Annotated in this window: 50 protein-coding genes and 2 pseudogenes (1 of these 52 running past the window's edge); 21 read left to right on the top strand and 31 right to left on the bottom strand. The window is 63.4% G+C overall.

Features of this window, described 5'->3' with window-relative positions; genetic code table 11:
* Positions 1–77: 77 nt before the first annotated feature.
* Positions 78–815 (bottom strand): annotated as a pseudogene (locus AC0L3A_RS18930) (ArdC family protein); the annotation flags it as partial.
* Positions 816–2,055: 1,240 nt separating this feature from the next.
* Between AC0L3A_RS18930 and AC0L3A_RS18935 the strand changes: the two are divergent.
* Positions 2,056–2,259 carry a hypothetical protein gene (locus tag AC0L3A_RS18935; RefSeq protein WP_473254954.1) on the top strand — a complete coding sequence of 68 codons (204 nt, stop codon included), beginning with the start codon at positions 2,056–2,058 and terminating at the stop codon, positions 2,257–2,259.
* Between the two features lie 179 nt (positions 2,260–2,438).
* Positions 2,439–3,548 carry a hypothetical protein gene (locus tag AC0L3A_RS18940; protein WP_473254955.1) on the top strand — a complete coding sequence of 370 codons (1,110 nt, stop codon included), beginning with the start codon at positions 2,439–2,441 and terminating at the stop codon, positions 3,546–3,548.
* 48 nt (positions 3,549–3,596) lie between these two features.
* On the opposite strand, the gene AC0L3A_RS18945 is transcribed toward AC0L3A_RS18940, so the two are convergent.
* Positions 3,597–4,379 carry an enoyl-CoA hydratase/isomerase family protein gene (locus AC0L3A_RS18945; RefSeq protein WP_473254956.1) on the bottom strand — a complete coding sequence of 261 codons (783 nt, stop codon included), beginning with the start codon at positions 4,377–4,379 and terminating at the stop codon, positions 3,597–3,599.
* A gap of 133 nt (positions 4,380–4,512) precedes the next feature.
* Entirely contained in the window at positions 4,513–6,603 is a 2,091-nt protein-coding gene (locus tag AC0L3A_RS18950; RefSeq protein WP_473254957.1) for a molybdopterin-dependent oxidoreductase, read from the bottom strand.
* Between the two features lie 251 nt (positions 6,604–6,854).
* Here AC0L3A_RS18950 and AC0L3A_RS18955 point away from each other — a divergent pair, with 251 nt between their 5' ends.
* Genes AC0L3A_RS18955 through AC0L3A_RS18970 form a run of 4 tightly spaced genes read left to right on the top strand, consistent with a single transcriptional unit; the run spans position 6,855 to position 11,124 of the window.
* On the top strand, positions 6,855–7,811 hold the full coding sequence (locus AC0L3A_RS18955) for a tripartite tricarboxylate transporter substrate binding protein (protein WP_473255018.1): 957 nt from the start codon (positions 6,855–6,857) through the stop codon (positions 7,809–7,811).
* Between the two features lie 15 nt (positions 7,812–7,826).
* Positions 7,827–8,297 carry a (2Fe-2S)-binding protein gene (locus AC0L3A_RS18960; RefSeq protein ID WP_473254958.1) on the top strand — a complete coding sequence of 157 codons (471 nt, stop codon included), beginning with the start codon at positions 7,827–7,829 and terminating at the stop codon, positions 8,295–8,297.
* Positions 8,294–10,429 (top strand): xanthine dehydrogenase family protein molybdopterin-binding subunit, encoded by a 2,136-nt coding sequence (locus AC0L3A_RS18965; RefSeq protein WP_473254959.1) that lies wholly within the window; start codon positions 8,294–8,296, stop codon positions 10,427–10,429. The genes AC0L3A_RS18960 and AC0L3A_RS18965 overlap by 4 nt, the downstream gene beginning before the upstream one ends.
* On the top strand, positions 10,426–11,124 hold the full coding sequence (locus tag AC0L3A_RS18970) for a molybdate ABC transporter substrate-binding protein (protein ID WP_473254960.1): 699 nt from the start codon (positions 10,426–10,428) through the stop codon (positions 11,122–11,124). Before AC0L3A_RS18965 ends, AC0L3A_RS18970 begins: the two co-directional genes overlap by 4 nt.
* A 9-nt stretch (positions 11,125–11,133) precedes the next feature.
* On the opposite strand, the gene AC0L3A_RS18975 is transcribed toward AC0L3A_RS18970, so the two are convergent.
* The 4 genes from AC0L3A_RS18975 to AC0L3A_RS18990 form a co-directional block, all read right to left on the bottom strand.
* On the bottom strand, positions 11,134–11,940 hold the full coding sequence (locus tag AC0L3A_RS18975) for an SDR family NAD(P)-dependent oxidoreductase (protein ID WP_473254961.1): 807 nt from the start codon (positions 11,938–11,940) through the stop codon (positions 11,134–11,136).
* A 24-nt stretch (positions 11,941–11,964) separates the two neighbouring features.
* Positions 11,965–13,257, bottom strand: a complete 1,293-nt coding sequence (locus tag AC0L3A_RS18980; protein ID WP_018454806.1) for a TRAP transporter large permease — start codon at positions 13,255–13,257, stop codon at positions 11,965–11,967.
* Positions 13,248–13,796, bottom strand: coding sequence for a TRAP transporter small permease (locus AC0L3A_RS18985; protein WP_007601610.1), 549 nt, complete (start codon positions 13,794–13,796; stop codon positions 13,248–13,250). Before AC0L3A_RS18985 ends, AC0L3A_RS18980 begins: the two co-directional genes overlap by 10 nt.
* Positions 13,797–13,866: 70 nt before the next feature.
* Positions 13,867–14,838: a TRAP transporter substrate-binding protein gene (locus tag AC0L3A_RS18990; protein ID WP_007601609.1), complete on the bottom strand. Its 972-nt coding sequence runs from the start codon at positions 14,836–14,838 to the stop codon at positions 13,867–13,869.
* A 324-nt stretch (positions 14,839–15,162) separates the two neighbouring features.
* Here AC0L3A_RS18990 and AC0L3A_RS18995 point away from each other — a divergent pair, with 324 nt between their 5' ends.
* The gene (locus AC0L3A_RS18995; protein WP_219682425.1) at positions 15,163–15,939 is read left to right on the top strand and encodes a cyclase family protein; all 777 of its coding nucleotides are present in this window, start codon (positions 15,163–15,165) and stop codon (positions 15,937–15,939) included.
* Here the strand turns inward: AC0L3A_RS18995 and AC0L3A_RS19000 are convergent.
* Positions 15,936–16,664, bottom strand: coding sequence for a Crp/Fnr family transcriptional regulator (locus tag AC0L3A_RS19000; protein WP_007601607.1), 729 nt, complete (start codon positions 16,662–16,664; stop codon positions 15,936–15,938). The two genes, AC0L3A_RS18995 and AC0L3A_RS19000, sit on opposite strands and share 4 nt — an antisense overlap.
* A gap of 497 nt (positions 16,665–17,161) precedes the next feature.
* Positions 17,162–17,872: a helix-turn-helix domain-containing protein gene (locus tag AC0L3A_RS19005; protein WP_473254962.1), complete on the bottom strand. Its 711-nt coding sequence runs from the start codon at positions 17,870–17,872 to the stop codon at positions 17,162–17,164.
* A 148-nt stretch (positions 17,873–18,020) separates the two neighbouring features.
* On the opposite strand from AC0L3A_RS19005, the gene AC0L3A_RS19010 reads away from it, so the two are divergent.
* The gene (locus AC0L3A_RS19010) at positions 18,021–18,338 is read left to right on the top strand and encodes a c-type cytochrome (protein ID WP_354128472.1); all 318 of its coding nucleotides are present in this window, start codon (positions 18,021–18,023) and stop codon (positions 18,336–18,338) included.
* Between the two features lie 6 nt (positions 18,339–18,344).
* On the opposite strand, the gene AC0L3A_RS19015 is transcribed toward AC0L3A_RS19010, so the two are convergent.
* From AC0L3A_RS19015 to AC0L3A_RS19025, 3 genes are read right to left on the bottom strand one after another with little or no spacing between them, the layout of a single operon-like run.
* The gene (locus AC0L3A_RS19015; RefSeq protein ID WP_354128473.1) at positions 18,345–19,448 is read right to left on the bottom strand and encodes an ABC-type transport auxiliary lipoprotein family protein; all 1,104 of its coding nucleotides are present in this window, start codon (positions 19,446–19,448) and stop codon (positions 18,345–18,347) included.
* 3 nt (positions 19,449–19,451) lie between these two features.
* Complete coding sequence (locus tag AC0L3A_RS19020) at positions 19,452–20,219, bottom strand: ABC transporter ATP-binding protein (RefSeq protein WP_219682423.1); 768 nt, start codon at positions 20,217–20,219, stop codon at positions 19,452–19,454.
* A gap of 2 nt (positions 20,220–20,221) precedes the next feature.
* The gene (locus tag AC0L3A_RS19025; RefSeq protein ID WP_354128474.1) at positions 20,222–21,358 is read right to left on the bottom strand and encodes an MlaE family ABC transporter permease; all 1,137 of its coding nucleotides are present in this window, start codon (positions 21,356–21,358) and stop codon (positions 20,222–20,224) included.
* A 175-nt stretch (positions 21,359–21,533) separates the two neighbouring features.
* Between AC0L3A_RS19025 and AC0L3A_RS19030 the strand changes: the two genes are divergently transcribed.
* Complete coding sequence (locus tag AC0L3A_RS19030; RefSeq protein WP_473254964.1) at positions 21,534–21,809, top strand: hypothetical protein; 276 nt, start codon at positions 21,534–21,536, stop codon at positions 21,807–21,809.
* A complete protein-coding gene (locus AC0L3A_RS19035; protein ID WP_473254965.1) occupies positions 21,810–22,298 on the top strand; it encodes a phage holin family protein in 489 nt (162 codons plus the stop codon). It abuts the gene before it with no gap.
* Between the two features lie 9 nt (positions 22,299–22,307).
* Here AC0L3A_RS19035 and AC0L3A_RS19040 read toward each other — a convergent pair whose 3' ends face one another.
* Entirely contained in the window at positions 22,308–25,001 is a 2,694-nt protein-coding gene (locus AC0L3A_RS19040) for a bifunctional acetate--CoA ligase family protein/GNAT family N-acetyltransferase (RefSeq protein WP_473254966.1), read from the bottom strand.
* 69 nt (positions 25,002–25,070) lie between these two features.
* The gene (locus AC0L3A_RS19045) at positions 25,071–25,910 is read right to left on the bottom strand and encodes a universal stress protein (RefSeq protein ID WP_473254967.1); all 840 of its coding nucleotides are present in this window, start codon (positions 25,908–25,910) and stop codon (positions 25,071–25,073) included.
* A 193-nt stretch (positions 25,911–26,103) separates the two neighbouring features.
* On the opposite strand from AC0L3A_RS19045, the pseudogene AC0L3A_RS19050 reads away from it, so the two are divergent.
* Positions 26,104–27,636: pseudogene (locus tag AC0L3A_RS19050) on the top strand (bifunctional aminoglycoside phosphotransferase/ATP-binding protein).
* 12 nt (positions 27,637–27,648) lie between these two features.
* Complete coding sequence (locus AC0L3A_RS19055) at positions 27,649–28,620, top strand: CHAD domain-containing protein (protein WP_473254968.1); 972 nt, start codon at positions 27,649–27,651, stop codon at positions 28,618–28,620.
* On the opposite strand, the gene AC0L3A_RS19060 is transcribed toward AC0L3A_RS19055, so the two are convergent.
* The gene (locus AC0L3A_RS19060; protein ID WP_473254969.1) at positions 28,617–30,464 is read right to left on the bottom strand and encodes a PHA/PHB synthase family protein; all 1,848 of its coding nucleotides are present in this window, start codon (positions 30,462–30,464) and stop codon (positions 28,617–28,619) included. The two genes, AC0L3A_RS19055 and AC0L3A_RS19060, sit on opposite strands and share 4 nt — an antisense overlap.
* Positions 30,465–30,672: 208 nt before the next feature.
* Here AC0L3A_RS19060 and AC0L3A_RS19065 point away from each other — a divergent pair, with 208 nt between their 5' ends.
* Positions 30,673–31,401, top strand: coding sequence for a CBS domain-containing protein (locus tag AC0L3A_RS19065; RefSeq protein ID WP_473254971.1), 729 nt, complete (start codon positions 30,673–30,675; stop codon positions 31,399–31,401).
* Positions 31,402–31,446: 45 nt separating this feature from the next.
* Here AC0L3A_RS19065 and AC0L3A_RS19070 read toward each other — a convergent pair whose 3' ends face one another.
* The 3 genes from AC0L3A_RS19070 to AC0L3A_RS19080 all read right to left on the bottom strand — a co-directional run bounded on the left by AC0L3A_RS19070 (position 31,447) and on the right by AC0L3A_RS19080 (position 34,283).
* Positions 31,447–31,905, bottom strand: a complete 459-nt coding sequence (locus tag AC0L3A_RS19070) for a RidA family protein (RefSeq protein WP_219682413.1) — start codon at positions 31,903–31,905, stop codon at positions 31,447–31,449.
* 21 nt (positions 31,906–31,926) lie between these two features.
* On the bottom strand, positions 31,927–33,618 hold the full coding sequence (locus tag AC0L3A_RS19075) for a benzoate-CoA ligase family protein (RefSeq protein WP_473254973.1): 1,692 nt from the start codon (positions 33,616–33,618) through the stop codon (positions 31,927–31,929).
* Positions 33,619–33,764: 146 nt separating this feature from the next.
* Positions 33,765–34,283, bottom strand: a complete 519-nt coding sequence (locus AC0L3A_RS19080; RefSeq protein ID WP_473254974.1) for a MarR family winged helix-turn-helix transcriptional regulator — start codon at positions 34,281–34,283, stop codon at positions 33,765–33,767.
* A gap of 248 nt (positions 34,284–34,531) precedes the next feature.
* Here AC0L3A_RS19080 and AC0L3A_RS19085 point away from each other — a divergent pair, with 248 nt between their 5' ends.
* Both AC0L3A_RS19085 and AC0L3A_RS19090 read left to right on the top strand, forming a co-directional pair.
* Positions 34,532–35,707: an ABC transporter substrate-binding protein gene (locus AC0L3A_RS19085; protein WP_473254975.1), complete on the top strand. Its 1,176-nt coding sequence runs from the start codon at positions 34,532–34,534 to the stop codon at positions 35,705–35,707.
* A gap of 29 nt (positions 35,708–35,736) precedes the next feature.
* Positions 35,737–36,192, top strand: a complete 456-nt coding sequence (locus tag AC0L3A_RS19090; protein ID WP_007601580.1) for a cupin domain-containing protein — start codon at positions 35,737–35,739, stop codon at positions 36,190–36,192.
* Between the two features lie 9 nt (positions 36,193–36,201).
* Here AC0L3A_RS19090 and AC0L3A_RS19095 read toward each other — a convergent pair whose 3' ends face one another.
* The 4 genes from AC0L3A_RS19095 to AC0L3A_RS19110 form a co-directional block, all read right to left on the bottom strand.
* Positions 36,202–37,452 (bottom strand): flavin-dependent oxidoreductase, encoded by a 1,251-nt coding sequence (locus AC0L3A_RS19095; RefSeq protein WP_473254976.1) that lies wholly within the window; start codon positions 37,450–37,452, stop codon positions 36,202–36,204.
* Positions 37,453–37,507: 55 nt separating this feature from the next.
* Positions 37,508–39,859: a bifunctional salicylyl-CoA 5-hydroxylase/oxidoreductase gene (locus tag AC0L3A_RS19100; protein ID WP_473254977.1), complete on the bottom strand. Its 2,352-nt coding sequence runs from the start codon at positions 39,857–39,859 to the stop codon at positions 37,508–37,510.
* A gap of 94 nt (positions 39,860–39,953) precedes the next feature.
* Entirely contained in the window at positions 39,954–40,790 is an 837-nt protein-coding gene (locus AC0L3A_RS19105) for an enoyl-CoA hydratase family protein (protein ID WP_007601577.1), read from the bottom strand.
* 43 nt (positions 40,791–40,833) lie between these two features.
* Positions 40,834–41,595 (bottom strand): SDR family NAD(P)-dependent oxidoreductase, encoded by a 762-nt coding sequence (locus AC0L3A_RS19110; protein ID WP_473254978.1) that lies wholly within the window; start codon positions 41,593–41,595, stop codon positions 40,834–40,836.
* A 215-nt stretch (positions 41,596–41,810) separates the two neighbouring features.
* Here AC0L3A_RS19110 and AC0L3A_RS19115 point away from each other — a divergent pair, with 215 nt between their 5' ends.
* From AC0L3A_RS19115 to AC0L3A_RS19135, 5 genes are read left to right on the top strand one after another with little or no spacing between them, the layout of a single operon-like run.
* Entirely contained in the window at positions 41,811–42,608 is a 798-nt protein-coding gene (locus AC0L3A_RS19115; protein WP_473254979.1) for an alpha/beta fold hydrolase, read from the top strand.
* A 12-nt stretch (positions 42,609–42,620) separates the two neighbouring features.
* Positions 42,621–43,910, top strand: coding sequence for an acyl-CoA dehydrogenase family protein (locus AC0L3A_RS19120; RefSeq protein WP_473254980.1), 1,290 nt, complete (start codon positions 42,621–42,623; stop codon positions 43,908–43,910).
* Between the two features lie 2 nt (positions 43,911–43,912).
* Positions 43,913–45,436: a class I adenylate-forming enzyme family protein gene (locus AC0L3A_RS19125; RefSeq protein ID WP_473254981.1), complete on the top strand. Its 1,524-nt coding sequence runs from the start codon at positions 43,913–43,915 to the stop codon at positions 45,434–45,436.
* Positions 45,433–46,521, top strand: a complete 1,089-nt coding sequence (locus AC0L3A_RS19130; RefSeq protein ID WP_473254982.1) for an NAD/NADP octopine/nopaline dehydrogenase family protein — start codon at positions 45,433–45,435, stop codon at positions 46,519–46,521. Before AC0L3A_RS19125 ends, AC0L3A_RS19130 begins: the two co-directional genes overlap by 4 nt.
* Before the next feature lie 3 nt (positions 46,522–46,524).
* Positions 46,525–47,517 carry a 3-hydroxybutyryl-CoA dehydrogenase gene (locus AC0L3A_RS19135; protein ID WP_473254983.1) on the top strand — a complete coding sequence of 331 codons (993 nt, stop codon included), beginning with the start codon at positions 46,525–46,527 and terminating at the stop codon, positions 47,515–47,517.
* Here the strand turns inward: AC0L3A_RS19135 and AC0L3A_RS19140 are convergent.
* The 6 genes from AC0L3A_RS19140 to AC0L3A_RS19165 form a co-directional block, all read right to left on the bottom strand.
* Positions 47,514–48,560, bottom strand: a complete 1,047-nt coding sequence (locus tag AC0L3A_RS19140; RefSeq protein ID WP_473254985.1) for a 2,5-dihydroxypyridine 5,6-dioxygenase NicX family protein — start codon at positions 48,558–48,560, stop codon at positions 47,514–47,516. The two genes, AC0L3A_RS19135 and AC0L3A_RS19140, sit on opposite strands and share 4 nt — an antisense overlap.
* A gap of 37 nt (positions 48,561–48,597) precedes the next feature.
* Complete coding sequence (locus AC0L3A_RS19145; RefSeq protein WP_473254986.1) at positions 48,598–49,365, bottom strand: ABC transporter permease; 768 nt, start codon at positions 49,363–49,365, stop codon at positions 48,598–48,600.
* The gene (locus tag AC0L3A_RS19150) at positions 49,362–50,147 is read right to left on the bottom strand and encodes an ABC transporter permease (protein WP_473254987.1); all 786 of its coding nucleotides are present in this window, start codon (positions 50,145–50,147) and stop codon (positions 49,362–49,364) included. Before AC0L3A_RS19150 ends, AC0L3A_RS19145 begins: the two co-directional genes overlap by 4 nt.
* Complete coding sequence (locus AC0L3A_RS19155; RefSeq protein WP_473254988.1) at positions 50,144–50,989, bottom strand: ABC transporter ATP-binding protein; 846 nt, start codon at positions 50,987–50,989, stop codon at positions 50,144–50,146. The genes AC0L3A_RS19150 and AC0L3A_RS19155 overlap by 4 nt, the downstream gene beginning before the upstream one ends.
* 120 nt (positions 50,990–51,109) lie before the next feature.
* Complete coding sequence (ilvD, locus tag AC0L3A_RS19160) at positions 51,110–52,804, bottom strand: dihydroxy-acid dehydratase (RefSeq protein WP_473254989.1); 1,695 nt, start codon at positions 52,802–52,804, stop codon at positions 51,110–51,112.
* A 78-nt stretch (positions 52,805–52,882) separates the two neighbouring features.
* Positions 52,883–53,866, bottom strand: coding sequence for an ABC transporter substrate-binding protein (locus AC0L3A_RS19165; protein ID WP_473254990.1), 984 nt, complete (start codon positions 53,864–53,866; stop codon positions 52,883–52,885).
* Positions 53,867–54,042: 176 nt separating this feature from the next.
* Between AC0L3A_RS19165 and AC0L3A_RS19170 the strand changes: the two genes are divergently transcribed.
* On the top strand, positions 54,043–54,969 hold the full coding sequence (locus AC0L3A_RS19170; protein ID WP_473254991.1) for an NAD(P)-dependent oxidoreductase: 927 nt from the start codon (positions 54,043–54,045) through the stop codon (positions 54,967–54,969).
* A gap of 25 nt (positions 54,970–54,994) precedes the next feature.
* On the opposite strand, the gene AC0L3A_RS19175 is transcribed toward AC0L3A_RS19170, so the two are convergent.
* The 3 genes from AC0L3A_RS19175 to AC0L3A_RS19185 form a co-directional block, all read right to left on the bottom strand.
* Positions 54,995–55,540, bottom strand: coding sequence for a flavin reductase family protein (locus AC0L3A_RS19175; RefSeq protein WP_473254992.1), 546 nt, complete (start codon positions 55,538–55,540; stop codon positions 54,995–54,997).
* A gap of 9 nt (positions 55,541–55,549) precedes the next feature.
* Entirely contained in the window at positions 55,550–56,779 is a 1,230-nt protein-coding gene (locus AC0L3A_RS19180; protein WP_473254993.1) for an acyl-CoA dehydrogenase family protein, read from the bottom strand.
* A gap of 188 nt (positions 56,780–56,967) precedes the next feature.
* Positions 56,968–57,479, bottom strand: the 3' end of a protein-coding gene (locus AC0L3A_RS19185; RefSeq protein WP_473254994.1) for a CaiB/BaiF CoA transferase family protein. Its footprint extends 757 nt past the window's final position; 512 of the gene's 1,269 nt are visible here — the last part of the coding sequence; the start codon falls outside the window, past its right edge; it ends in the stop codon at positions 56,968–56,970.

Consider the following 57,479-nt stretch of genomic DNA (forward strand, 5'->3'; position numbering starts at 1 on the left):
ACGACCTATCGCCCCCGTCAGTCCTGTTGCATCGACGTCAGCAAGACACTGAGAGTCGGTGCAGACTGTCAAGATAACGCAACCAGCTCCTCGAAGGCATACTTCTTGGTACCGTAGCTGCCTGACAGGTCACGGTTCAGACGCGACGGATGACCGCTGGCATGCGCCAGCTCGTGGAGAGCCGTTCGATGCCAATTGATTGGTTCAAAATAGGCCTGCGGAGGCGGCACCTGCACATAATCTTCCGTCGGCATATAGAAGGCACGGTTGCCGCCGATGCGGAAGTCGATGCCGGTCGCCTTGATCAGGTATTCGACCTGCGGCTCGATCAGGCCCGGCGGCGGGGGCGGCGCCGTCGTCGCGATCTCTGGAGGCAAGCCGCCGCATTGATCACAGTTGAAGACCGTAAAATGCTTGAGGAACGGTATGGCCTGCGCTTCCTCGCCGGTCTCATGTGCGCGGCGCTTTTCGCAGGCTGGCACGAAGCGGTCGGCATAGACGACGGTCGTGCCGCGCTCGCCCTTGCGGACGTGACCACCGAGCGACAGCGCCTGGCGGAAGGTAAGCCAGCTCTGCCCTTTAAATCCCTGTTCGGTCGCAGCACCCCATAGAATTAAAATGTTTATGCCGTTGTATTGGCGGCCGGACGCCGCACTCTTCGGCAAGGCCAGAGGCCCCTTCACCGCCGCGGTGCCCCAAGGCTGCACCCACGGCATTCGGCCAGCCTCCAACTCGGCGATGATCTTGTTGGTGATGTCGTCATAAAGGTTGGCCCGGTCCTGACCGATGCGCGCGTGAGGATAATGTCTGGACATCGCGGGTCTCCGCGACGGGGACCGCGAGCCTCTCTCGCAGCCTGTAACCCGTCATGGCAAAACCCGGCCGATACTCTGACTCTCTCCTCCTACTTGAGAGAATGCGAAATCTGTAGCGCAGCCCGCCTTCCATCGGATCTTCATGCGAATTGAGTTGAGCTACCGGGGCCGCAGGCCCCACGAGGCGTGCGCCAGGGGCGCATCGCCTCAACGGAAAATGGCACCCGGAGAGCGTGAGCATAGCGACCCGAAGGGGCACGCGGGTCCGAGTGCAGCGACGAGACCGGTTCAATAGCGGCACCCGGGAACGGGGCAGTGATAGCGGTCGCCGCAAGGCGAGCCCCTTTTCCGAGTGCCCCCGGCGAGGAGCTCCGCTATCCCTGCGCGAGGGATCGAATCCGGATGGCCGAGACGCAGCGCGGCTCGGTTCACAAGAGCCCGTTGCGGCGCAGCCGCACGCGCGCAAACGGGAGAACTCGCCAGGGCTTGACCAGAGGACCTCGTTTCGTCGCTTGAATTCGTCCGCGCGCAGAAAAGTCTCTTAGTCCCTATTTACCGATCCCGGCGCAGTTCGGGTTGCATTCCGCCTTGCATCGTCCATCCGGTTCAAGCGCATCACGAGAGGCCTGCAGCTCACGGATATCTGCAACTATTCAGTCCCTATACATGAGCAATAATTGAACCACTCGAGCAATGGACGGCCAACAGTACTCAGCCCCCCGCGATCATAGCCTGCTGTGTTCAACCCGCACGTTCAAATTCCGACGCTCGAAAGCGATCCGAAGGCTTCGATACAAGTCTCCCATCGGACCTGTCGGATTGACTATTGATCTATCATCCAAAGCAGTTGCCTGCCTGCTACCGGCCCCTGCCAACGGAGCGCCGCAACTGTTCCCCTTTTCTTTCGCGAGCGACATTGGCGTTCTTGGAGAACTACACACCGAAGGCTTCCTTTTCGCGCGCCAATCCAGCCTTTTCCCGCCCGGCCGCGCTTCGCAGTAGAGGTGCAAACTCTTTGGCCGTAACACTCCGCTTAATCCGCGATCCGAACTCTCGCTCCCCGACCAGGGGCGAAGAGCAATCTGGATCGATCAGATCCCGTCTCGTTCGTCAGTGAAATCAGCACATGTTACACCACGGGCATTCAGCAGTCAGATCAAACCGCTTAGGCTCGCCGCGCACCGCACTACCTGCCCGCTACCCTCTCGCTAGAACCTGGCCCACGATGATGAGGGCGGACATGGCCGCCGCCTACCTTGACTTTGTAGACACGAGCGAACTCATGCGCGCGATCAGCCGAGGAGACGCACCCCCACCAATCGGCTTTCGCGGAACAGGGCGCCTGCGCCAGCCAGTTTGGTCGAAGGCGACTATGGATCACTTCGCAGCGTCGATCGGAAAAGGAGATCTTAAGCAGGGGGAAGATCTTTTATGCCTGGTGTGATATCGCTTGGGAAGGCACCGCGTCTACCTCGGTATTGTCGCCGCAAAATATTGGCGAAGAATAAAATAGCCTACTACTTTGAACCCCCAACCTGGTCTCGTCGACAGGGCTGCGATTTAAACCCTGAAGCTCTGGGCTGCGATTACGCAAGTGCCGTCGAGCGGGTAGAGAAAGTTCTGTTGCCGGCGTTCGACAGTTGGCACTCACGAGGTCTAAGCGACATCGTGCCGGCGACTATCGAACCCGGCACGTTCGATTGGCTCGTCGGCGTCTTCCAAGCTCACCAGAAGTGGACAGAAATCGAAAGCACTACACAGCGGCACTACACAAAAAGCCTCGCACTGTTTGCCAATCACGAGCTGAAAGATGGAAGTCGCGTTGGGTCTAAACAGTTGTCCGATTTCACCAAAGCGTTCGTCGACGCAGTTTATCGAAAATTATTGTCCGTGACGAAAGTCGATAACAGTGGAGAGGTCGTCGTTCGCGAGCGCCGTCGCTATGTAAATATGGCTATGGCGTCCTGCCGCCGGGCTTGGTTCGTTGGTCAGCGTGCTCAAGAAAGGATCGTACCAGCGACCAATCCGTTTTCCCGGATGGGATTGAAATCTCATCCGCCCGGGCGGCCGATAGAGCCCACACCGACCGCAACTTGGGATGAACTCGTCGCGTTCAGAGCTGCCGCGAAAAAGCTTGATTACCGCTCGATCGCAACAGCTGCTTTATTGTCGTGGGAGTGGCTGCAACGAGAGCAGCACGTCTTTGGCGCCTTCGACATTTCGCATTATCGCCCCAGCGAGCGGCCAAATAGCGTCAGAATCGTGCATCCGAAGAATGGAGAGGAGGCCTGGTGGCCCCTAACGGACGAAACTGGCGCCCCTCTCTTCCCTGAACTTATGGAGGAACTTGACGAGATCAAAAGGACCACCCTCTCCGGCCTGGTATTCCGGCGTGACCATGCGCATCGTCAGTCGGCAATCCCGCTACCATGGATTACCCCGCGCAAGGATCTCCGCTATCTACGTAGCGTGGTAAAAACAATTATCACAGAGGCTGGCCTACGTCAGGAGCTTTCTTTTCGGTCCTTCCGACACGGAGGATTTACTGAAGGCGCCGACAGCGATCTCACGGATGCAGAGTTGCGCGCGGCTGGCCGTCATAGATCAAGTCGCCAACTGCCAACCTACGCCAAGCGTACTGGCAGGCAGTTGATCATTGCCACAAAAAAGCGTCGCGAGGAGCGGACAAGATCTCTTCTTATTCGGCTAAACGCCAATCTCTCCTCGGAATAAAGGCACGTCGATCGACGGCCGCGCCCACGAATGCGCTGAAAGGATCGCCTATTTTCCCGTCCACACCGGCTTGCGCTTCTCGCTGAACGCTTTCAGCCCTTCCTTGGCGTCCTCGGTCATCGCGAGCAGCGCGATCTGGCTTTCGGTGTAGGCGATGCTCTCGTCGAACGACATCGAGGCGATGGCACGCATCGCGTATTTGCCGCGCCGGATCGCGGTCGGGGATTTATCGACGATTCGACCGATCAGCCAGTCGACCTTGGCATCCAGTTCGGCCGCGGGCACGATGTAATTGAGCAAGCCCGCTGCCAGCGCCGCTTTCGCGTCGAACGGCTCGCCGGTCAGCGCCCATTCGTTAACGAGGCGCGGCGGGGCGATGGACTGCAACAGGCTCAACACCTGCATCGGGAACACGCCGACCTTGACTTCCGGCAGACCGAAGATGACGTGATCGGCGGCGACGGCCATGTCGGTCATGCAGAGCAGACCCATGCCGCCGGCCATGCAAACCCCGCCAACGCGCGCAATCGCGGGCTTGGTCGCGTTCTGCGACAAGCGCAACAAATCGGCATAGTCGACATTCGGCTTCGAATGATCCATCGCGAAAGCCGCGCCGGAGTTCTGCAGGTCCGCACCGGCGCAGAACGCCTTGTCGCCCGCGCCCGTCAGCACGATGACACGGACATCCTTGTCGTCATGCGCGTCGCGATAGCCGCGCGCGATGCCGGCGATGACCTCGCCATTCAGCGCGTTTCGTTTCTCGGGACGGTTGATGGTGATCCAGAGCGCCTGGCCGCGCTTCTCGGTGATCACCGCTGTGGTGTCGGTCATGGTACGCTCGCTTCCTTGGGCTCCCGTTTAGCGGCCCATTTGCGGCAGCTCGGGCCGAAGGTGCAAGGGCAATCTGCGGTACGGCGCCGCTTTAGCGCCTCGACACAAACTTGAAGGCGATCGAAGCGCAGGCTCAGGCCGCGACCGCTTTCCTGATCCAGACCTTGTTGTCGTGGAATGCGGCGCCGCCAATCGGCGCAATGGTGTCCGCGCCCGTCAGCATGTTGATGCCGCGGTCACCGATATGGTTCTTGTTGGGATGAACGGACTCCGCGATCAGCACGCCGCGCCGCACGCCCTCGAACAGCGTGGCGATCAGCGTGGTCTCGCCGCGGGTGTTGCCGAGCGTCACGGCATCGCCATGGGCGATGTCGAGCGCGGCCGCATCCAGGGGATGGATCATCACGCTCGCCTTGCCCTCACGCGCCTGGGAGGACGGCGTCTCGTTGAACGTGGTGTTGAGGAAGCTGCGCGACGGGCTCGTCGCAAGCCGGAACGGATGGGCCTGGTCGGGATGCTCGATCACCGCCCAATGGTCCGGCAGCGACGGCATCTTGTCGAAGTCCCCCATCTTCTGGCCGAACGGCGGATGCGCCCAATCGGCTTTGAAATGGAATTTCCTGTCGGCATGGGCGAAGCCGTCGAGATAATGCGACGTGCGGAAGTCCGGCTGCAGGTCACGCCAGAGATCGGCTTCGAGGCCGCCAAGGTCGCCGTGGTCGCTGAGCTTCAGCGTCGCGTCGATCAATTCACGCGGGGTCAGCTCGAACCCCGGATGCCTGGCGCCAAGCCGCGGCGCCAGCGCCTGCAGGACCTCGTGATTGGAGCGGCATTCGCCGGGCGGGTCGATCAGCTTCGGCCCGACCGAGATGTGCTGGTGGCCGCCGCCGTAATAGAGATCGTCATGTTCCATGAACATCGTCGCCGGCAGCACGATGTCGGCCATCTCGGCGGTCTCGGTCATGAACTGCTCGTGCACCGCGACGAACAGATCCTCGCGCGCAAAACCCTGGCGCACGAGAGCCTGTTCCGGCGCAACGGTCATCGGGTTTGTGTTCTGGATCAGCAGCGCCTTGACTGGACCCTTGCCGTGCAGGGCCTTGGCATCGCCGGTGAGAATGCGGCCGATCTGCGACTGGTCGAGCGCGCGGATAGTTGGGTCGATGGCGTCGTGGCCTTCGATGATGGATTCGTTGAAGTGCCACAGCGCGTAATTGTTGAAGAAGGCGCCGCCGCCTTCATATTGCCAGGCGCCGGTCACCGCCGGAATGCAGTTCGCGGCATGCATCTGCGCCGCGCCGTTGCGCGATCGGGTGAAGCCGTAGCCGAGCCGGAAGAAAGACCGCTTGGTCTCGCCAACCAATTTGGCAAAGGCCTCGATCTCCGCCACCGGCACGCCTGAGATCGCGGACGCCCATTCGGGGTTGCGCGTCTTCAGATGCGCCTCGAGCTCATCAGGGCAATCGGTGTACTTGTCCATATAGGCGCGGTCGGCATAGCCGTCGCGGAACAGGACGTGCATGACGCCGCAGGCGAACGCGCCGTCGGTGCCGGGCCGCAGGATGATCTTGATATCCGCCTGCTTCATGGTCTCGTTGTTGTAGATGTCGACGGCCGCGATCTTGGCGCCGCGCTCCTTGCGCGCACGGGCGGCGTGCGTCATCACGTTGACCTGGGTGTTGACGGGGTTGGTGCCCCAGATCACCACGAGATCGGAGAGCGCCATCTCGCGCGGATCGACGCCGGCGATCTTGCCGGTGCCGATCGCGAACCCGATGCGCCCGACATTGGCGCAGATGGTCTGATAGAACCGCGAATATCTCTTCACATGCGTGAGGCGGTTGAGGCCGTCGCGCATCACCAGCCCCATCGTGCCGGCGTAATAATAGGGCCAGATTGACTCCGCGCCGAATTCGCGCTCGGCCTGATTGAAGCGATGCCCGATCTCGTCCAGCGCCTCGTCCCAGCTGATCCGGGCGAATTGGCCGGAGCCCTTCGCACCGGTTCGGCGCAGCGGATACATCAGCCTTTCAGGATGATGGATGCGCTCGGCATAACGGGCGACCTTGGCGCAAACCACGCCGGCCGTATAGGTCTGCTTTTTCGAACCGCGGACACGGCCGATGCTGCGTCCCTCGACCACCTCGATATCGAGGGCACAGGCTGAGGGGCAATCATGCGGACAGGTCGAATGGCGGATTTCGATCTTGGCGTGCTGGTTCATGTCCAATTTGGTAACACCAAAATACCCCTCAGCCGAGGGTATTTATCCGGCAACGCCCATGCGATTTGCTCAGACCGCGTGCGCCGCCGGTTCCTGCCGCGACCGCGAAAAGCCGCGCCGCCACACCGAAAACCGCAGGATATTCCAGGCACCATCGGCCTTGTGAGGCGTCGACAGTCCGCCTCCCCTGCCGCTACAGTGCCACCAACAAGAACGACATCAGGGAGGTGGGTGTGACGGCCCGACAATTCATGCTGGCGCTGGCCGCCGGCCTGCTCTGCGCATGCTCCGCAAGCCCGTCCCTGGCGCAGGACTATCCCAACCATGCGGTCCGGATCGTCGTGCCCTTCGGCGCCGGTGGGCCGGCCGATGTCGCGGCCCGGCAGATCGGCAATGCGCTCCAGGAGAGTTTTGGCCAGCCCTTCGTGATCGAGAACCGCACCGGCGCGGGCGGCGTCATCGGCACGGTCGAAGCGGCGAAGTCGCCCGCCGACGGCTACACGCTGTTGATGATGTCCAACACCCAGACCGCGAACGAATCCCTGCTGACGCCGGACAAGCGCAAATACGAGCTGATGCGCGACCTCGCGCCGATCGCACCGGTGAACTCCTCAGATCTCGTCATCGTGGTGAACCCGCAAGTGGCAGCGAAGACACTGCAGGAGTTCATCGCGCTCGCCAAGTCGCAGCCGGGCAAACTGAACTACGCTTCCTCCGGCCAGGGCACGCCCTATCACATGGCCGGCGAGCTGTTTAAAGCCATGGCCGGCATCGACCTCGTCCACGTCCCCTACCGCAACAGTGGCGAGGCACGCAGCGGCGTGATCGGCGGGCAGGTGCAGATGATGATCGACGCGGTGCCGGCGATGGCGCCGAACATCGGCGAGAACCAGGTCCGCGCGCTCGCGACCACCGGCAAGCAGCGCTCAGCGGTGCTGCCGAACGTGCCGACCGCGATCGAGGCGGGCGTCGCAGGCTATGAAGCCACGATCTGGCTCGGCCTGATGGCTCCGGCGGGCACGCCGAAACCTGTGATCGACAAGCTCAATGCCGCTGTGAACGCAATGGTGAAGCGGCCTGACATCGTCAAGCTCTGGACTGCGCAGGGCGCGGTGCCGATGTCGATGACGCCGGAGGAATTCGACAAGTTCCTCCGCGGTGACATCGAAAAATGGGCTGACGTCGTCAAGAAGTTCGACAAGTCCTGAGGCTGTAGAGCGACAATGCCGACCATTCAATTCCAGCTCAACGGCGCCGCGGCGGCCGTGAATACCGATCCGGATCAGACGCTGCTCGATGTGCTGCGCGGCCGGCTCGGCGTCACAAGTCCGCATTTCGGCTGCGGGGCCGGCGAGTGCGGCGCCTGCCATGTCATGGTCGGTGATCGCGCGATGGCCTCCTGCGACATGCCGATGTGGTCGGTCGCGGACAAGGAGGTCGTCACGGTGGAAGGCCTCGGCACCGCGGAACAACCGCATCCGCTGCAACGTGCCTTTATCTCCGAGCAGGCGATGCAGTGCGGCTATTGCGTCTCGGGAATCCTGATCAGCGCGGCGGCGCTGCTGAAGCGCAATCCGTCGCCGACGGAGGCTGAGGTCAGAACCGCGCTTGATCGCAACCTGTGCCGCTGCGGATCGCACAACCGCATGGTCCGCGCCGTGCTGCGGGCGGCGTCGGAGATGGCGGGATCATGAGTGCGCCGTCCCCTGCCCCGACACTGCCGGTCAGCCTTGCGGCCAATCCCAAGCTGTCATCCTGGGTGAAGCTCATCGGCGAAGGCCGTGTGGCGATCTCGCCCGGCAAGGTCGAGATCGGCCAGGGCATCGTCACGGCCCTGGCACAGATTGCAGCCGACGAGCTCGACGTCGATATTGGCCGCATCGAGATGATCCGCGCCTCCACGGCGGCGAGCCCGAACGAGGGCGTTACCTCGGGCAGCCTTTCGATCCAGCAGTCGGGCCGCGCGCTGCGCCAAGTCTGTGCCGAGGTCCGCCAGCGCTTCCTCACCGCGGCATCGGAGCGTCTCGGCGTCGATGCGTCGCTGCTCGAGATCCAGGACGGCACGATCTCAGGCCCCGGCAATGTCAGGACCAGCTATTGGGAGTTGGCCGATGACATCTCGCTCGACCACGACGCCAATGCGGGCGCGACAGCGAAGATCGTCGCCAAGCGCACTGTGGCCGGACATTCGGTCCAGCGCGTTGACATTCCCGACAAGGTGTTCGCACGGCCGCGCTTTATTCATGACCATCCGCTGCCGGACTTGCTGCACGGACGCGTGCTGCGGCCGGACATCTCGGGCGCCAGGCTGATCGCGCTCGAGGAGACGGCGACGCGAACCGTTCCCGGCCTCGTCGCGATCGTCCGCGATGGCGGCTTTTCCGGCGTGGTTGCCGACAGCGAGGTAGCGGCGGAAGCGGCGCTGAAAGCCTTGCGCAAGGGCGCGACATGGTCGGCCGGCGAGCCGCTGCCCGACGAAGATGATCTGGCCGGATTCCTGAAGAGCCAACCGGTCGAGACCACCGTGATCGACGTCAGGACCACGGCGGCAACGATAAAGAAGGCTGCTCGCACCCTCCGCCGGCAATACATCCGTCCCTACATCGCGCATGCCTCGATCGCTCCATCCTGCGCGATGGCGCGATGGGACGGCGATCGTGTCCATGTCTGGACGCACAGTCAGGGCGTCTATCTGCTGCGCGCCGACCTCGCGATCGTGCTCAAGCTGCCGGCAGAAAACATCGTGGTCGAGCACATGGAAGGCGCGGGCTGCTACGGACACAACGCGGCCGACGACGTCGCGCTCGATGCCGTGCTGCTGGCGAAAGGGGCCGGCGGCCGTCCGGTGCGGGTGCAATGGTCGCGCCACGACGAGATGTCTCACGCGCCGTTCGGCGCGGCGATGGCGATCGAGATCGAGGCCGATCTCGATGCGGACAACGAGATCGTCGGTTGGCGCCATGCGATCTGGAGCAACGGCCACGCGGCGCGGCCGGGGCGCGCGGCACAGCCCGCGCTGCTCGCCGCAACCGAGATTGCGTCCCCCTACCCGCGCATGATCTCGACCAATCCGCCCGCGGCCAATGGCGGCGGCGGCGACCGCAACTCCGTTCCGCTCTACGACCTCCCGGCCTGGACGGTCACGAGCCACCGGCTGCTGACCATGCCGGTGCGGACCTCGGCGCTGCGGACGCTCGGCGCGCAAGGCAATGTGTTCGCCGTCGAGTCCCTGCTCGACGAGATCGCCGCCCTGCGCGGCGAAGACCCGATCGCGTTCCGCCTGCGTCATCTGCGCGACGAGCGCGCGAAGGACGTCATCCGGGCCGCGGCACGACGCGCGCAGTGGAAACCGCAAAGGAAGTCCGGCATTGGTCATGGCGTCGGCTTCGCCCGCTACAAGAACACCGGGGCCTATTGCGCCGCGATTGCGGAGATCGAGGGCACCGATGACATCCGCGTCAAGCGGCTGACGCTGGCGGTCGATGTCGGCGAGGCCATCAACCCGGACGGTGTCATCAACCAGATCGAGGGCGGCGCGATCCAGGCGACGAGCTGGGTGCTGAAGGAACGTGTCCGCTTCGACCGCACGCGCATCACATCGACGTCCTGGACCGACTATCCGATCCTGACCTTCAGTGAGGTGCCGGCGGTGGACGTCGAGATCGTCCAGCGGCCGGAGATCGAACCGGTCGGTGCCGGCGAGGCCGCCCATGGTCCAGTGACGGCGGCGATCGCGAATGCCGTCTACGATTGCCTCGGCGTGCGCGTGCGCGACTTGCCGATCACCCGCGACAAGATCATTGCAGCCATGGAGCTGGCATCGTGACGACAGTGAGCATTTTGAGCGGGGGCGCGGCGCAAGGCCTGGTGCGCGGCCTCAGCGATCCCTTCAAGGCACAGACCGGCTTCGGCATCGACGGCGAGTTCGGCGCGGTCGGCATCATGGCCGACAAGCTGCGCACGGGAACGGCGGCCGATCTGGTGATCCTGACGCAGGCGCTGCTTGCAAAGCTTGCCGAAGAGAAGCTCGTCAGTCCGGCCTCGATCTCGGATGTCGGGCGGGTCGAGACCGCGCTCGCGGTCCGCAGCCGCGATCCCAAGGTGACCGTGAAGACCGAGACTGACCTGCGCGAGGTGCTGCGCAGCGCCGACGCGATCTACGTCCCTGATACGAAAGCCTCGACGGCGGGACAGCACGTCGCGAAGGTGCTGGATCAGCTCGGCATCGCCTATGAGGTCGCGTCGCGCCTCAAGATCTTTCCCAACGGCGCGACCGCGATGCGGGAGCTTGCGGCGTCCACCGCCAAGCATCCGATCGGCTGCACGCAGGCGACCGAGATCATCGCAACCGACGGCATCGCGCTGTCAGGGGCGTTGCCGCCGGGCTGCGAGCTCGTGACGATGTACACGGCCGGCGTGACAACGCAGGCGGCACATCCGCAAGAGGCGGCCGCGCTGATCGCGTTGCTAACCGGTGCAGACCGCACGGATCTGCGCCAGCGCGCCGGCTTCACCGGCTAGATAGACGCCCTACGTGTGCAATTGGGTGAGACCGGTCGGTGGACCGTCGACGGCAGTCCAGCCGCCATCGACGAACAGCGTGCTGCCGCTGACATAGCTCGCGGCGTCCGAGGCGAGATAGGCGACGGCTGTCGCGACCTCGTCGGCGCTGCTCCAGCGGTTGAACACGGTGTGGCCGGCGTAGAGATTGTAGATGTCGGGACGCTGCTTGAACGGGCCCGTCAGCGCGGTCTCGGCGATGCTCGGCGCGATCGCGTTGACGCGCACGCCGGAGCGTCCAACCTCGGAGGCAAAGCCCTTCACCAGCAGGCCGATCGCAGCCTTGGTCGAGCCGTAGACGCCAAGGCCGGGCTCGATGGTCACCGCCCGCACCGAGGAGCAGGCGATGATGCTGCCGCCCTTCTGCTCGACCATGATGCGGCCGAAGGCCTGGAAGAACCAGACCGTGCCCTTGATGTTGAGGTTGAGGACGCGGTCGAGATCCTCCTCAGTGTAGTCGAGGATGGTCTTGCGGATGTTGAGCCCGGGCGTCGTCACCGCGATGTCGAGCCGCGAGAATTTCTGCATCACGATCTTGGCCAGCGCATTGACATCCGCAGCGCTCGCGGCGTCGCACCCAGCCGCCTCGGCCCAGCCGCCCTTGTCACGAATCCCGGCGGCGGTCGTTTCGGCGGCGTCAAGCGCACGATCGGCGCAGATGACCCGGGCGCCGAGCCCGGCCAGCGCCTCGGCCGACGACTTGCCGATGCCCGAGGCAGCGCCCAGCACCACGGCCGTCTTGCCGGTGAGATCGAAGAGCTTGCGATAGTCAGTCACGAATAAATTCTCCCTGCGTTGCTGCTATCCCTTGTAGCCCATCAGCAGGCGGGGCAGCCACAACGAGAACGCGGGGACGTAGGTCACGAACATCAGAGCTGCGATCAGGGCGGCGTAGAACGGCAGGATGGTGCGCATCACCGCGCCCACCGAGATGCCACCGATGGCGCAGCCTACGAACTGCGTCGTTCCGACCGGCGGGGTGTTCAGTCCCAGCGCGCAGTTGATCAGCATCAGCATGCCGAACTGCACCGGATCCATGCCCGCCTTCATTGCGATCGGCAGGAAGATGGGCGTGCAGATCAGGATGGTCGCGGCCATGTCCATGAACGTGCCCAGCACGAACAGGATGACGTTGATGAGCAGGAAGATGACCCAGGGCTGCGTCGAGACCTTGCTCATCATCTCGCCGGCGAAGTCGGCCACCTCGTAAAGTCCCATCAGATACTGGAACATGGTGGAGACGCCGATCAGCAGCAGCACCACGCCCGTGGTCTTCACCGCCTTGGCCGCAGCGCGCAGGAAGTTCGGCAAGGTCATGGTACGGTAGATGAAGAACGTCAGCAGGATCGTATAGGTGACCGCGACGGCCGCGGATTCGGTTGCCGTGAACACGCCGGACAGGATACCCGCCAGGATGATGCCGACGATCAGAAGGCCGGGCAGAGCGGCCGCGAACGAACGAAAAACCGCGGGCCAGCCCGGGAACTTGCCGGCCGGATAGCCGCGCTTCACCGCGACCGCGTAAGCGGCGACCAGCATGCACACCATCAGCACCAGTGCCGGCAGGAGGCCGGCGGCGATCAGCGCGCCGATCGAGACCTTACCGCCGGCGGCGAGCGCATAGATGATCATGTTGTGACTGGTCGGCATCAGTGCTCCGACCAGCGAAGCATGGGTGGTGACGTTGACGGCGTAGTCGGTGTCGAAACCTTCCTTCTTCATCATGGGGATCATCACGGCCCCCATCGCCGACACGTCGGCAACTGGCGAGCCGGACACGCCGCCGAACAGCGTGCAGGCGACCACGTTCGACATACCGAGCCCGCCGCGGATGTGTCCGACGAGATTCTTGGCGAGCTGCACGATCTTGTCGGCGACGCCGCCATGCAGCATCAGCTCACCGCTGAAGACGAAGAACGGGATGGCGAGGAAGGAGAAGATGTTCATCCCCGACATCATCTGCTGGAAGATGACCGCGACCGGTAGGCCTTCGTAGAGGATCGTGCAAATCGCCGACAGGCCGATCGCGAAGGCGACGGGGACGCCGAGGACCAGGAAGCCGAAGAAAGTGGCGCCGAGGATGATCAGTTCCATGAGGGGACGACCTCTTCGCCGCGCAGGAGAGCGATGATGTGCTCGATTGAAAAGGAGACGATCAGGACGCCGGAGGCGATCAGCGGCACGTAGCGGATGACCTCGGGCAGGCCGAGATTGGGAATCTTCACCGTTCCGACCGAGGCTCCGAGGATCCAGCCGTTATAGGCCATCGCGACGCCGAACCCGGCGACCAGGACGTGGATGACAAGCTCGATCTTCTCTCGCGCGTTGTCCGGCAGCATCACCAGCAAACTGTCCATGCCGATATGCCCGGCATCGCGCACGCCGACGGCGGCGCCGATCAACGTGACATACAGGATCAGAACCAACGCAAGGTTCTCCGTCCAGGTCGGGCTGGAATTGAGCACGTAGCGTCCGAACACCTGGTAGAAGACGATGGTGACGATGACGAGCAGCCCGGTCACCGACAAATACATGCCTAGCCGAGCGACAGGAGCATTGATCCGGGACAGCAGGCCGGTGGACGGGCGTCCGGCTACGTCCAGTTCGTGGTCTGCGACGTGAGGGTCTGTCATCCAAGTCTCCTTGCAAGTCTCCTTGCGGGGCCGGCGTCGCCAGTCGGCGCGCCGGACCGACGCTATGGCCTTACTTCGTGTCCTGGATACGCTTGACGAGGCTCTTCAGCTTCTCGTCACCCGCGAACTTGTCGTACACCGGCTTCATCGCGTCGACGAACTCCGCCTTGTTGGCGATCGTCACGACTTGAACGCCGGCCGCTTCGACGGTCTTGCGGGATGCCTGCTCACGCTCGTCCCAGAGCTTGCGCATGACGGGCACCGATTCTTTGGCCGCCTTGCGGACCATCGCCTGGTCTTCCTTGCTCAGCGTGTCCCAGACCGTCTTCGACATCACGAGAACTTCGGGCGCCAGGGAGTGCTCGGTGACGTTGTAGAACTTGGCGGCCTCGAAGTGGCGCGAGGACTCGTAAGACGGCCAGTTGTTCTCGGCAGCGTCCACCAGACCGGTCTTGAGAGCGGTATAGACCTCGCCATACGGCATCGGGGTCGGATTGGCCCCAAGGCTCTGGATCATGCCGACCCACAGATCGGATTGCTGGACGCGAATTTTCAGACCCTTGACGTCCGCGAGCGACTTGATCGGTGCCTTGACGGTATAGATGGACCGGGCGCCGCTATCGTAATAGGCGAGGCCGATCAGGCCTGCGGGCGCCATGGCCGCCAGGATCTCATCGCCGATCGGGCCGTCAAGGACGGTGCGCATGTGCTGCGTGTCCCGGAAGATGAAGGGCAGGCACAACGCGATGGTTTCCGGCACGAAGTTGTTCAAGGGCGATGCGTTGATCCGCATCATGTCGAGTGCGCCGATCTTGAGCTGCTCGATGGTGTCCTTCTCGGAGCCCAGCGCACCGTTGGGGAACACCTTCACGCCGAGCTTGCCGCCGCTCGCCGCAGCGAGCTGCTTGCCCATGAACTTGACGGCCTCGACGGTCGGATAATCGGCGGGATGGATGTCGGCGGAACGGAAATCGCGTGCGGTCGCCAAGGGGGCTGAGACCGCCAGCAGAGCGGCTGTGATGACGCCGGTAAGTATCTTCATCTGGGCTTCCTCCTGAGTTGATTATGTCGTTGGGCAGATGCTGCGGGCCGCCTTGGGTCGCTCCACTTCCGGTATGAAGTCAAGCGCCATTGTCGTCCCTAGGGCGCGCGGCATTCTCTGTCCAAGCCAAATCCGGCATCGATCAATGCTAGAGTTGCATCGATGGATCAAGCCGCCTTTGGGCGGACAACCGGCTCGTAGCCCGCTTTTTCCGAAATCATCTGTCCGTCTGCCGCGGGAAGCGTTTATGCGCGTTGCTTGACGCCGCCGGTGCGGCCCCCTCAAGATGCTGCGAAACAAAACGGACCATCCCGAGGAATGCCCATGCCGCGGAAGCTGATCGACATCTCCGTGCCGCTCAGAAACGACGTGACGGCGGATCCGCCGGGCAATCACCCGACGATCCAGTACATCGATCACCAGCAGGGCCTGCCGCGGATGCTGCAGTTCTTCGACGGCCTTACGGCGCAGGACCTGCCGGACGGCCAGGGCTGGGCCGTCGAGCAGGTCTCGCTGTCGACCCATAACGGCACGCATCTCGATGCGCCCTGGCACTTCCATCCAACCATGAATCGCGGCGAGCGGTCATGGACGATCGACGAGGTGCCGCTGGAATGGTGCTTTCAGCCCGGCGTGAAGCTCGACTTCCGGCATCTCCCCGACGGCTACGTGGCGAGCGCCGACGATGTCGAGAAGGAGTTGAGGCGGATCCGGCATTCGCTGTCGCCGCTGGAGATCGTCGTCGTCAACACCGGCGCCGGCGCCAGGTTCGGTCAAGCCGACTATGTCAGCTCAGGCTGCGGCATGGGCTATGAGGCCACCATGTATCTGCTCGAACGCGGCGTGCGGCTGACCGGCACCGACGGCTGGAGCTGGGACGCGCCGTTCGTCCACACCGCGAAGAAATATGCCGAAACGAAAGACGCCGGCCTGATCTGGGAGGGCCACAAGGCGGGGCGGCACATCGGCTATTGCCATCTCGAGAAGCTGCACAATCTCGACCAGCTGCCTTCGACCGGGTTCACCGTCTCGTGCTTTCCGGTGAAGATCGAGCGGGCCTCCGCAGGCTGGACCCGCGCCGTCGCGATCATCGACAGCTAGCTGTCGAGCCCGCTCTCGGCGAGTTCGCGCAAGGCATCCATGTCGAGCACGACGATGGCGCCGTGCTCGAGGCGAACCCAATTGCGGCCCGCCCAGGCGCGCAATTGCTTGTTGATGCTCTCGCGCGTCATCCCCACCATCTCGCTGATCTCCTGCTGCGTGATGGCGAGCGTGCCGCTGCCGGAGTCGAACTTGCGCTCTTCGGTGAGGCCGAGCAGCGCGCTCGCAAGCCGGCCCGGCAGATTTTGCAGGATCACCTGCTCGACCTGCTGGCTGGTCCAGCGCAGGCGCGCGCAGAGCAGCTCGATGAACTTCATTGCGAGCGCCGGCTGGCTCTTCACGAACGGCAGGAAATCCCGGCGATCGATGATGTAGAGCTCGCAATTGGTGTTGGCGGTCGCATCGGCCGACCTGGGGGCGCCGTCGAGCACCGCGATTTCGCCGAAGATCTCTCCGGGACCGATCAGATTGAGAATGGCATTGCGGCCGTCGGGCGACGAAGAGGAAATCTTCACCGTCCCTGTGATCACGGCGAACAGATTGTTGCCGGGATCGCCCTTGGCAGCAATCGTCGCGCCGCGCTTCACCGTGGTGTGCTTGGCGTAACGGCAGAGCTGATCCAGCGCCTCCGGCTCCAGATCCGCAAAGATCGGGTGCTTGCGCAGGACCGATAATTTATTCCCCGCCGCTTGTCGGGGGTCGTCGCCGGTCTTGTCCTGAGGCACGCCACTGGGCTCCTAAGACTGCGAGGCACTGGGGTCCCTGCGTAGTCAGTGTAGCCCAGTTTTTCAACCGGAAAGCATGCTCCCTTTTTGAGGCAAACGCGGCGAAAATGCCGCGGTCAGGCGTGAAGCCGGCAGCCGAAGGATGAGCCAATGCGTCCTAGGCGATGCAGAGTTGCAAGCGCCGCACGCCGCCTTGCGTTGAGGCGCTGCCAATCGTCCCGAGTTCGCACGGCATAGCCCGCGCCGCGGGCGCCACAAAATGCGACCCTAATCTCAGGAGCTTCGACGCTTGACGTCTGACTTGAGCGGGCCCGCGCTGGTTTGCCGGTCTGCCCAGGCCAGAGCCCCGGCGAATGTGACAAAGATTGCCACGACAATGATGCTCATAAGCAACGCGTCAGCCGGCATGATGCCCTCCCCTGTGGTTTCAGGCATTATTCGGGGCACGCGGCCGAATGCATTGATCCCGATCAAAATCGAGCCGCGCTGCGTCGGAATCAGGCTGCGGCCAGGGCCTCGACCTTCGCCGGATCGAGCAGGCTGATGCCGCCATGAATGATCTCGATCACGCCGTGGCGCTCCAGCTTGGTGAAGGTGCGGCTGACGGTCTCGATGGTCAGGCCGAGGTAGTCGGCGATGTCCTGGCGGCTCATCGGAAGCGGAACCGTGTCCGATGCCCCCTTCAGCGAGACCAGCCGCTCGCGCCAGCCGAGCAGAAAGGCCGCAACCTTTTCGTCCGCCGAACGGCGGCCGAGCAGGACCATGTGGTCCCGGGCCTGGTTCAGTTCGCGAATCGCCAGCTCGTTGATCCGCCTGAGGAGGTGCAGCCGGTCCTCAATGAAACGGCCGAAGGGTGCCTTCGCGAACTGGCATACGGTCACCGCGCCGATCGCATCGGCCGAAAAATTGTGCCTGCCCGAAATATTCATCCCCAGGAAATCGCCGGGCAAGGCAAAGCCCACGATCTGCCGGCGGCCGTCGGGCAGCAGCTTGTACAGCCGCATGACGCCCTCGACGAGATTGTAGAACGAGGTCGTGATGTCCTCTTCGGAGAACACAGTCTCGCCTGAGGAAAAATGGACGCGCCGGCCGAGATGCTCGAATTCCCGAAGCTCGACCGCATCCAGCGACGAACAAACCGCTGATGCGCGGACGGCGCAATCGCTGCAAAGCTGCCAGTTCGGCTCAATCGTGACTACGGGCTTCATCGAGCGCTCCAAGCGCGGGCTGCCCATCAGGCCCATTCCGTCGCGCGGCTGCATTTTACTGCACTGCGCCAAAGCCGGTTGACCCAGATCAATTTTGGAGGGAATCCCCGCCCTATTCTTCTCCCGGACTTAACCGGGGCCACTTTACATGCTGCAAGGAACGCTGCGTCGCGGGTTGATTGGGTTGCTTCTGATGACGCCTGCCCTGGCAGCCCCGACCGCCGAACAACGCGGCAAAGTCTTTGCGCGAGCCAATTGCGCGCGCTGCCACGCGATCGACCGTGCGTCGAACAGTCCGCTCAAGATCGCACCGCCGCTGCGCGCCCTGCACCAACGCTATCCCGTCGAGAGCCTTGGGGAGGCGCTGGCCGAGGGCATCAACACCGGCCACGCCGACATGCCGGCCTTCGAGCTCAGTCCGGACCAGATCCACGATCTCCTGTCCTACCTCAAGACCCTGGAATAGCCGGCGTCACACCGCCTGCACCGTCCAGCCGATCAGCTCCTTCGCGATGCGCGTGAAGGCCGTATCGAACGCTGCGACCGCCGCGGCCGGCTCGACCTTGTCGAGCTTTTCGCTGGTGTCGAGGAGACGCGAGGCGATCACCTTGCCGTTCTTGTCGACGATCCGCGCCGACAGTCCGATCTCGACCCGTGCCTCCCCCTCCGTGGCAATGCGGAAGCGCCTGATGTCGATCAGCAGCTGATAGTCCGCCTGCCCGAGATCGGCCGTGCGCAACGGCGCGTGGGCGATGTCGTAGTTCTCGAAACTGTCGATCAGCCGCGCCTGCACCAGCTTGGGAATGCTGTCGGCCCAGAGGAAGTCCGCAAAGCCCGGATTGTCGCCGCCAGGGGCGAACAGCATGCGCTGGGTCTGGAGCATGGCGACCGCCGTCGGCTCGGGAATGGCCAGTGACGTCGAGAGCGTCTTGCCGGCCGGCCCGAGGTTCTGCGGCGTGCGCAGGTCATAGGTGACTTTCTGCGCCGGCGTTCCGCCGCCGGTCATCTTCTCCAGGCCCGCCAAAATGCCGTCGATCTTGCCTGTGTTGCGCGCAAGGCCGTCGGAGAAGGTCTTGAGATTGGCGATGGTGTCCTTCAGCGGGCCCGAATTGTCCTCCAGCACGGTGTCGACCCGCCGCAGTGCATCCCGCGCGGCCTGCGTCATGCTCTGGCCCGCACCGGCCTCGGCAATCAAGGTCGGGGGCTCGCCGGATTTGGTGACGATGACGCCTCCCTCCAGCGTCACCACCGGCACGCCGGTCAGCCCCTGAAAATCGAGCCCGACCCTACTGTCGGCGCGCACCGGCGTGGTTGAAGCAACCGATATCGTCGCATTGACAAAGCGTGGATTGTCCGGCGCAAGCCCGAGCTGGGTGACCTCGCCGACGCGGATGCCGTTGAACAGCACGCCGGCGCCGACCAGAAGACCGGGCACCGGGCCCTGGAATTGCACGTGATAGCTCGTGCGCGGCCCGATGCCGCCGGTGTTGTTCAGCCAATAGACGAAGCCGAACACCGCGAGGATCGCGGCCAGGACGAAACTGCCGATCAGCACGTAGGGAGCGCGGGTTTCCATGTCTCATCTCATCTCGTGTTGCAGCATCTGCGAGCGCTTGCCATGGAAATAGGCGCGCACCCAGGGATGCTCGGATTGCAGCAGGTCGCGCATCGGACCGATCGCCACGATCTTGCCGTCGGCAAGAGCAGCGACCCGATCGCAGACCGTTGTCAGGCTCGCCAGATCATGGGTAACCATGAAGACGGTGAAGCCGAGGGTCTTTTGCAGGGTCGCGATCAGCGCGTCGAAATCACCCGCCGCGATCGGATCGAGGCCCGAGGTCGGCTCGTCCAGGAAGAGGATCGGCGGATCGAGCGCGAGCGCGCGCGCCAGCGCGACGCGCTTGGTCATGCCGCCGGATAGCTCCGCCGGATATTTATCGGCATCCTGCGCCCGCAGCCCGACCATTTCGAGCTTGGCGATCGCGATCTCGTCCATCAGCTCCTGTGACAGGACGAGATTTTCACGAAGCGGAAATTGGATGTTCTGCCGGACCGTCAGCGAGGAGAACAGCGCGCCCTGCTGGAACAGAATCCCCCATGTCGTGGCCGCGCCCTCGGTGCGGCCGCCGATTGGCCGTCCCGTGACCTCGATGGTCCCGCCTTGGCGCGGGATGAGGCCGATGATGGTTCGCATCAGCACCGACTTGCCGCCACCCGACGCCCCCACGAGTCCGAGGATCTCACCCCGGCGCACGTCGAGCGACAGATGATCGAGCACGGTCTGCCGGCCGAAGCCGACCACGAGGTCGCGGACGCGGATCGCGAACTGCTCTTGCGATTCGCCCATGATCACATTCCGATCGAGGCGAAGAAGATCGCGAACAGGCCGTCGAGCACGATCACCAGGAAGATCGACTTGACCACCGACGTTGTGGTCTGTCGTCCCAGCGACTCGGCGCTGCCCTTCACACGCAAGCCCTCGCTGCAGGCCACGATTCCGATCACCAGGGCCATGAACGGCGCCTTCAGGATGCCCACCTCGAAATGGGTGACCGAGATCGCCTCGTGCAGCCGCGCGATGTAGATCGCCGGCGCCATGCCGCCGTAGAACTGCGCGACCAGGCCGCCGCCATAGAGTGCGGCGATCGATCCGATGAAAGCAAGGATCGGCAGCGCAATCACCAGGGCCGCAACCCGCGGCAGGATCAGGACGTGGACGGGATCGAGGCCCATGGTCGAGAGCGCATCAATCTCCTCGCGCATCTTCATCGAGCCGAGCTCGGCGGTGTAGGCGCTTCCCGAGCGGCCGGCGACCATGATGGCAACGATCAGCACCCCGAGCTCGCGCAGCACCAGGATGCCGACCATGTCGACGGTGTAGGACTCCGCGCCGAACCTGCGGAAATGGAAAAATCCCTGCTGGGCGATGATGGCGCCGATCAGGAAGGTGATCAGCACGACGATGGGGATGGCCTGCCAGCCGATGCGATAGAGCTGATAGATCAGCGATGTCAGTCGCAGCGAGCGCGGCCGGCGCAGCACGCCGATCACGGCCATGCACAACGCGCCCAGCATTTGAAGAAAGATCGTGATGTCTTCACGCGCGCCGACCGTGGACTTGCCGAGATCGTTCAGTCTGAGCAGAACCGGGTTAGGTGCAGGCGTCGGCAGCGGCGTGTGGCGGTTGACCTGACGCACCTCGTCCATCAGGCCACTGAAATGGTCGGCGACCCCGATAAATTCGGTCGATCGACCGGACGATGAAGCCCTGCGCGACAGCTTTTCCAGGACCCAGGCGCCCAGCGTGTCGAGCGCGCTGACGCCCGACATGTCCAAGGTCACGGCTCTGGATTGATCGACGTCCGCCCCGACCGACCGGGACAATGTCTCCAGCATCGACACGTTCGCGGCAATCCACGGCCCTTCCGGGCACAATTTCAGCTCTTCGCCGGAGGGCGTTGCCAGCAACAGCGGTTCGGAGTTCACGCTTCCACCTCATCGGGACAACCCGGTCCCCATTCAGCCGGTCATTCTAGGCCAGCATGTGGCAGCCGGTTTGACCTGTCTCAAGACCACGACGCGTCTGCCTCCTTGACGCAAATCAAGCGCGGTCGGACCAGTGGGTCCTAGGTTTGTTTCCATTAACGGGGAAATCAGATCCATGTTCGACAGCGACAGAATGAGCGAAGAACTGCGCGCGCTGAAGATTGACGTCACACGCTTGCTGAGCACGGCCGGCGAGGAGATGTTCGACAGTTCGAAAGACCGCGCGGAGGCGCTTGCCGATCAGATCAGGGCCGCGCTCGCCGAGCTCGGCGAGACCGTCGACGAGGAGCAGCAGCAGCTTCAGGGCCTCATTGCGGACCGCCCGATCACATCACTGGCCTCGGCCTTCGCGCTCGGCGTGGTCGTCGGCTTCATGCTGCGGAGGCACTAGGTGAACACGGAGAATGTCGTCAAACATCTGCGTGTGCTCTGGCGTACCGACAGGATCATCGCGGACATCAGGCTGCGCCACCTGCTGATCGGCCTAGGCCTGCGCGCCTTTGCGGCGCTGATCGCCGCGTTCGGACTCCTGATGCTGGAGCTCTCCGCCTACTTCGCACTGGTGCAGATCTGGAGTGCCATTGGCGCGGCCGCCATCCTCGGCGCTGTCAATTTTGCCATCGCCGCAATTCTCTTTGTGATTGCCGGCCGGCGTCCTGCAGGCCGCGACATCGAACTCGCCAACGAGATTCACGGCGCATCCATCGAAGCGCTTCAACTCGAGGCACGCACATTCCAGGCCCAAATGTCGGGCGCCGTGCATCATCCGCTCAGCACGATGTTGCCCGTGCTGGTGCCGCTGATTGCGGTCCTGATCAAGACTTTGCGGAGAACGGCCAAGGACTCCGCCGCGGCAAATTCGGCTGAAGCGCGCTCATAGCGGTCGCGCTCAGAGTTTCAGCCTGACGTCGCAAATATCCGGTTCAGTGGGATCCGGCTTCACCTCGAAGCCGAGCTGCCGGCACATTTCGAGCATCGTTGTGTTCTCCCTGAGAACATCACCGGAGATCGCTTTGAGCCCCTCCGATCTCGCGTAGTCGATGATCAGCTGCATCAGGGCCCATCCCAGTCCCTTGCCCTTGAGATCGGACCGCAGCAGGATTGCATATTCGCCGCTCTCGTAGACCGAGTCCGAATGGAGGCGGACCACGCCGACCATCTCGCCGGTCGCCTCGTCGAATGCGATAAAGGCCATCGCGCGCGCATAGTCGAGTTGGGTCAGGCGCGCGATGAACTCGTGGGTGAACTCCTTCATCGGCGCGAAGAAACGCAGACGAAGATCGTGCGCCGTGACATGACCCAGGAATGCGTGGATGGTCGGCTCGTCCTCCGGACGCAGGGGCCGCGCGAAGATCCGCCAGCCCTCCTTGAGCTTGAGGCGGCGCTCCCATTGCGACGGATAGGCCCGAACGGCGAAGTTGGCGGCGCCGGAGCCGGCAAACTTCCGTTGCGGCAGCCCGACCGCGACGCGGGCATCGACCGCGGTCACGCCGGTTTCATCCGCCAGCAGCGGATTAATGTCGAATTCGCGGATCTCGGGAATGTCGGCGGCCATCTGCGCCAGCTTGACCAGGACCATGGCGACGGCGTCGGGCTTCACCGCCGGCACGTCCCGGTAAGCGCGAAGCAGCCGTGACACGCGCGTGCGGTCGATCAGGTCGCGGGCCAGTTGCAGATCGAGCGGCGGCAGGGCAAGCGCCTTGTCGTTGATGATCTCGACCGCGGTCCCGCCGCGGCCGAATACCACGACGGTCCCGAAGGTCGGATCGTCGGCGAGGCCCAGGATCAGCTCGCGCGCCTTCGCCTTGACGACCATCGCCTGCACGATGACGCCCTCGATGCGAGCTTCGGGACGCAGCTTGCTCGCCCGGGCGAGAATGTCGGTGGCGGCGGCGCGCACCGCCTCGACGGTCGTCAGATTGAGCACGACGCCGCCGACATCGGATTTGTGGACGATGTCGCGCGACATGATCTTCAGCACGACGGTGGCGCCTTGAGCAAAGATGTCTTCCGCGTAGGCCACCGCCTGCTCGACATCGGCCGCGGCGTAAGTGGGCACCATCGCGATATCGTACGCTTCGAGCAGGTGCTTGATCTCGACGGGTTCGAGCCATTGGCGGCCGTCTGCCAGGGCGGCAGCTACGATCTGCTTCGCAGCACGTGCGTCCGGCACGAACGTGTCGGGCATTGCGGGTGGAACCTGGCTCAACTCCTCCACGACTTCGCGATGCCTCACGAGGTACATGAAGCCGCGCACGGCGTCATCCTCGGTCGGATAGTTCGGGATGCCCGCACCGGACAGTGTTTCGATGATGTTCTGGTCTGCTCCGATCCAAGAGGCGAGCACGGGTTTGGCCCAACTGCGGTGCTTCTCGCGATACGCCTTGACGCGTTCGGTCACCATCGTTGCGATCTCGGCAGCCGAGGCAATCGCGGTCTGCACGTTGAGGACGAGGACCGCGTCGTTGTCGGGATCGCCGAGCAGCACGTCGAGCGCCGCCGCATAGCGCGACGCATCGGCGTCGCCCACGATGTCGACGGGATTTGCGCCGGACCAGGTCGGCGGCAGCGCGTCATCGAGTTTCTTGCGCGCGTCCGCCGAGAGGCTCGCCGGAATGCCGCCGAGCTCGACCAACCGGTCGATAGCGAGGACACCGATGCCGCCGCCATTGGTCAAGATGGCGAGGCGCTTTCCCGCCGGCGACTCGACGCGGCCGAGCGTCTCGGCGCAATCGAACAGCTCGCGCAGATCGGAGACCCGCAGGACGCCCGCGCGGCGGAACGCCGCGTCATAGACGGCGTCGGCGCCCGCAAGCGCACCGGTATGGGTGGCAGCCGCCTTCGCGCCCTGCGCCATTCGGCCGGACTTCACCACGACGACCGGCTTCACGCGCGCCGCGGCACGCGCGGCCGACATGAACTTGCGCGCGTCCTTGATGGCTTCGATATAGAGCAGGATCGCGCGGGTCTTGTGATCCATCGCGAAATAGTCGAGCAGATCGGCAATATCGACGTCGATCTGATCGCCGATCGAGACGATGCCGGAGAAGCCGACGCCGCGCTGTGCGGCCCAATCGACCATGCCGGCCGCGATCGCGCCTGATTGCGAGATCAGCGCGAGATTCCCCGGCCCCGGCATGTGCGCAGCAAAACTGGCATTGAGGCTCACGCCGGGCATCATGATGCCCAGGCAGTTCGGCCCGATCAGCCGCATGCCGTATTTGCGGGCCGCAGTGATGGCGGCCTCGTGGAGGGACCCCGGTCCATGGCCGAGCCCGGCCGAGACGATCAGGGCGCCCGCCGAGCCGCGTCGCCCGGCTTGATCGACAATGCCGGGAACCGCGCGCGCCGGCGCGGTGATGATCACGAGCTCGGGCACGAACGGCAATTGATCGAGGCTGTCCACGGCCGTGACGCCGCCGATCTCCGCATGGCGCGGATTAACGAGGCCGAACTGTCCCGTGAATCCAGCCTTACGGATGTTCTCCAGAACGGCGCGTCCGACGGAGACCGGGCGGGCGCTCGCACCGACGAGCGCGACCGAACGCGGCGACAGCAGGTTCTTCAGACGATAGGTTGACATGAAAGCAAATGCGCCCGGTCGGTGGCGGTTCCGATGGTTGACGATCAGGCCGATAAACTGGCCACCCGCCTAGTACGAGATCATAACCCAGCACGGTGGCTCGCCAATGACGGTCTTTGTCACACCGCCCCAAACGATCTCGTTCAGGCGCGAATGATGGTAGGCGCCCATTACGATCGCATCGATGGCATGGGAATTCGCCCAGCTTCCGAGCACCTTGCCAATCGAGCTGCCGCCGCCCGCCACGGTTTCAAACGAGGCGTAGACCCCATGTTCCCTCAAGTGATCGACCAGAGCCGTCCCGGATTGCACGATCGCCTCGGACTTGTCGTCCGCCACGGTCACCACGCGGACCAGGGCTGCTGCCTGAAGGATAGGCAGCGCGTCGCCGACCGCACGCGCCGCACGCGCGGAGTGGTCCCAGGCGATCATAACGTTCTCGAATTCCGGGCGCAGTTCGTCCACATGCTGCTCCGGGCAGAGCAGCACTGGCCGTCCGGATTCGAACAGGAGCGTCTCGATGATGTGCTCGGTTCGGCTGTCGTGCGGCTTCACGGGGACCAGCGTGAGATCGCTGAAGCGCCCGTGCTCGGCCAGGACTGACGCGATCTGGTCTGCCGGCACCTTGGCCGACCGGCTTTGAGCGCGAATGCCGGTGCGGGAGGTTGCGCGGGTGAACGCACCCAGGAGATCCTGACCGTCGCCCGCCCCAAGCGAGCCGTTTGCCTCGGCCGCATCGGAATCATCGGGGAGCATCACCTTCGGCCGCACGAAAACATCCTCTTCGAGTGCAAGCGCGGTGATCCTGGCGCCGAGGTCGGCGGCAACGGCCACGCATTTCTCGATCGCAGCAAGGGCCGGGCCGCGTGGCTGGCCGACGAGCGGCAGAAAGACGTCCTTGATGGGCATCGGGATTCTCCTCAGGCGCCAGAATAGGCTGGCTTTGGTTGGGACGCTTGATCCTCGTCAAGCCCGGGAACTCCGACCGGTCGGAAGGAGACAGGCTTTGACCGAAGTCAAGGACTGGCCGCGATCTGCTTCTATGGATTACCTTGATCGCGGAGCGAGCCGCCTTCCGACGCATCTGGACGTACCAGCTGGAATGACAGACGATTCTGCGACCCAGGACCGGATCTTTGCGGCACTCACCAATTCCGCGGATCATCCGAACGTGAGGCGGATCGATACGCACGCAGCTTCGGTCTTTCTCGAAGGCAAGCGTGCTCTGAAAATCAAGCGCGCCGTGCAATTTCCATTCCTCGATTATTCGACGCTCGAGAAGCGCAAGGCGGCGTGTGAGGAGGAGATCAGGATCAACCGGCCGCTGGCGCCGCAGATCTATCACCGCGTCGTGGCGATCACGGAAGAGCCCGATGGATCGGTGAAGGTGGACGGAAGCGGCCGGCCGATCGAGTTTGCGGTCGAGATGTTGCGCTTCGACGAAAGCCGGACGCTGGATCATCTGGCCAAGTCCGGAGCGCTGGATGACACTTTTGCCTCGGCCGTCGCCGATGCGATCGTGGCTTCCCATGCGCAGGCTGTTCGCGCCGGCGGCAACGCGTGGGTTTCCTCCATCCCTGGGCTGATCGATGGCAACTGCAATGGCCTGCGGACCGGCAATCAATTCGAAGCCGAAGAGATCGCAGAACTGGGCAGAGACTCGCACGCAATGTTCCTCCGCCTCCGGCCTTTGCTCGAAGAGCGCGGCCGTCAAGGCTTCGTGCGCCGCTGCCATGGCGACCTGCATCTCGCGAACATCGTGGCGATCGACGAGCGGCCGGTGCTGTTCGACGCCATCGAGTTCGACGCCCAGATGGCAACCACCGACGTGCTCTACGATCTCGCATTCGGATTAATGGACCTGGTGCACCACGATCAACCACGGGCGGCCAACATCGTGCTGAACCGCTATCTCGCCGCGACTCCGGTCGAAAATCTCGACGCGCTCTCCGCACTGCCGCTGTTCATGTCCGTCCGGGCGGCGATCCGCGCCCAGGTCGCGCTGGCACGGCTGAAGCCGCCGCATTCCGGTGATCCCAGCATTCTCGACGGGGCACGGCGCTATTTTGGCCTTGCGCGCGCGTTGATCCAGCCGCCCGCCCCCCGGCTGATTGCAATCGGCGGACTGTCAGGCACCGGAAAGACGATTTTGGCACGCGCGCTCGCGCCGGACGTTACGCCGCAGCCGGGCGCCGTCGTGCTGCGCAGCGACCTGGTCCGCAAGCAGATGTTCGGGGTCGATGACACGGACCGGCTGCCGGCATCCGCATACACGCCGGAGGTCACGGCCCGCGTTTACGACATGTTGGCTCGTCACGCCGGGCGGGTGCTGGCGCAAGGCCATTCAGCGATCATCGACGGCGTGTTAGCCCGCGAGGGCTAACGAGACACAGTCGCCGCACTGGCGCGCGAGCGCAACGTGCCGCTGAGCGGCCTATTTCTGATTGCGGACCTTGCGACCCGGCAGGCGCGGATCGGCGGCCGCCGGGGCGACGCATCCGACGCCACGCAGGAGGTTGCCGAGCGGCAAGAGCACTATAATATCGGCCATATCGGTTGGGCGACCATCGATGCATCCGGGACGCAAGAGCAGACGCTCCAGAACTGCCGGGACGCGATCGCCGAGAGCAAGTAAGGCAATCTGCAAATGGCGCGACCCAGCACGAGTTCGACGGCCGCGCGCGTCAAGCCTGCGGCGAGGCGCAATGCCCTGCCCGGCCGCCTCAGCCCCGGCATGGTCTGCGACACGGCGTTCCGGATCGTCGCCCGCCGTCACCTCGCCGCCGTTCTCGCCCAGCATGACGGCACCTGCCGCGGCGATCCGGAGGCACTGCACCAGATCCGGATTGCACTGACGCATCTGCGCACCGCCATCCGCTTCTTCTCGCCGATGGTCGATGATGCCATACGGCCGGAGGTCTGGACCGAACTGAAATGGCTGAACAGCCAGCTCGGCATGGTACGGGATCTGGACGTGGCGATCGAGCGGGTCATCGCCGAGAGTGGAGGCGAGTTGACCGTGATTGCCGAGCTCCAGCACTGGGACGAGAAGCGTGCCGAGAGCCACCGCCTGCTGGCGCGCGCGCTGCAATCCGCGCGATATCGCCGTCTCGTCGAGCAGACGTCAGCCTGGATCGAGAGCGGCCCCTGGTCGACCCGGCGCAGCAGGGAAGCTATCAGGCTACGCCGCTGCACGCTCGCCGACCACGCAACAGAGAAACTCACGGAATGGGAAAAAACGCTGCTCAAGAAAGCACGCAAGCTCCGCAAGCTCGACGTCGAGAAACGGCACAAGCTGCGGCTTCTCAACAAACGACTGACCTATTCGATCGAGTCCCTGGACGACCTGTTCGCCGACGAATCGCTGACGAAGCAGAAGTCGATCCTCAAGCAATTGCGCAAGGCGCAAAAATCCCTCGGGCGATTGAACGACGATGCGCGGGGGCAAACCCTGGCGGCGTCATTGAACGGGGCCGTCCCCGAGGCGGGCATTCGCTTCCTCAACCGCAAGCGCGAAAAGAAACTGTTGCGGACCGCCTCGCGCGCCTACCGGAAACTCGACAAGGCCAAGCCGTTCCGCTCCGCCGACCTTGCGCCGAATGCGGAGCCTGAGGACTAGGTGTGGACGTAGTCTCCTGGCGCGTCCGGCAGACCGTCAAGGTCTCCGCCTCCGATCTGCGGCGGATCGCAGGGCGACCCGGAGCGTGCGGCCAGCCATTCGGCCCATTCCGGCCACCACGATCCCTCGACTCGCGGCGCCAGCTTCAACCATTCGTCCGGGCCAACATAGGGCGCATCGGCGGCCTTGATCAGCACTTGATAGCTGTGGCCGGACTCGTCCGGCGCCGCGACGACGCCGGCATTGTGGCCGCCGCCGGTCAATACAAAGGTCACGTCGGCATCGACCTGGTAGTGGATCTTGTAGACGGATCGCCACGGCGCCACGTGATCGGCGAGCGTGCCGACCACGAACATCGGCGCATGGATGTCGGAAAGCGAAACACTCTTGTCCTCGACACGATAGCGGCCCTCGGCCAGATCGTTGCCCAGGAATAGCTTTCGCAGATATTCCGAGTGCATGCGAAAGGGCAGCCGCGTGGCGTCGGCGTTCCAGGCCATCAGGTCGCTCGGTGGCGCACCCTCGCCCATCAGATAGTCATGCGACAGCCGCGACCAGATCAGTTCATTGGAGCGCAACAGCTGGAACGCGCCGGCCATCTGCGTCGTGTCCAGATAGCCCCGCTGCCACATCAGGTCCTCGAGAAAGGCGACCTGGCTCTCGTTGATGAAGAGCGTCAGCTCGCCGGCCTCGGTGAAATCCGTCTGTGCGGCAAGCAGGGTGATCGTGCACAGTCGCTTGTCGCCATCGCGTGCCATCGCGGCCGCGGCGATCGACAGCAATGTGCCGCCCAGGCAGTAGCCGAGTGCATGGGTGTTCCGGCCCGGCAGGATCCGGCCGATCATGTCCAGCGCCGCCATGACACCCAGCTTGCGATAGTCGTCGAAAGCAACATCCCGATCTTTGGCATCCGGATTTCGCCAGGAAATCGCGAATACGGTGAAACCCTGACTGGTCAGATACTTCACCAGAGAATTCTGCGGCGACAGATCGAGGATGTAGTACTTCATGATCCAGGCGGGCACGATCAGGATCGGCTCGGGTCGCACTTGCGCAGTCGTGGGTTGGTACTGGATCAGCTCGATCAACTCATTGCGGTAAACGACCTTGCCCGGCGAAGCCGCGACCGTCTCGCCGACGATAAACTGTTCGTCACCCGCTGGCCTTGCGGCGGAGAGCAGGCGCATCAGATCGCTGCACCAGTTCTGCCAGCCGAATACGAAATTCTCCCCGCCGCTCCGGAACGCCTTCTCCAGCACTTGCGGATTGGTCGCCGCAAAATTCGACGGCGCCAGCATGTCAAGCATCTGACGCATCGAAAATTCGACGATGGCTTCATTTGCGTGCGACACGCCACGTACGCCGGTCGTGGCATCGTGCCACCAGCGCTCTCCGAGCAGGAACGCCTGCGCAAGCAGATTGAACGGTGCGGCTTCCCACTGTGGCCCCCTGAAGCGACGATCCCGCCCCTGCGGCGCAATCACGGACCACGGTTTTTGCGACGTCGCATGCGCGGCGGCTTCCACAAACTGGCCCATGTCGCGAAGCATGTTGCGCGAAATCTCCACCTGACGCTGGGGCGCCGCAGCCAGATGAGAGCTCCAATCGAGCCAGGCGAGCGACAAGGCCAGCGGCGAAATCCCGCCCGTCAACCGCGCCAGCATCGCATGAAACGCGCGGTCAAGAGGGTATGGCTCCGATACAGGCAGGGAATCGGCGGCGACGGGCCTTCCAGCCAGGGCTTCCGGGGCCGTCGTAGAGGCTTCGGGCTCAACAACAGGACTGACGGAGAGAGCCTGCGCGGACGGCTCTTCGTGTCTTGGAAATATCTGCACGACGCTCATGGCTGAATGTTCCTGCCCGCTTCTTGGCGGCGTGGCAGCAGGATATGGCGAGGCTTCGGATGCGCGTTGAGCTGCATCAAGTCCGGGCATCGATCACGATTGCTCAACCGGGAAGAGCCCGATTCATCCTTTGACCTGCGTCAAGCCGCAGCACGACGCCAGAGCTAGGCTCCCCGCATCGATATTCGACAAGCCAGCGGAGTCCGGCATGCGTGCCCATCAGATCATGACCCGGTCGGTCATCTCGGTTACCCCAGACACCAGCATCGTGGAGGCGGCAAACATCATGCTGAAGCGGCATGTCAGCGGTCTCACCGTCGTCGACGATGCCGGCAAGCTGGTCGGCGTGGTCTCGGAAGGCGACTTCATCCGCCGCAGCGAAATCGGCACGGGACGCAAGCGAGGGCGCTGGCTGCGGTTCATTCTCGGATCCGGCAAATCGGCCAGCGACTTCGTCCACGAGCACGGCCGCAAGGTCTCGGAGGTGATGACCCGTTCACCAGTGACCATCACCGAGGATACGGCACTTGCCGAGATCGTCGATCTCATGGAACGGAACAATGTGAAGCGTCTACCGGTGATCCGCGGCGACAAGATCGTCGGCATCGTGTCGCGCGCGAACCTGCTCCAGGCGGTGGCGGACCTCGCCCGAGACGTACCCGACCCGACCGCGGACGACGATCACATTCGCAGCCGCATCATCGATACCATGGAGAAGAACGACTGGTGCCCGTTCGGGCTGAACGTCATCGTCCGCGACGGAATCGTTCATCTCAGCGGCGTCATCACCGAGGAGCGCGTGCGACAGGCCGCGGTCGTCGCAGCGGAGAACGTCAACGGCGTGAAGAAGGTGCATGACCATCTCTGCTGGGTCGACACCATGTCAGGAATATATCTGAACTCACCCGAGGACGATGACCTCGCCAAGGCAAGCTGACCAAGGCAAGCTGACCAAGCAAGCTGAGCGCGCACCGATCGCAGTTCAGCGCGGAATGACGGCGGTGGCCTCGATCTCGACTCGCGCCGCCTTCTCGACGAGGCGGACGACCTGAACCAGCGCCATCGCCGGGTAGTGCGCGCCGAAGATGGCGCGGTAGGCCTTGCCGAGCTCTTTCAGGTTCGTCAGGTACTCGTCCATGTCGACGACGTACCAGGTCAGGCGCACCAGATGCTCGGGCTGCGCGCCGGCCTCCGCAAGGATCGCGGCGATGTTGCTCAGGGTCTGGCGCACCTGCGCGACAAAACCCTCCGCGAGACGCTCCTCGGCATCCCAGCCGATGACGCCGCCAGTGACGACGATGCGTCCCTCGGCGGCCATGCCGTTGGCATAGCCTTTCGGCACCGGCCAACCGGACGGCTGGAGCACCTGCGCCCTGGCGCGGGCTTCGTCCTCGGCTGCTGTCGGCAGCACCGCGAGCTGCGGGCCTTTCGGCGTCGTCACGGACAATTCTCTATCCCTCTCTCATTCCGCCGCGACGCCGGAGGACGTCACCGCGGTCTGCGCCAGTTGCCGCAGGGCAAAGCGCTTTAGTTTGCCGGTCTCGGTCTTCGGCAGTTGCGTCACGAACTCGATCGCGCGCGGATATTTGTATGGCGCGATCTCGCGTTTGACATGCTCCTGCAACGCAGCCACGAGCTCGGCGTCCGGCGTAACGCCCGGCGCGGCAACGACATAGGCCTTCACGATCATGCCGCGCGCTTCGTCCGGCGCGCCGACCACCCCGCACTCGAGGACGGAGGGATGCGTAAGCAGCGCCGCCTCGACGTCCGTGCCAGCGATGTTGTAGCCGGCCGACACGATCATGTCGTCTGAGCGCGATTGGTACCAGAAATAGCCGTCGCTATCCATCAGATAGGTGTCGCCGGTGATGTTCCAGCCGTTCTGGACGTATTTGCGCTGCCGCTCGTCGGCGAGATAGCGGCATCCGGTCGGCCCGCGTACCGCGAGCCTTCCCATCGCGCCCGGCGGAACGTCGTTGCCCGAATCATCGACGATCTTCGCCTCATACCCAGGCACCGGCTTGCCCGTCGCACCCGGGCGGATTTCGTCCTCGGTCGCGCTGATGAAGATGTGCAGCAGCTCGGTCGAGCCGATGCCGTCCATCAGCTTGATGCCGGTCGCCTTCAGCCAGGCATCGAATGTCGGCTTGGGCAGCGTCTCGCCGGCGGACACGCACTTGCGGAGCGACGAAATATCGCGGCCCGGAAGCTTGCCAATCATCGCCCGGTACGCGGTCGGGGCGGTGAAACAGACCGTGGTCTTGTACTGCTCGATCGCATTCAGAATGTCGTCGGGCGCGGTCTTCTCCAGAACGACGAAGGAGGCGCCGATGTGCATCGGAAACAGCACGCCGCCGAAGCCAAACGTGAAGGCGAGCGGTGCCGAGCCGACGAAGCGATCCTTCTGCTCCGCGCGCAGGATATTGCGCGCATAGCCATCGCAGACCGCCAGCATGTCACGGTGGAAATGCATGGTGCCCTTGGGATCGCCGGTCGTGCCCGACGTGAAAGCGATCAGGCAGACGTCGTCGGAGGCGGTATCGACAGCTCTGAACTCCGGACTTGCATCCCCCATCAGCGCCTCGAGCGAGTCGCCGCTGCCGTTGCCCCAATAGACCACGCGCTTGAGACCGGGGGCTGCGGCTTTCGCTTTCTCCATTTCGTCGGCGAGCTTGCCATCGCAGAGCGCAAATGCGATCTCCGCCTTCTGGATCGGATAGGACAGCTCCTTCGCACGCAACAGCGGCATCGTCGCCACGACGATGCCACCGGCCTTGATCACTGCCAGATAGGTCGCGACCATCATCGGATTGTTGGCCGAGCGTAGCAGCACGCGCCCGCCGGTGACGAGACCAAGCTTGCCGACCAGCACATTGGCGATGCGGTTCACGACCGTTTGCAGCTCACGATAGGTGTAGCTGACGGCGGGGCTGATCACACAGGGAGCGTCGCCATGTCCCTGCTCGACCCAACGGTCGAGGAAATAGCTGACGCAGTTGAGGCGGGGCGGATATTGCAGTTCCGGTCGCGTGAAGATGAATTCCGGCCAGAGCTCGGCTGGCGGAAGATGTTGCCGCGCGAATGTATCGACATGGGCTGTCGCGGCATTGTCGTCACGCGAGCCCGAGACTTGAACCTTGGCGGCGTTGGCCATCGCACGCTCCTTTCAGCATGGAAAGCACCCGGCAGCACTAACTCGGAAACATTTTAGGCTTAAAGCAATTTCGCGCAATAGCGGATTTTGGGCATCCCGTGCTTTTTCCGGCGGCAAACGGGATGGGCGGGTGCCTCAGCCGCGGACTAGGCCCGGCGGCGAGCGGCCGATTTCTGCGCCGATGCCTTGGTCTTGGCGAGCAGCCGCATCAATTCGCGCACATCCTTCGGCGTCAGATCGGCGAAGAGATCGGCGATCCAGGTTTCGTGTTCCGCGGCCATTCTGCGAAACTCGGCGCGACCGAGTTTAGTCAGCCGGATCACCTGGACGCGGCGGTCCGTCTCCGACGTGCGGCGGTCGAGATGACCGGATTCCACGAGGCGCTCGACGAGGCCGGTGACATTGCCGTTCGACACCATCATGCGCTTGGAGACGTCGGACAGCGTCATGCCGTCGGGTGCCTTGTCGAGCTGCGCCATCAGGTCGAAACGGGGCAATGTCACGTCGAAGCGCTGCCGCAACCGGCCACGGACCTCGCCCTCGATCAAGGTCGTGCAGGTCAAGAGACGCAGCCACAGCCGAAGCTCTTCGGCGTGATCCTCCGGAGTTTCGACGGCCTTGGTCTCGGAATCGAGCATGTTGATGCAGTCACTCACGGCCGACATTCGCGCCCGGCAGGGAATCCCAACATTTTGAGCTTCAAATAAATCGAAGCCGGCTGCAAGCCTAAAGCCGCAACAATCGACCGCATGCCCATTTCTTTAGGCTTCAAATAATTGGCGCGCCGCTTGCATGCACCGCTGCCCGCAGGCTGACGAGTTGAGCTTAGCTTGCCGCGGCAGCAATCATCGGCATAAACTTGGATTGGAGTAGCGGCTTGCAACGCAAGTCCTGTTATCACGGGGGACCGATCATGAAGACGCAAATGACGTTGGCCGCAGCCGCCTTACTGCTTGGCACCGCGGTGAGCCCTTCCCTCGCCCAGGAGAAAATCAAGCTGGGTGTGATCGTGACCCTCTCGGGACCCGCCGCCGCGCTCGGCCAACAGGTTCGCGACGGCTTTGCGCTCGGGGTCAAGGATCTCGGCGGAAAGATGGGCGGCCGCGATGTCGAAGTCGTCGTGGTCGACGACGAATTGAAGCCGGACGCAGCGGTCACCAAGGTCAAGGGCCTTCTGGAGCGCGACAAGGTCGATTTCGTGGTCGGCCCGATCTTCTCGAACATTCTCCAGGCGATCCACCGGCCGGTCACGGAATCGAAGACCTTCCTGATCAGCCCCAATGCCGGCCCGTCGACGTTTGCCGGCAAGGACTGCAATCCGTTCTTCTATGTGACCTCGTACCAGAACGACCAGGTGCACGAAATCCTCGGCAAGGTCGCGCAGGATCGCGGCTACAAGCGCATGTATCTGATGGTGCCGAATTATCAAGCCGGCAAGGACTCGGTGGCGGGCTTCAAGCTCGACTACAAGGGCGAGATCGTCGAAGAATCCTACATGCCGCTCAACACGCTGGATTTCCAGCCGGAGCTTTCCAAGATTTCGTCGCAGAAGCCCGATGCTCTCTTCACGTTCATGCCCGGCGGCCTCGGGGTCAATCTCGTCAAGCAATACAAGCAAGCTGGTCTTGCAGACAGCATTCCGGTGCTCTCGGCTTTCACGGTGGATGAATCGACCTTGCCGGCGCAGCAGGACGCGGCGGTCGGCATGTTCGGCGGCGCGAACTGGGCCCCCAATCTCGACAATCCCCAGAACAAGAAGTTCGTCGCTGCCTACGAGGCCGCCTATAACGGCGTGCCCGGCACCTACGCCTTCCAGGCGTACGATGCCGCGATGCTGATCGACAGCGCCGTCAAGGCCGTGAAGGGCGACCTCTCCAACAAGGATGCGGTCGCGGCCGCTCTGAAAAAGGCCGACTTCACCTCTCTGCGCGGCGCCTTCAAGTTCAACACCAACGGTTATCCGATCCAGGATTTCTACCTGACCAAGGTCGCCAAGCGCGCGGACGGCAAGTTCCAGACCGAGATCGTCCAGAAAGTCTTTGAGAATTACGGCGACCGCTACGCCAAGGACTGCAAGGCGGCGAACTAAGCCGCACGTCGCGTCGAGGGAGGATCACAATGAAGAGCGAAATCACCGGCATCACACGGGCCAATGAGGGAATCCAGGGCATCTCCTGGAACATCCTCGGCCAGACCTATGTGCCGAAGAGCAACACGGAGCACAGCTTCTCCTGGCATGCGACGCTGCCGCCGGGCACGTTCGTGCCGCCGCACATTCATCCCGATCAGGATGAATATCTCTACATGCTCGAGGGCAAGCTCGATTTCATGCTCGGCAATTCCGAGTCGCAGGCGACTGCGGGCGACCTGATCCGGCTCGGCATGGGCGTACCGCACGGCATCTTCAACAAATCGGAGCAGACCGCGAAGGTGCTGTTCTGGGTGTCACCCACCCGCAAGCTGTTCGACCTGTTCTGGGGCCTTCACAACATGAAGGAACAGAAGCCCGAGGACGTGGTGGCGATGGCCGCCGAGTTCAACATCCACTTCCTGCCGCCGCCTCCCGGCGGCTAGCAGCGCAGCTCAAGCGCGGACCGCCGCCAGTCCCGGCACTGCGGCGAAGCCGGCCTTGGTGGCATAGCCGCGCACGATGGCCTCGCGCTGGGAATAGCTCAGCACGTTGTCGATATTGTCGAAACCGTCAGGCGCGAGCTGCTCGACGGCGTCGATGACGCCCTCGGGTCCGCCGCGCCGGTTGGAGCGGACGATGTCCGCGGTCATGGGCAGGCGCTTCTTCTCGTATTCAAGCAGCGCCTGGCGCGGATGCTCGGCGCGCACCAGCGCGTCGGCGAGGCAGCGCGCATCGAGGATCGCCTGCGAGGCGCCATTGGAGCCAACCGGATACATCGGATGCGCGGCATCGCCGAGCAGCGTGACTCTGCCCGACGACCAATAGGGCAACGGATCGCGGTCGCAGGTCGGATATTCGTAGAACTCGGGCGTGGCCGAGATCAGGCTCTTCACGTCGACGTAAGGCACCGAAAAGCGCGCCACATGCGGCATCAGCTCCTCGCGACGGCCCGGCCGCGACCAGTCTTCCTTCCGCGGCGGCGGGGCATTGCCCTCGCCGACCTTCACCAGCACCGCCCAGTTGGTGAGACGGCTCGCCGGGCTCGATCCCTCCGCGATCGGATAGATCACCACCTTGGCGTTGAGGCCGCCGGCGACGATCATCGACTTGCCGGTGAGGAACAGCGGCCAATCCCGCGCACCGCGCCACAGCATCAGGCCGTTCCAGCATGGCGGCCCCTCGCTCGGGAACAGCGTGTCACGGACCCGCGAATGGATGCCGTCGGCACCAATCAGAATGTCGCCGCGCGCGGTGTGGATGTGCGCGCCTGAGCGATCGAAGAAGTAAGCGGTGACGCCGCTCTCGTCCTGCGTGAAGGCGCCGAGGCGGCAGCCGGTGTGGATGGCCTCCGGCCCGAGCCGCTCCTCGACGGCCCGATGGATGACGCCCTGAAGGCGGCCGCGATGGATCGAGAATTGCGGCACATCGTGGCCGGCGTCGATGCCGCGAGCCTCGCGCCAGACTTCCTGGCCGTGACGGTTGAGGTAATAGAGCTGGTCGGTGCGGATCGCGACATCGTCAAGCTGCTGGAGTAGACCGAGGCCCGCCAGCTCGCGCATGGCATGCGGCAACGTGTTGATGCCAACGCCAAGCTCGCGGATGGTGTCGGACTGCTCGAAAATCTCGCAAGCGAGGCCCCGCGAGCGCAGCATCAATGCGGTGGTGAGACCACCGATACCGCCACCGACGATAATCGCCTTCATCGCCCTCACTCCACTCGGTACACACCAGGCAATGCGGTCAAATTCGCACGGGCGGTCACTCCGCCGCAAGCGGCTTTGTCGCCTCCGCCTTGAGCTCGGCCCGGGTCTTGGGCTTAGCCTTAATTCTCAGCTCCTCGAGATCCTGCCGGTCGCGCACGCTGTTGCGGAAAATCTGATCTTTTCCGGGAAGATATTGCGGCGGGCAGAACGCGTCGCCGGCGCCGTACCAGGCCGCCGCCCTCATGGTGAAGGAGGGATCGACCAGATGCGGCCGCCCGAGCGCGACGAGGTCCGCCCGGCCGGCAGCCAGGATGGTGTTGGCCTGGTCGGCCGTCGTGATGTTGCCGACACACATCGTGGCCACGCGCGCCTCATTGCGGACCTGGTCGGAGAACGGCGTCTGGAACATGCGCCCATAGATCGGTTGCGCATCGCGCACGGTCTGCCCGGTTGAGACGTCGACGAGATCGACACCGGCTTCGGCAAAGGCGCGCGCGATCGCCACCGCGTCGTCGCCGCCGATGCCACCCTCGGCCCAGTCGGTCGCGGAAATGCGCACCGACATCGGCTTGTGCGACGGCCATACGGCCCTCAGCGCCTCGAAGATCTCGAGCGGAAAGCGCAGGCGGTTTTCGAGCGAGCCGCCATACTCATCCGTGCGGGTGTTCGTCAGCGGCGAGATGAAGCTCGCGAGCAGATAGCCGTGGGCGCAGTGCAGTTCGAGCATGTCGAAGCCACAGCGTTCGCCGCGCTCAGCCGCCGCGACGAAAGCGTCTCTCACCGCGTTCATGCCGGCCCGATCGAGCTCGCGCGGAACCTGGCTGTCGGGGAAATAGGGCAGCGGAGACGCCGAACACACCTCCCAGCCGCCCTCCTCGAGCGGACGGTCCATGCCGTCCCACATCAGCTTGGTCGCACCCTTGCGCCCGGCGTGCCCCAGTTGCAGGCAGATTTTTGCGGCTGAATTGGCATGGACGAAATCGACGATGCGCCGCCACGACGCCTCTTGGGCGTCATTCCACAATCCTGTGCAGCCGGGCGTGATGCGGGCGTCGCGGGCAACGCAGGTCATCTCCGTGAAGATCAGGCCGGCGCCGCCGATCGCGCGCGATCCATAATGCACCAGGTGGAAATCCGTCGGCACGCCTTCCTTCGCCGAATACATGCACATCGGCGACACCACGGCGCGATTGGCGATCTCCATCTCGCGCAGCCGGAAGGGCTGGAACAGCGGCACCATCGGCCTCTCGGTATCGACGTCGAAACCGCTGCCGCAAACACGCTTGGCAAACGATCTTTCGACCTCCGCCACGAAGTCAGGAGCACGGAGTTTCAGATTGTCATAGGTGATCGCCTTCGAGCGCGTCATCACGCCAAAGGCGAACTGCACGGGATCGAAATCCCAGAATCGGTCGACATGCTCGAACCAGACCAGCGAGACGTCGGCGGCGTGCTGCGTCTTCTCGACCTCCTCACGCCGGCCGTGCTCATAGACGTCCAGCGCCGCCTTGATGCTGGGCGCCTTCTCCATCGCCTCTGCCAGCGCGATCGCGTCTTCCATTGCGAGCTTGGTGCCCGAGCCAATCGAGAAATGCGCGCTCGCCTTGGCGTCGCCGAGCAGGACCATGTTGTCCTTGACCCAGCGCTTACTGCGGATCATCGGGAAGTTGCGCCACGTCGAGCGGTTGGTGAGCAGTTGATGCCCATCGAGGAACCAGCCGAAGATCTCGGCCATCCGCGCAGCAGACTGGGTCTCGTTCAGCTCCGTCAGCCCGGCGCGTTCAAACGTCTCCGGATCGGTCTCGAAAATCCAGGTCGAATGTCCGGCTTCATATTGATAGGCATGAGCGATGAACGGCCCCCACTCTGTCTCCTGGAAGATGAAGGTGAAGGCATCCAGCGGCCTGGTCGAGCCCATCCAGGCGAACTTGTTGGTACGGAGGTCGACTTCCGGCGCGAAATGATCGACATATTTGTCGCGGAAGCGGCTGTTGATGCCGTCCGCGACCAGGATCAGATCGGCGTCGGCGAAGCGGGATTCATCCTCGACGTCCACTTCGAAATTCAGGACGACGCCCAGTTCGCGCGCTCGAGCCTGGAGGATCAGGAGCAGCTTCTGCCGCGAGCAGCCACAAAAGCCGTTGCCGCCGACCCGATGGACCGTTCCGCGGAAGTGGACGGCGATGTCGTCCCAGTAGGCGAATTCCTGGGTGATGCGACGATAGCTCGGAAGGTCGTGCTTCTCGAAATTATCGAGCGTGGCGTCCGAGAAAACCACGCCGAAGCCGAAGGTGTCGTCGGCGCGGTTGCGCTCGTAGACCGCGATCTCGGCGCTCGGCCGCTGCTTCTTCAGCAGGATTGCAGCGTAGAGACCCGCAGGTCCGCCACCGATGATCGCGACTTTCATGGGAGCCTCGCCAATTCAACCCGCCAAAACTATTTTAAGCCTAAAATAATTTCGCGCAAGTCCCCATTGCGGCATGCTGCCGGCAAAGCCCGGCTTAATCGCCCCTGAAGACCGGCTTGACCTTGTTGGCAAAGGCCTCGAAGGCCCGTTCGAAATCGGCGGTCGTCATGCACAGCGCTTGAGCAACGGCTTCCGCCTCGATCGCCTCCTCCACCGACATCGCCCATTCCATGGCCAGCATCCGCTTGGTCATGGTGTTGGCAAACGTCGGTCCCTCCGCGATTTGCTTGGCCAGCACTTGTGCCTGGGGCAGCACCTGCTCCGACGTGAGGATACGGCTGAAGAAGCCCCAGCGCTCACCCTCCTCCGCGGTCATGAACCGGCCGGTGTAGAGCAACTCGGAGGCGCGGGACTGTCCGATGATCCGCGGCAGGATCGCGCAGGCGCCCATGTCACAACCGGCTAGGCCCACCTTGTTGAACAGGAATGCAACCTTGGCTCCGCTCGCCGCAAGCCGCATGTCCGACGCCATGGCGATGATCGCGCCCGCCCCGGCGCAAATGCCTTCGACCGCGGCAACGATCGGCTGCGGACAGGCCCGCATCGCCTTGACGAGGTCGCCGGTCATCCTTGTAAACGCCGTCAGCCCCTTGGTGTCCATCTTCACGAGCGGACCGATGATCTCGAACACATCGCCGCCGGACGAGAAATTGGCACCAGCGCCGGTCACGACGATGGACTTGACCGCATCGTCGAAGGCGCAGGCGCGAAAGAAATCGGTGAGTTCGCGATAGCTCTCGAAGGTCAGTGGATTCTTCCGTTCCGGACGATTGAGCGTGACGGTTGCAACACCATCGACGACGGCCAGCAGGAAGTGCTGCGGCGAATAGTCCGCAAGCGGTAAGGTCACGGGATTGGCTGGTCTGCTCATGCGATCTCCTTGGCTTCCTTGCTCCGCGCCTTGGCCATGCGCGCTAAATCTCACCACCGGCAACAGCGATTGCCTGCCCGTTGATTGCGCCGGCGCCCTCGCCGCACAGCCAGAGCACGGCATCCGCGACCTCCTGCGGCGAGATCAATCTCCCCTGCGGATTATGTTTCGCGAGCTCGGCAATGGCCTGCTCGCGGCTGCGTCCCGTCTTTTTCATGATGTTCTCGATGCTGCCGGCGACGAGATCCGTGTTGGTGAAACCGGGACACACCGCATTGATGGTCACGTTGCTGGCAGCCATCTCTAGTGCAAGGGACCGCACGAGACCGACCACAGCGTGCTTGGCCGCGGTGTACGCGCTGACATAGGCATATCCCTTGAGCCCCGCCGTCGACGCGATGGCGACGATCCGGCCATAGGGACGATCCTTCATCCCTGGCAGCACAGCGCTGACAGCATGGACCACGCCCATGAAATTGACGTCCATCATGCGCGCGAACAGGGCACTGTCGGATTTGGCGAACGGCGCGGACTCGGCGCTTCCCGCGTTGGCGATCAGGATATCGATCGGCTGCCGCGCACTCGCTTGAGCGATGGCGGCTTTCAATGAGGTTTCGTCCGAGACGTCGGCGACGGCCGCAAAATGGGCAGCTCCTGCGCTGACTGCGTCCTCGAGTGTGGCAGCATCCCGCCCAAGGACGGTCACAGTAGCACCGGCCTCGACGAGCGCTGCTGCGATGGCGCGACCGATGCCGCGACCGCCACCGGTCACCAGCGCGTGCGGCGAATGCGGTAATCCGGACATGCGCTGGCTTCCTTGCATTCTGCTGATCGCTCTCTCGATATATTTTAACCTTCAAACTTTTGCAAACGAAGCTCGACGCGACCCCGCGGACAGCCGCACGCCGGACACCGGCCCGAAAATTGCTTTAAGTATAAAATTATCTCTTCCCATCCCTCACAGGCCTGTTAGCATCGAAGGGTCGAGCAAAAGGATGTCGCGTGTCGCAGCCTGCGCCAATGATAACAAAGGACGGCCGCTTCTCCTACGAGGCAGCGGGCGATCCGGGCGGGACACCTCTGATTTTCCTGCATGGCATCGGCGGTGCGGCACGGGCCTGGCGGCAGCAGCTTGCCACATTCGGCGACCGCTTCCACGCGGTTGCATGGGACATGCCGGGCTATGGCGGCTCGGCACCACTCGCCAGCGTCAGCATCGCTGCCCTGGCGGATGCGCTTCAGCGATTCATCGAGCAGCTTGGTGCGAGCAGGCCGATTCTGGTCGGCCATTCCATCGGCGGCATGATCGTCCAGAAATGGCTGGTGCAATCCCCAAACCTGGCGCGCGCCGTCGTGCTGGCGCAGACCAGCCCGGCCTTCGGCAAGGCCGACGGCGATTGGCAGAAATCGTTTATCGCCGCACGGCTCGGGCCGCTCGATCGCGGCGAAGCCATGAAGTCGCTGGCGCCCTCTCTGGTGAAGGAACTGGTGGGCGACGATCCTGATCCCAAGGGAATGGAGCTTGCACGGGAGTGCATGGCAAGCGTGCCCGAGGCGAGCTATCGCGCCATGATGCTGGCCTTGATTGGCTTCGACCAACGCAGCACCCTCAAGGACATTTCCATCCCGACGCTGCTGCTGTCCGGCTCCAAGGACAACAACGCACCAGCCCCAATGATGGCGAAGACGGCGACCTACATTCCATCTGCCGAGTATGTCGAGTTGGCCGGTGTCGGCCATCTTGCAAACCTTGAGCGCCCCGATGCCTTTGACGAGGCCCTCGGCCGGTTCCTGAACTCCGTCGCGATCAACACGTAGGATGACTGCGCAATGACCATGCAAGTCAGCAAGACCATCGGCGCGACTGACAAGGTCGCGCTGGATGCGCCAATCTTCGATCCTGTCGCATTCCGACTGAGCGACGAGCAGGCCGGCATCATTGCGCGTGCGCGAGAGATCGGCCAGAGCGTGTTCGCCAGCCGCGCCGCGGCTTACGATCGCGAGGCGATTTTCCCGTCCGAGAATTATCGCGACCTGCATCGCGTCGGCTTGCTTGGTATTGCCGTGCCCAAGAAGCATGGCGGGCTCGGAGCGGATTATCAAACCTACGCACTGGCGGCAGCGGAAATCGGTCGCTATTGCGGTGCGACTGCGCTCACCTGGAACATGCATGTCTGCTCGACGCTATGGTCGGGCCCGCTCGCCGACGATCTCGACATGGATGCAGAGACCCGCGCCGAGCATGAGGGCCGACGTGCAGTCCACTACAAGCGTATCGTCGAGGACGGCGCGATCTATTCGCAGCCCTTCTCCGAGGGCGGCGCGGCAGCGGCAGGCGGCGTCGCTTTCGGGACGGAAGCAAGGCCGGTCGAGGGCGGCTGGATCGTCAACGGCAAGAAGATCTTTGCATCACTCTCCGGCCATGCGGACTATTACGGCGTTCTCTGCACCGAGATCGAGGAAGGCGAGAAGGCTTCGCGTCGCAACACGCTTTACCTCGCCATCCCCTCAAAATCGGAAGGCGTTTCGGTCGTCGGCGACTGGGATCCGCTCGGCATGCGCGGAACGGTCTCACGCACGTTGCTGTTCAAGGACGTGTTCGTGCCGGCAGATTCCGCGCTGATGCCGCGGGGCGTCTATTTCCAGGCCGCGATGCGCTGGCCGCACATGTTCCTGACGCTGTCGCCGACCTATATGGGCCTTGCGCAAGCCGCCTATGACTTCACCGTGCGATATCTGCGCGGCGAAATACCGGGCATGCCGCCGGTCAAGCGCAGGATGTATCCGACCAAGCAAATTGCGGTCGCGCAGATGCAGATCAAGCTCGAGCAGATCAAGGCGATCTGGTTCCAGGCGGTCACCGAAGCGCGCGCCAATCCGAGCAAGGAGCAGGTGCTTCGCGCCTATGCCGCGCAATATTCGGTGATGGAGGGTGCCAATGAGCTCGCCGCGCTCGCGATCCGCACCTGCGGCGGTCAGGCCATGCTCCGCTCGCTGCCGCTCGAGCGGATCTATCGCGACAGCCGCTGCGGCTCTCTGATGTTGCCGTGGACAGCCGAGCTCTGCCTCGACCGGATCGGGCGCGAGGCGCTGTACGAGGCCGGCGAAACGGACGACTGACGGTGGACCTCTGCAGTCTGATCGATCGCAACGCGGCGTTCGCGCCAGACAAGACAGCCGTTGCCTTTGAAGGCAAACGGTTGAGCTATGCAGCGTTCGCTGCGCGCATCGAACGGACCGCCGCGACATTGAAGCAGGAGCTTGGCGTAGGCCGGGGCGACCGCGTTGCGATCCTCAGCCTGAACCGGCCGGACTATCTGGTTCTGCTCTATGCCTGCGCGCGGCTCGGCGCGATGCTGGTGCCCCTGAACTGGCGGCTGGCTGTCGCCGAGCAGCTTTTCATTCTCAATGATGCCGGCGCCAAGGTCCTGGTGCTCGAGCAGGCATTTGAGGGGGTTCTTGCCGAACTTCAGGGGACTGCAATTGTCGGGCTCGATTTCGAGCCGCCTCGCGGCACTACGTTCGAAAACCTGTTAGCTCGGTGCCGGGGCACCGGCCGAAACCCGCACACCGATCTCTCCTGTCCGCTTCTCATTGTCTACACGTCAGGAACGACCGGACGGCCCAAAGGCGCGGTGTTGCGCCAGGAGGCGCTGTTCTGGAACGGCGTCATGAGCCAGCACATGCACAACATGACGTCGGATGACCACGTGCTGACGCTGCTGCCGTTCTTCCACGTCGGTGGCCTCAACATCCAGACCACGGCGGCGCTCCAGCTGGGTGCGACGGTCACGGTTCACGCACGCTTCACGCCGGACACCGCGCTGGCAGCCATCGAACGGGACCGGCCGACCTTGACCGTGATGGTGCCGGCGATCATCCAGGCCGTAAGCGAGCATCCCGCCTGGACCACGACCGACCTTTCGTCACTCAAGGCCGTCGCGACCGGCTCGACCATCGTGCCACCGCATCTGATCGACCGCTTCGTTGCGCGCGGCGTCCCGGTGCTCCAGGTCTACGGCTCGACGGAAACATGCCCCATTGCAGTCTACACCCGGCTTGGTGGCGATCTCGCGCGCGCGGGATCGACCGGACTTGCCGGCCTGTGCTGCGAAGCGAAAGTGATCGATCAGGCCGGCAACGAGGTACCGGCGGGTGCGCCGGGCGAGATCGCGGTGCGCGGCCCCAACGTGTTCTTCGAATATTGGGGCAATGCGGACGCCACGCGCGATGCGCTGCACGACGGCTGGTATCGTACCGGCGATATCGGCCTGTGCGATGCGGACGGCTATTTCTGGGTGCGCGACCGCAAGAAGAACATGATCATTTCCGGCGGCGAGAATGTCTACCCGGCGGAGGTCGAGCGCGTCCTGCTCGAACACCCGGATGTCAGCGAATGCGCGGTGATCGGCCGGCCCGATCCACGTTGGGACGAGGTGCCCATCGCCTACGTGATCCGACGATCCGGCTGCCGGCTGGAAGCAGACGCGTTGAAAGCGCATCTTCAGGCCCAACTCGCGCGCTACAAGATTCCGCGCGAGATCGTTTTCGTCGCCGACCTGCCGCGCACTGCGCTGGGCAAGGTTCAACATTTCCTGCTGAAGCAGCTTGATGCGCAATCGCGCACGCAAGGAGAAGCATCTTGAAGATTGCGGTTCTGGGGGGAGGAAACGGCTCTTTCGCGGCCGCGGGCGATTTTGCGCTGTCGGGACATGAGGTCCGACTCTGGCGCCGCGACGCCGATCAGGTCGCAGCCCATCGCGCCGCCGGCTCGCGCATCCTGGTGAAGGATCATAACGGCAGTCACGACGTCAAGCTCGCGCTGGTCACGACCGGCATCGCCGAAGCCGTCAGCGGCGCAGAGCTGATCCTGTGCCCCGCACCCGCCTTCGCGCAGCCTGATATTGCGCGCCTGCTTGCTCCACATTTGCGGGATGGGCAGGTCGTGTTTCTGCCACCGGCCACGTTCGGCTCAATGATCTTCGCCCAGGCTGCGCGGGATTCTGGTAACCACGCCAAGGCGAGCTTTGCCGAGACCGGGACGTTGCCATGGCTGACCCGCAAGCACGGGCCATTCGAGGTCGCGATCACCATCCGCGCCAAGCGACTGCCCGTCGGCGTCTTCCCACTCGATCAGGCGCCGCGTGCACTTGCGGTGATTGGACAGGCGTTCCCCGGCGCAATCGAGCCGTGCGGAGATGCTCTCTCCGGTGCGCTAATGAACGCAGGCCCGATTATCCATCCGCCCCTGATCGTGATGAATGCAGGCCCGATCGAACATTTCGAAAAGTGGGACATCCACAAGGAAGGAACGCAAGCCGCGATTCGTCGGGTCACCGACGCGCTCGACGCCGAACGGATCGCAGTCCGTGAGGCGCTCGGATATGGCGCACCGCATTTTCCGCTCGCCCATCATTACGCCAGGGAAGGCGAGATCTGGATGTACGGCCGCGGCTCGCATGACCGGCTGACCGATTCCGGTGACTGGCGCGAGCGGATCGTGCTGACCGAGCATCGCTACATGAGAGAAGATTTGCGGCTTGGGCTATCGCTGCTGGTCTCCGTCGCCGGCTTGGCGGGCGTGGCTACGCCGCTGGCCAAGGCATTCCTGGCCTTCGGTGGCGCAATCTGCGGTGAGGATTTTACGCAAGGCGGCCGAACCCTCGAGACGCTGGGGCTCGGCAATCTCGACAAGGCCGCTTTGCAGACGCTTCTTCGCAGGGGATTTTGAGCGATGACCAGCCGAGCCACCATCGCCTGTCTCGGGGCCGGCCGCATGGGCCGCGGCATCGCCGTCGCGTTTGCCTATGCCGGGCATACGGTCACGATGATCGACATCAAGGCCCGTTCAGCGGAAGATTTCGCCAGGCTGCAGGCAGATGCGCTCGGCGAAATCAGCAAGACCTTTGCCAGCCTGGCGAAGCTGGGGCTACTGATCGAGACGGATGTCGACCCGCTGATCGCGCGGGTCTCGGTGGTGCCTGCCAGCCAGAGCGGTGCGGCACTGTCCAATGCTGGAATAGTCTTTGAAGGAGTCCCCGAAGTCGTCGGGCTCAAGCGGGATGTGCTGGGGGCGGCCTCACAACAAGTCGGCCCCGATACGATCATCGCATCGACCACGTCGACCATTCTCGTCGACGACCTCTCAGGCGCGATCGTGAATCCCCGCCGTTTCCTCAATGTGCACTGGCTCAATCCGGCCTATCTGATTCCGCTGGTGGAGATTTCGCCCGGTAAGGCCACCGATCCAGGCATCGTCGAGGAGGTCAAGGCGCTGCTCGAAGGCATCGGCAAGGTGCCGGTGGTGTGCGCGGCGACACCCGGCTTCATCGTCCCGCGCATCCAGGCGCTGGCGATGAACGAGGCCGCGCGCATGGTCGAGGAAGGCGTCGCCAGCGCCGAGGAGATCGACAAGGCGATCCGCTACGGTTTCGGCTTTCGATATGCCGTGCTCGGCCTGCTCGAATTCATCGACTGGGGCGGCGGCGACATCCTCTACTACGCCAGTCGTTATCTCGAGGGCGCACTCGGCAGCGACCGCTATCGTGCGCCGGAGGTCATTTCGCGGAACATGCAGGAGGGCCGGATTGGCCTGCGCACGGGTGCCGGCTTTCTGGATTATTCAGGCATGGACGTTGATGCCTATCGGGTGAAGCGGCTTCAGGCCATGGTCGACCTGCTCCGTCACTTTGACCTTGCTAGGCCACCGGTGCTCGACCGGAACTAGCCGAAGACGTCCTGAAGCACCCCTTCACGCACCACCGCGACGCCATCGAGCTCGATCGTCGTCCCCATCATCGGCAGATCGAAATGGCCCGCCGTGTAACGGCCGGCGAATTCGTTGGCACCGGTTGAGAACAGGAAGTTGCCGGAGACGGCACGAATTTCAGTGCCGTTGGTGTCGCGCTGGTCATACATCGACAGCGCCTCGTAGCGCGCGCCCGGATTCATGCCGAAACCGACATGCGATACCGCATAGGCTTCCCGATCGCCCCAGGCGGCAAGATAGGCACGCATCATCGCGGCATCCGTGCCCTCTCCTTCCAGCTCGACCACATAATCGTCCTTCAGTGTCATCTTCACCGGCGAGGTCAGGTAACGCTTGAAGGTCAGGTTGATGTCGCCTGGCGCCATCACCAGCGTGCCATTGATCGTTCCGCTCTTGGGGAAGCTGACGACGATGCCGCCGGGCCAATGCGCCAGCGTCCCAGGCTTGTCCGTCCAGCCCCACACGCCGACTGTGGAAGCGCCGACCATATCGACGTCGAGCGCCGTGCCGGCCTTTGACGTCACCTGCATCCGCTTGGTCCCGCGCAGCATCTTCGCCGCTGCGCGAACGCGCTTCTCGAGCGCGGGATCCGGCACCATCCGCTCCAGCGCCTCGGGATGCTCGTTGGAGATCACCAGGATGCGCGCGCCGGCTTTGAGGATCTCGGGTGTCTCCACCGCATGCATCAGGCCCTCGATGGTGCAATCCACCACAAAGCCGGCCTGTTGAAGCGCGGTGATGACCGGGCCGAGCCGTTGGATCGCCTCGCTCGCCCCTGTCGAGCGAACCGGAACGATATTCCGGTTACGCGGGGTCGGCATGACCACGTGAAACGGTCGCGCGCCCATCCGCAGCAGCGCGAGCTCCGCCAAGTGAACATTCAACGCACGTGACTGGGTTTCCGAGAGGATCGCCGCGGTATCGCCGGCCTTGACGGCGCATCGCTCAAAAATCTCGCAAAATGCGTCGATCCATTTTGCCTCGATGCGATCAGCCAGCATGGTCTACTCCCGGTCTTCCTGTTTCTTCTTCGTCAGTTCATGCTTCGGGGAAACCCCGCAGCAGGTACGCGCGCACTGCCCCCAGCAGACCATTGAGGATGAGGCCCAGCAGCGAGATCGTGATCAGCGGCACGAACATGTCGACGGCCTGAAAGGTCCGGGCCGCCGTGACGAGCACATGTCCGAGCCCGTCGCTCGACGTGATCATCTCCGCCAGAAACACCACGATGCAGGAAATGACAAGGCCGATCCGGCAACCGGTCAGGATCGACGGCATCGCGGCCGGGAGCACCACCTTGAACAGGATCTCATAGCGCGGCGTTCCCGCCGCCATGGCCGACCAGATCAGCTTCTGCTCCACAGTTGACGCACCGTAATAAGTAGAGAGCAAGATGGGAAAGAGTGCGTCCGCCGCCACCAGCGTGATCTTCGATCCGTGGCCGAAACCGAGCAGCAGCAGCAAAGCTGGATAGAGCGCTACCTTGGGCAAGGGCGCGAGCACGCGCACGATCGGCCGGACCACGGCGTTGATAGCCGGACTGGCTGCGGCGGCGATGCCGGTGCTGACACCGAGGACGACCGCAATCGCGAAGCCGGCAAACAACCGGAACAGGGTCGCCGCGATCTCCTGCTGGAACGTCCATGTCACGAGTTGCTGAAGCAACCTGCTGAAGACATATCCGGGCGGCGGCAGCAACACCGCAGGCGCAAAGCCAAATGATACAAGGCCTTGCCACAGCGCGATCACCAGCACGATCGGCGCAAGCCCGAGGATGATGCTGGTGGAGCGAAGCTGCGGGATCATGAGAAGCTCAGCGGCATGTCGAACTGCGGTTCGGACCAGCGCACCAGCCTTGCGCGGACCCGCTCGAAGATCGCATCGAGGCAAATTCCCATCGCCCCCACGATGATGATCATCGCAAAGACGGTGTCGTATTGGCCCATGTCGAGCGCGTTGAACAAGATGTTGCCGGCGCCGGACTGACGAGCGATCATCTCGCTCGTAATCATCGTGATCAGCGCTAGCACGAGTCCAGTGCGGCAACCGGTCAGAATTTCCGGCAGCGCCGCCGGCAGTACGATCCGGACCAGCCGTTGCGCAGGCGAAAGCCCCATCGCGGCGCCCGACCATAGCATCTTCTCTTCCACCGCCTTGGCGCCCTCGAAGCTGTGATAGATGACGGGCAGGCTGACGCCGAGAAAGATCACCAGCGTCTTCGTGATGTCACCGACGCCCAGCCACAGCATGATGATCGGCATCAAGGCGGCCTTCGGCACCGGGTAGATCACCATCAGGAGCGGATTGAAGAACGCCGCGACGGCCCGGCTGCGACCCATCAACAGGCCGAGTGGGATCGAAACCGATACCGCTATGCCAAACCCGACCGCCATGCGGCGGAGCGAGGCCAGGATGTTGATCAGAGCTTCCTTGTCTCCGAGGATGTCCGGGATTGCACGGATTGCCTCGATCGCCGTCGGGAAGCTGTCGTTCTTGAGCGCGAGTGACGCAACCTGCCATGCCGCCAGAAGCCCGATACAGGCAAACACCGGAGCCGCACGCTTGCCCAAGGCCGCCAGCGACGTCACGACCGCGATCCCGTCTCGTCGACCTCGTCGAACATGCGCTCGATATCGACAACGTATTTCTGGTAGCGGGGGTCGAGCAGCAGCTCGCTGCGTCGGCGCGGCCGCGGCAGATCGATGTCGATCACCTCGCGGATACGGCCGGGAGACTTCGACATCATCACGACCTTGTCCGAGAGGAAAACCGCTTCGTCCACAGAATGCGTGACGAACAGCACCGTCTTGCGATCACGCTCCCAGATGTTCAACAGATCGTTCTGCAGGCGCGTTCGCGTGTGAGCATCGAGCGCGCCGAACGGCTCGTCCATCAACAGAACCTCAGGATGGTAAGCCAGCGTTCGAGCCAGCGCCACGCGCTGCTTCATGCCGCCGGACAGTTCCTTGGGATAGAAGTTCTCATAGCCCTTGAGCCCGACCATTTCGATCAGGGCCCGGCTCTGGGCTTCCGCCTCGGTGGTGCGCACGCCCTGCTGGCGAGGGCCGTACATCACGTTACCCAGCACGGTCTTCCACGGAAACAACGCGAACTCCTGGAACACCGGACCGCGATCCGGCCCTGGTCCCGTGATCGTCCGTCCCCTGATCTTCGCTGAGCCGCTGGTCGGGCTGACGAAGCCGCCGACGACGTAAAGCAATGTCGACTTGCCGCAGCCCGACGGACCAAGGATGGAGACGAAGGCTCCCTCCTCGATCGCCAGAGAGATGTCCGATAGCGCCACATGGTCCTTGCGCGCCGAGGTCTGAAATACCTGCGAGACGCTCTCGACCTCGATGATTGCAGAAGCCGGTTTTTGCGGCGTCACCGGTCTCACCCATTCGCTCGATCTCGAAGGCACTACCTTCATCTCGTCTCACTTCATGCGCGCGAACCCTGCGCAACAGGCTTGCTGAACATCCTCCGTCAGCGACGCGAGCTTAGCAAGAAACTTGCCAGACCAGTGGCTGTTTCCGGCAGGTTCGCCGCGTCAACCGAACCAGGGCCATTCTGCGGGCCCCTCATGTGTGACGGCCCCGCCCGGTGCCTGGCCAACCAATCGGGCATATTTCGCCAGCGCACCGGCACGGTGACGAGGCGGACGCGGCTTCCAATCGTGTCGGCGAGCCGTGAGTTCCTGCTCATCGACCAGCATATCCATCCGCCGGTTCGCGGCATCAATCCGGATCCTGTCGCCATCGCGTACCAGCGCCAGCGGACCGCCGACGAAGGCTTCGGGAGACACATAGCCGATGCACATTCCGCGGGTGGCGCCGGAGAACCGTCCATCCGTGATCAGGGCCACCTTTTCGCCCATGCCCTGTCCGTAGATCAGCGCGGTAACGCCGAGCATCTCGCGCATGCCGGGGCCGCCCACCGGCCCCTCGTTGCGGATCACGAGAACCTCGCCCGCCTGATAGGTGCGATCACGAACCGCCGCGACGCAGGCCTCCTCGTCTTCGAAAACGCGCGCTACGCCTTCAAAGAACTGGCTCTTCAGTCCCGCAACCTTGATGACGGCGCCATCGGGACAGAGGTTTCCCTTCAGCACCGCGACGCCGCCATCAGGCATGATTGGCGCGCGAGTTGCGTAAACGACCTCTCCGTCAGGTGCGTTGGCGGCGCCATATTCTTCGGCAAGTGTACGGCCCGTGATCGACAGGCAACTGCCATCAATATGCCCGCTCTGGATCAACTCCCGGATGACAACGGCAGCGCCGCCGATATCGTAGACATCCTTCGCCGTATATTTGCCTCCCGGCCGCAGGTTTCCGATCAGCGGCGTCCTGGCAAAAACCTCGCCGACATCATCGATCGTGAATGCGATCCCGGCCTCGTTCGCGATCGCTGGCAGATGCAGCGCAGCATTGGTCGAACCGCCCGTGGCGGCCACAATTGCCGCGCCGTTTTCCAGCGATTTCCGCGTCACGACGTCGCGCGGCAAAGGCCCGCCGCGCTCCAGCATCTCCATGATGAGGCGCCCGGCTCGCCTGGATATCTGCGCGCGCTCGGCATAGACACCCGGCACCATCGACACGTTGGGAATGGTGAGGCCCATCGCTTCTGAGACCATCCCCATGGTGTTGGCAGTGAATTGGCCGGCGCACGCGCCGATGGTCGGCAGGCAGGCCCGCTCAATCCGCTCGAGCGTGGCACTGTCGATCTCTCCGGTCATGAAGCTGCCGACAGCTTCGTAGGAGTCGAGCACGGTGAGGGTCCGCCCGTCCATACGGCCCGGCAGCGCGCTGCCGCCATAGATGAAAATGGACGGGACGTTGCACCGGACCATGCCCATCATCACGCCGGGCAGCGTTTTGTCGCATCCGCCGTAACCGATCAATGCGTCGTAGGCCAGACCATGGACGACGGCTTCGATCGAGTCGGCAATCAGCTCGCGCGAAAACAGGGAGAACTTCATCCCCTCGTGATTCATGCTGATACCGTCGGAAACCGACACGGTCGAAAACTCGCGCGGCGTACCGCCGGCCTCCTCGATTCCCATCTTGGCCGCCGCGACCTGAAAGTCGTGCGTCATGTTGCAGGGTGTCTGTTCGCCCTTCATGCTGACGACGCCGACCATCGGCTTGGCAATCGCTGCGTCGTCGAGCCCCATGGCGCGCATGAACGCGCGGTGCGGAGCCCGGTCGAGACCATCCGTCGTGATCCGAGATCGGAGCTTCTTCATACGTGCTTCTTCTTCATGCAACGTCCCGGATCATCCTGGACGCCGCGACCTTCTCGCTCGGTTCATTCGCCCGATCGCCTATTGCAGCGGAGCGACAATCGTCGAATGCTTGAATTGCGCGACATCCAATTTTGGCAGCATTCCGGTCTCCGCGTAGATGTCCAGCATCTTCTGGATCGCGGGGAAATTCGGTGCCGCACCCGGATCGCGACCGAAATCATTGTCCTTGAGCAGATAGGTCTCGAGAACCGGAATAGGTGCCTTCAGGACTTCGTTGACGACCTTCAACGTCTCTTCGCGGTTGGCCAGTGCTTTCTTCATGCCAGACGTAATGTCACGCACGTAAGCCTTGACCAATTCCGGATTCTTGTCGACGAAATCGGCACGGCAGGCTTCCAGGATGTGCACGATGTTCGGCATCGCCTGCGATAGCGAGAACAGTTTGCGCGTGCCGCCCTTTGCCTCCGCGCGCGCGGCAAACGGCTGGTTCATGTTGACCGCATCGACGCGGCCCTGCCGCAACGCATCTTCGGAGACGGCAAAGCCGACCTCGACCAGCTTGATGTCCTTGGCCGGATCGATGCCATTCTGCTTCAGCAACAGATTGAACGGGCCTTGCGTGCCGCCGCCGATCACGGAAATTCCGACCGTCTTGCCTTTGAGATCGGCGATCGTCTTGATCGGGGAGTCGTCCATGACAGCCCAGTAGACCGAGAAACCACCGGCCTTCTCGAAGACATGCTGCGCCACGATGTAGGCCTTGAGGTTGCCGCCAACCACGCCGTTGGCGAGCGACAGCGGCGCCTGGGTCGCGCAATCCAGCGCGCCCGCTGCCAACGCCTGCGTCATCGGAGCGGTGCCCTGAAACTGGGTCCATTCGATGTTGTAGGCCTTGCCGATGTTGGGAAACTCAGCCGGGCGGCGCATCATCCAGTATTTGGATTCCTCGGCCGGAATGGTCCAGCCGACGCGAATTGTCTGCTGCGCCCATGACGGGTCCGCGCTCGCGCTCACGGCCGCTGCCACCCCCAAAGCCAGGATCCACTTCGAAACGGTTCGCATCGTGCCCACTCCGCTGCCCAGGCGCCGACCGGCGCTATCCAACCCGACCGCGGCAAATGTTTCATGGTTCAAACAATCAAGCAAGCCATGCAGGCCGGGCGGTTTCGTCGTGGGATACACCATGTATGGTAATGAAACGTCGCGCGGCGTCGCGGAGCGAGAGATGGAGGCAACCTATGGCTGAAGGGAGCAAGACAAACCCGCAGGACGTCGAGCGGCTCGGCTATCTCGGACTTGGACTGATGGGGACACCCATGAGCCGGCGCCTGCTCAACACCGGCCATCAGATCACTGTCTGGAACCGTTCGGAAGGGAAGATGGCCGCACTCGTGGAAGCCGGTGCCAGGCGCGCAGCCACCCCCCGCGACTTGATGGAGAGCTCGGACATCGTCTTCATGTGCGTGACGGATGCGGCTGCCGTGGAAGAGGTGATCTTCGGGCCCGAGAGCATCTCAACTGCGCCCGGCGCGGGTAAGCTCGTGGTCGACTTCTCCTCGATCCATCCTGACGCCGCACGGGACCTTGCAACGCGATTGTTAGCTGCGAACGGCGCGGGCTGGATCGATGCGCCGGTCTCCGGTGGTACCAAGGGCGCCGAGGAAGGCACGCTTGCCATCATGGCCGGCGGAAAAGCCGGCGACGTCGAGCGGGTCCGCCCCTACGTGCTGGCCATGGCACGCAGGTTCACCCATATGGGCCCGACCGGCGCGGGGCAGACCACAAAGCTGTGCAACCAGGTGATCGTCGGATGCGCAATGGCCGTTCTTGCGGAGGCAACACGCCTTGCCGTGAACGCCGGAATCGATGCCAACCGGTTGCCCGAAGCACTCGCCGGCGGCTTCGCGGATTCCATTCCGTTGCAGCTGTTCGTTCCACGGATGGTCCAGGGCATTCACTCACCGCCGCTTGGTCATATCGCTACAATGCTCAAGGACCTCGATACCGTCGCCGATGTCGCGCAGACGACGTCGACGCCGGTGCCCATGGCTTCGCTCGCAGGACAACTTTTCAGGCTCGCCAAGGCCGCGCGAGGCGCGGATGCGGATGCGCTCGAAATCTATAAGCTTTCGGCGGGGAGCGCTGAACCGTCCAGCGCGAACTGAAGCACGCTTGCTGTGACTGCTTGCGCTAACCGTCGGCGAGAAATCGGCCGAACGCGCCGCGCGCGAACAGCAGCGGCTCCTTCGTGTTGTAATTATAGGCCTCGACTGCACCGAGAAAGATCACGTGGTCGCCGCCGTAATAGCGATTGACCGAGCGGCATTGAAAATTGGCAACGCTCTCGGCGAGCACCGGCGCGCTGCCGAGGCCCGGCGTCCAGTCGACACCGGTGAACTTGTCATCAGACGATTTGGCGAATTTGCTCGCAAGCGCCTGTTGCGAAACGCCAAGAACGTTGACGGTGAAATGACTGGCGTTCTGGAAGATGGTCAGACTAGAGGAATAGACGACCAGGCTCCAAAGAACCAACGGCGGATTCAGCGAGACCGACGCGAACGAATTGCACGTCAGGCCATAGGGCTTGCCGTCGGGAGCCGCGGCCGTGATGATCGTCACCCCCGTGGCGTAGGTGCCGAGCGCGCTGCGAAAATCGCGGGGATCGATCGGCGAGCTGTCGCTCGCGAGTTCGTTGGCCGGATCGGGAACGGCCGGCTGCTTCGGCAGATCATTCATCGGCCGGCCTCACAGCGTGAGATTCTCGGACGGCAGGCCTAGCGCCACACGTCCATAATTGGTCCCTGCCGCATCGAAATTGAACGCGAGATGCGAATTGATCGCGTGCGCATCGCGGAATTGCCGCTGCAACGCGCCCGTCGTGAACAGGCCTCGTGCTCCGCTCGCGGCAAACAGCATCGACACCGCATCCGTGCAGAAGTTTACTGAAAAAGCACCGTCGCGCCGATATCTGGTCTTGGTCGCCATATCGGGGATATGACCCCGCCGTGCATCCTCCATGGCATTCAGACAGGCCGAGCGCATGATCAAGCGTGCAGCGTCGATCTTCGCCGAGGCCTCGGCGATCTTGATTTGGGTGCTTTGAAAGTCGCTCAGCTTGGCGTGATTGTAGGTGGAAATGCGATGACGGACGACCTCCGCATAATCGTCGAGACACGCCTGCGCGTTCCCCAGCGCGACGCCGGACAGGACATAGGGAAACAGCGAGAACACGGGGAGGGCATACAGCGGGTTGGGATTGAGCTTGCTTCCCGGCGTCGGACCGCCGTCAAGATCGCCGACTGCAACCGTCATGTCCTCGGGCACGAAAGCGTCCCTGACTTCTACGTCGCAGGACCCTGTCCCGCGCAGACCCGCGACATTCCAGGTGTCGAGGACCTTGTAGTCGGCTTTCGGCAGCAGAAATATCCGATACTCGATGCCGTCTGCCTCGTCGTCGGAGTAGACCACGCTTGCCAGCATGTTCCACGCGCAAGAGGCAACGCCCGAGGAGAACGGCCAGCTGCCATGGAGCCGGTATCCGCCCTCGACTCTCGTGGCACGTCCGGCCGGAAAAATGAACGAGGACGCGATCAGCGTGTCCGGATCACGGCCCCAGACCAGATCCTGCGCCGTCGGCTCGAACATGCCGAGCATCCAGTGATGGCTCGCCAGATTGGCCAGATTCCATGCCACCGAGGCGTCTGCTTGTCCGAGCAGGTCCGCGCAATCGATCAAGGCGACATAATCGAGTTCTGCGCCGCCAATGCGCCTCGGCTGAAGCATCCGGAACAGGCCCGCGTCGTGCAGATCCTTCTCCGTTTCGGGCGGCAAATGCCGCAACTCTTCCGTCCGCGCCGCCCGCTCTCGCAGCCGTGGGACGAGCGCGCGGGCCTTCCCGATCATTGCCGCATGGGCAGGTTCATCGGATTGCACCGCCGCGGGCCGGCCCACGCTCGGCTCTTGACCAGGCGCCATTCGTATCCCTCACTTTACGCATTTATGCGGCGAGACCCTTGCCAAATCAAGCGGAGCCAGCGCCGTCTGGATATGGCCGCCCTGAACAGACGGCCCGGGAAGGATGCGATGCCGCGATGGTGGCGGCATCCCCAAAGCCGTGATCCGCCAGCCGTGCGAGGCCTCGCCTGTAGGATTACCCTCCAGGCTCAGCCCGACGTGGAGGGTTTGCCCGAGCCGAAGACGCCCTTTTGGGTGAACTGGGATATCCGACGCTCGTCGTAACCGAGCGTGTCACGCAAGACCTGCTCCGTATGCTCGCCCAGCAACGGAGCAGCCACAGGATCAATCGGGCCGGTCAAGCTCATGGCAATCGGCGGCTCGATGTTCGGGACCCACTCTGCCGTACGATGCGGAATCCGGTTCAAGCGATGGCGCTCTCGCGCCTCCGGTGCATTGAACCCCTCCTCGACCGTTCGGAGATAGCCGACCGGGATATTGGCCAGCTTCATCTTGGTCATCCAGTTCTCGAGAGTATCGCTCGCGAAGACCTCCGCGATGGCTGCCCGCAGAAGCTCCTTGTTCTCGGAACGCGCCTTGCGCGAGGCAAACTGCGGATCGGTGATCAGATCCGGCCGGTTCAGCACCTCAACAACCAGTCGGCGATAGAGCCGGTCGTTCGCGCAGGCCATGTAAAGCGGTCCATCGGACGCCTCGTACA

The sequence above is a fragment of the Bradyrhizobium sp. MI1.3 genome (genome assembly GCF_055811695.1).

Coding starts and splice junctions, on each gene's coding strand:
- AC0L3A_RS18935 (WP_473254954.1), top strand. CDS start 2,056: ATGGCCGCCGCCTACCTTGACTTTGTAGACACGAGCGAACTCATGCGC.
- AC0L3A_RS18945 (WP_473254956.1), bottom strand. CDS start 4,379: ATGACCGACACCACAGCGGTGATCACCGAGAAGCGCGGCCAGGCGCTC.
- AC0L3A_RS18950 (WP_473254957.1), bottom strand. CDS start 6,603: ATGAACCAGCACGCCAAGATCGAAATCCGCCATTCGACCTGTCCGCAT.
- AC0L3A_RS18955 (WP_473255018.1), top strand. CDS start 6,855: ATGCTGGCGCTGGCCGCCGGCCTGCTCTGCGCATGCTCCGCAAGCCCG.
- AC0L3A_RS18960 (WP_473254958.1), top strand. CDS start 7,827: ATGCCGACCATTCAATTCCAGCTCAACGGCGCCGCGGCGGCCGTGAAT.
- AC0L3A_RS18965 (WP_473254959.1), top strand. CDS start 8,294: ATGAGTGCGCCGTCCCCTGCCCCGACACTGCCGGTCAGCCTTGCGGCC.
- AC0L3A_RS18980 (WP_018454806.1), bottom strand. CDS start 13,257: ATGGAACTGATCATCCTCGGCGCCACTTTCTTCGGCTTCCTGGTCCTC.
- AC0L3A_RS18985 (WP_007601610.1), bottom strand. CDS start 13,796: ATGACAGACCCTCACGTCGCAGACCACGAACTGGACGTAGCCGGACGC.
- AC0L3A_RS18990 (WP_007601609.1), bottom strand. CDS start 14,838: ATGAAGATACTTACCGGCGTCATCACAGCCGCTCTGCTGGCGGTCTCA.
- AC0L3A_RS18995 (WP_219682425.1), top strand. CDS start 15,163: ATGCCGCGGAAGCTGATCGACATCTCCGTGCCGCTCAGAAACGACGTG.
- AC0L3A_RS19005 (WP_473254962.1), bottom strand. CDS start 17,872: ATGAAGCCCGTAGTCACGATTGAGCCGAACTGGCAGCTTTGCAGCGAT.
- AC0L3A_RS19010 (WP_354128472.1), top strand. CDS start 18,021: ATGCTGCAAGGAACGCTGCGTCGCGGGTTGATTGGGTTGCTTCTGATG.
- AC0L3A_RS19015 (WP_354128473.1), bottom strand. CDS start 19,448: ATGGAAACCCGCGCTCCCTACGTGCTGATCGGCAGTTTCGTCCTGGCC.
- AC0L3A_RS19020 (WP_219682423.1), bottom strand. CDS start 20,219: ATGGGCGAATCGCAAGAGCAGTTCGCGATCCGCGTCCGCGACCTCGTG.
- AC0L3A_RS19030 (WP_473254964.1), top strand. CDS start 21,534: ATGTTCGACAGCGACAGAATGAGCGAAGAACTGCGCGCGCTGAAGATT.
- AC0L3A_RS19040 (WP_473254966.1), bottom strand. CDS start 25,001: ATGTCAACCTATCGTCTGAAGAACCTGCTGTCGCCGCGTTCGGTCGCG.
- AC0L3A_RS19045 (WP_473254967.1), bottom strand. CDS start 25,910: ATGCCCATCAAGGACGTCTTTCTGCCGCTCGTCGGCCAGCCACGCGGC.
- AC0L3A_RS19055 (WP_473254968.1), top strand. CDS start 27,649: ATGGCGCGACCCAGCACGAGTTCGACGGCCGCGCGCGTCAAGCCTGCG.
- AC0L3A_RS19060 (WP_473254969.1), bottom strand. CDS start 30,464: ATGAGCGTCGTGCAGATATTTCCAAGACACGAAGAGCCGTCCGCGCAG.
- AC0L3A_RS19065 (WP_473254971.1), top strand. CDS start 30,673: ATGCGTGCCCATCAGATCATGACCCGGTCGGTCATCTCGGTTACCCCA.
- AC0L3A_RS19075 (WP_473254973.1), bottom strand. CDS start 33,618: ATGGCCAACGCCGCCAAGGTTCAAGTCTCGGGCTCGCGTGACGACAAT.
- AC0L3A_RS19080 (WP_473254974.1), bottom strand. CDS start 34,283: ATGTCGGCCGTGAGTGACTGCATCAACATGCTCGATTCCGAGACCAAG.
- AC0L3A_RS19085 (WP_473254975.1), top strand. CDS start 34,532: ATGAAGACGCAAATGACGTTGGCCGCAGCCGCCTTACTGCTTGGCACC.
- AC0L3A_RS19090 (WP_007601580.1), top strand. CDS start 35,737: ATGAAGAGCGAAATCACCGGCATCACACGGGCCAATGAGGGAATCCAG.
- AC0L3A_RS19095 (WP_473254976.1), bottom strand. CDS start 37,452: ATGAAGGCGATTATCGTCGGTGGCGGTATCGGTGGTCTCACCACCGCA.
- AC0L3A_RS19100 (WP_473254977.1), bottom strand. CDS start 39,859: ATGAAAGTCGCGATCATCGGTGGCGGACCTGCGGGTCTCTACGCTGCA.
- AC0L3A_RS19105 (WP_007601577.1), bottom strand. CDS start 40,790: ATGAGCAGACCAGCCAATCCCGTGACCTTACCGCTTGCGGACTATTCG.
- AC0L3A_RS19110 (WP_473254978.1), bottom strand. CDS start 41,595: ATGTCCGGATTACCGCATTCGCCGCACGCGCTGGTGACCGGTGGCGGT.
- AC0L3A_RS19115 (WP_473254979.1), top strand. CDS start 41,811: ATGATAACAAAGGACGGCCGCTTCTCCTACGAGGCAGCGGGCGATCCG.
- AC0L3A_RS19120 (WP_473254980.1), top strand. CDS start 42,621: ATGACCATGCAAGTCAGCAAGACCATCGGCGCGACTGACAAGGTCGCG.
- AC0L3A_RS19135 (WP_473254983.1), top strand. CDS start 46,525: ATGACCAGCCGAGCCACCATCGCCTGTCTCGGGGCCGGCCGCATGGGC.
- AC0L3A_RS19140 (WP_473254985.1), bottom strand. CDS start 48,560: ATGCTGGCTGATCGCATCGAGGCAAAATGGATCGACGCATTTTGCGAG.
- AC0L3A_RS19145 (WP_473254986.1), bottom strand. CDS start 49,365: ATGATCCCGCAGCTTCGCTCCACCAGCATCATCCTCGGGCTTGCGCCG.
- AC0L3A_RS19155 (WP_473254988.1), bottom strand. CDS start 50,989: ATGAAGGTAGTGCCTTCGAGATCGAGCGAATGGGTGAGACCGGTGACG.
- ilvD (WP_473254989.1), bottom strand. CDS start 52,804: ATGAAGAAGCTCCGATCTCGGATCACGACGGATGGTCTCGACCGGGCT.
- AC0L3A_RS19165 (WP_473254990.1), bottom strand. CDS start 53,866: ATGCGAACCGTTTCGAAGTGGATCCTGGCTTTGGGGGTGGCAGCGGCC.
- AC0L3A_RS19170 (WP_473254991.1), top strand. CDS start 54,043: ATGGCTGAAGGGAGCAAGACAAACCCGCAGGACGTCGAGCGGCTCGGC.
- AC0L3A_RS19175 (WP_473254992.1), bottom strand. CDS start 55,540: ATGAATGATCTGCCGAAGCAGCCGGCCGTTCCCGATCCGGCCAACGAA.
- AC0L3A_RS19180 (WP_473254993.1), bottom strand. CDS start 56,779: ATGGCGCCTGGTCAAGAGCCGAGCGTGGGCCGGCCCGCGGCGGTGCAA.